This window comes from Nitratireductor aquimarinus, from assembly GCF_017255295.1.
GTDB lineage: Bacteria > Pseudomonadota > Alphaproteobacteria > Rhizobiales > Rhizobiaceae > Nitratireductor > Nitratireductor aquimarinus.
On record NZ_JAFKDE010000007.1, the window covers coordinates 56,428 to 112,125 of the forward strand.

The 55,698-nt window shown below is 63.1% G+C and carries 57 protein-coding genes, 1 tRNA gene, 1 pseudogene and 1 riboswitch (2 of these 60 cut by a window edge); of the genes and pseudogenes, 25 read left to right on the plus strand and 34 right to left on the minus strand.

Translation table 11 applies throughout. The annotated features are described in order from the left end of the window. Positions 1-48 carry the start of a hypothetical protein gene (locus tag JYP46_RS13040; RefSeq protein ID WP_206546200.1) on the minus strand. Its footprint begins 600 nt before the window's first position, so the window shows 48 of its 648 coding nt (coding positions 1-48); the start codon lies at positions 46-48; the stop codon falls past the left edge of the window. 170 nt (positions 49-218) lie between these two features. On the opposite strand from JYP46_RS13040, the gene ftsE reads away from it, so the two are divergent. The 4 genes from ftsE (at position 219) to JYP46_RS13060 (ending at position 3,651) form a co-directional block, all read left to right on the plus strand. Next, positions 219-878 carry a cell division ATP-binding protein FtsE gene (ftsE, locus tag JYP46_RS13045; protein ID WP_113153146.1) on the plus strand — a complete coding sequence of 220 codons (660 nt, stop codon included), beginning with the start codon at positions 219-221 and terminating at the stop codon, positions 876-878. Continuing rightward, a complete protein-coding gene (locus JYP46_RS13050) occupies positions 871-1,860 on the plus strand; it encodes a cell division protein FtsX (protein WP_113153147.1) in 990 nt (329 codons plus the stop codon). The genes ftsE and JYP46_RS13050 overlap by 8 nt, the downstream gene beginning before the upstream one ends. A gap of 81 nt (positions 1,861-1,941) precedes the next feature. Beyond that, complete coding sequence (locus tag JYP46_RS13055; RefSeq protein WP_206546198.1) at positions 1,942-2,658, plus strand: YdcF family protein; 717 nt, start codon at positions 1,942-1,944, stop codon at positions 2,656-2,658. A 201-nt stretch (positions 2,659-2,859) separates the two neighbouring features. Beyond that, positions 2,860-3,651 carry a lysophospholipid acyltransferase family protein gene (locus JYP46_RS13060; RefSeq protein ID WP_206546197.1) on the plus strand — a complete coding sequence of 264 codons (792 nt, stop codon included), beginning with the start codon at positions 2,860-2,862 and terminating at the stop codon, positions 3,649-3,651. Between the two features lie 15 nt (positions 3,652-3,666). On the opposite strand, the gene JYP46_RS13065 is transcribed toward JYP46_RS13060, so the two are convergent. Then, positions 3,667-4,203: a gamma-glutamylcyclotransferase gene (locus tag JYP46_RS13065; RefSeq protein WP_206548330.1), complete on the minus strand. Its 537-nt coding sequence runs from the start codon at positions 4,201-4,203 to the stop codon at positions 3,667-3,669. A gap of 75 nt (positions 4,204-4,278) precedes the next feature. Between JYP46_RS13065 and JYP46_RS13070 the strand changes: the two genes are divergently transcribed. Beyond that, positions 4,279-5,274 carry a DUF2125 domain-containing protein gene (locus tag JYP46_RS13070; RefSeq protein WP_206548331.1) on the plus strand — a complete coding sequence of 332 codons (996 nt, stop codon included), beginning with the start codon at positions 4,279-4,281 and terminating at the stop codon, positions 5,272-5,274. A gap of 3 nt (positions 5,275-5,277) precedes the next feature. Here the strand turns inward: JYP46_RS13070 and JYP46_RS13075 are convergent, their stop codons facing one another. Together JYP46_RS13075 and hisC are read right to left on the minus strand one after the other, a co-directional pair. Further along, complete coding sequence (locus JYP46_RS13075) at positions 5,278-6,213, minus strand: prephenate/arogenate dehydrogenase family protein (protein WP_206548332.1); 936 nt, start codon at positions 6,211-6,213, stop codon at positions 5,278-5,280. Positions 6,214-6,216: 3 nt separating this feature from the next. Continuing rightward, positions 6,217-7,317, minus strand: a complete 1,101-nt coding sequence (hisC, locus tag JYP46_RS13080; RefSeq protein ID WP_113153152.1) for a histidinol-phosphate transaminase — start codon at positions 7,315-7,317, stop codon at positions 6,217-6,219. 117 nt (positions 7,318-7,434) lie between these two features. Next, a riboswitch (SAM riboswitch) is annotated at positions 7,435-7,512 on the plus strand. A gap of 76 nt (positions 7,513-7,588) precedes the next feature. On the opposite strand from hisC, the gene metA reads away from it, so the two are divergent. After that, positions 7,589-8,524: a homoserine O-acetyltransferase MetA gene (gene metA / locus JYP46_RS13085; RefSeq protein ID WP_206548333.1), complete on the plus strand. Its 936-nt coding sequence runs from the start codon at positions 7,589-7,591 to the stop codon at positions 8,522-8,524. A 5-nt stretch (positions 8,525-8,529) separates the two neighbouring features. Here the strand turns inward: metA and JYP46_RS13090 are convergent, their stop codons facing one another. Together JYP46_RS13090 and JYP46_RS13095 are read right to left on the minus strand one after the other, a co-directional pair. Further along, positions 8,530-9,597, minus strand: a complete 1,068-nt coding sequence (locus tag JYP46_RS13090; protein WP_206548334.1) for an NAD(P)H-dependent flavin oxidoreductase — start codon at positions 9,595-9,597, stop codon at positions 8,530-8,532. 5 nt (positions 9,598-9,602) lie between these two features. Continuing rightward, entirely contained in the window at positions 9,603-10,376 is a 774-nt protein-coding gene (locus tag JYP46_RS13095; RefSeq protein WP_206548335.1) for a class I SAM-dependent methyltransferase, read from the minus strand. 104 nt (positions 10,377-10,480) lie between these two features. On the opposite strand from JYP46_RS13095, the gene gloB reads away from it, so the two are divergent. Then, positions 10,481-11,248 carry a hydroxyacylglutathione hydrolase gene (gene gloB / locus JYP46_RS13100; RefSeq protein WP_206548336.1) on the plus strand — a complete coding sequence of 256 codons (768 nt, stop codon included), beginning with the start codon at positions 10,481-10,483 and terminating at the stop codon, positions 11,246-11,248. 35 nt (positions 11,249-11,283) lie between these two features. Here gloB and yddG read toward each other — a convergent pair whose 3' ends face one another. Then, positions 11,284-12,174: an aromatic amino acid exporter YddG gene (yddG, locus tag JYP46_RS13105; protein ID WP_206548337.1), complete on the minus strand. Its 891-nt coding sequence runs from the start codon at positions 12,172-12,174 to the stop codon at positions 11,284-11,286. A 27-nt stretch (positions 12,175-12,201) separates the two neighbouring features. Next, the gene (locus JYP46_RS13110) at positions 12,202-12,966 is read right to left on the minus strand and encodes a DUF3108 domain-containing protein (RefSeq protein WP_206548338.1); all 765 of its coding nucleotides are present in this window, start codon (positions 12,964-12,966) and stop codon (positions 12,202-12,204) included. A 257-nt stretch (positions 12,967-13,223) separates the two neighbouring features. On the opposite strand from JYP46_RS13110, the gene rpmB reads away from it, so the two are divergent. Beyond that, positions 13,224-13,523 carry a 50S ribosomal protein L28 gene (gene rpmB, locus JYP46_RS13115; RefSeq protein ID WP_113153159.1) on the plus strand — a complete coding sequence of 100 codons (300 nt, stop codon included), beginning with the start codon at positions 13,224-13,226 and terminating at the stop codon, positions 13,521-13,523. Between the two features lie 146 nt (positions 13,524-13,669). Then, positions 13,670-14,302 (plus strand): queuosine precursor transporter, encoded by a 633-nt coding sequence (locus JYP46_RS13120; protein ID WP_113153160.1) that lies wholly within the window; start codon positions 13,670-13,672, stop codon positions 14,300-14,302. A gap of 105 nt (positions 14,303-14,407) precedes the next feature. Here JYP46_RS13120 and JYP46_RS13125 read toward each other — a convergent pair whose 3' ends face one another. The 6 genes from JYP46_RS13125 to JYP46_RS13150 are packed head-to-tail and all read right to left on the minus strand — an operon-like array spanning position 14,408 to position 21,481. After that, on the minus strand, positions 14,408-14,872 hold the full coding sequence (locus JYP46_RS13125) for a MarR family winged helix-turn-helix transcriptional regulator (RefSeq protein ID WP_206546188.1): 465 nt from the start codon (positions 14,870-14,872) through the stop codon (positions 14,408-14,410). Beyond that, positions 14,869-15,453: an amino acid synthesis family protein gene (locus JYP46_RS13130; RefSeq protein WP_206548339.1), complete on the minus strand. Its 585-nt coding sequence runs from the start codon at positions 15,451-15,453 to the stop codon at positions 14,869-14,871. The genes JYP46_RS13125 and JYP46_RS13130 overlap by 4 nt, the downstream gene beginning before the upstream one ends. Continuing rightward, a complete protein-coding gene (locus JYP46_RS13135) occupies positions 15,446-16,363 on the minus strand; it encodes a UPF0280 family protein (RefSeq protein ID WP_206548340.1) in 918 nt (305 codons plus the stop codon). The genes JYP46_RS13130 and JYP46_RS13135 overlap by 8 nt, the downstream gene beginning before the upstream one ends. Next, positions 16,360-17,886, minus strand: a complete 1,527-nt coding sequence (locus JYP46_RS13140) for a 6-hydroxynicotinate reductase (RefSeq protein ID WP_206548341.1) — start codon at positions 17,884-17,886, stop codon at positions 16,360-16,362. The genes JYP46_RS13135 and JYP46_RS13140 overlap by 4 nt, the downstream gene beginning before the upstream one ends. Then, positions 17,883-20,630 carry a molybdopterin-dependent oxidoreductase gene (locus tag JYP46_RS13145; protein ID WP_206548342.1) on the minus strand — a complete coding sequence of 916 codons (2,748 nt, stop codon included), beginning with the start codon at positions 20,628-20,630 and terminating at the stop codon, positions 17,883-17,885. Before JYP46_RS13145 ends, JYP46_RS13140 begins: the two co-directional genes overlap by 4 nt. Then, positions 20,627-21,481 (minus strand): FAD binding domain-containing protein, encoded by an 855-nt coding sequence (locus tag JYP46_RS13150; protein WP_206548343.1) that lies wholly within the window; start codon positions 21,479-21,481, stop codon positions 20,627-20,629. Before JYP46_RS13150 ends, JYP46_RS13145 begins: the two co-directional genes overlap by 4 nt. A 166-nt stretch (positions 21,482-21,647) precedes the next feature. Between JYP46_RS13150 and pncA the strand changes: the two genes are divergently transcribed. Then, entirely contained in the window at positions 21,648-22,247 is a 600-nt protein-coding gene (pncA, locus tag JYP46_RS13155; protein WP_206548344.1) for a bifunctional nicotinamidase/pyrazinamidase, read from the plus strand. A gap of 325 nt (positions 22,248-22,572) precedes the next feature. On the opposite strand, the gene JYP46_RS13160 is transcribed toward pncA, so the two are convergent. The 8 genes from JYP46_RS13160 to JYP46_RS13195 form a co-directional block, all read right to left on the minus strand. Further along, positions 22,573-22,914 (minus strand): GIY-YIG nuclease family protein, encoded by a 342-nt coding sequence (locus JYP46_RS13160; protein WP_206548345.1) that lies wholly within the window; start codon positions 22,912-22,914, stop codon positions 22,573-22,575. A gap of 201 nt (positions 22,915-23,115) precedes the next feature. After that, on the minus strand, positions 23,116-23,823 hold the full coding sequence (locus JYP46_RS13165) for an ABC transporter ATP-binding protein (RefSeq protein WP_206548346.1): 708 nt from the start codon (positions 23,821-23,823) through the stop codon (positions 23,116-23,118). A 1-nt stretch (position 23,824) separates the two neighbouring features. Beyond that, complete coding sequence (locus JYP46_RS13170; RefSeq protein WP_206548347.1) at positions 23,825-24,565, minus strand: ABC transporter ATP-binding protein; 741 nt, start codon at positions 24,563-24,565, stop codon at positions 23,825-23,827. Continuing rightward, on the minus strand, positions 24,553-25,518 hold the full coding sequence (locus JYP46_RS13175) for a branched-chain amino acid ABC transporter permease (RefSeq protein WP_113153169.1): 966 nt from the start codon (positions 25,516-25,518) through the stop codon (positions 24,553-24,555). The genes JYP46_RS13170 and JYP46_RS13175 overlap by 13 nt, the downstream gene beginning before the upstream one ends. Further along, complete coding sequence (locus JYP46_RS13180) at positions 25,515-26,396, minus strand: branched-chain amino acid ABC transporter permease (protein WP_113153170.1); 882 nt, start codon at positions 26,394-26,396, stop codon at positions 25,515-25,517. Before JYP46_RS13180 ends, JYP46_RS13175 begins: the two co-directional genes overlap by 4 nt. Positions 26,397-26,537: 141 nt before the next feature. After that, positions 26,538-27,842, minus strand: a complete 1,305-nt coding sequence (locus JYP46_RS13185) for an ABC transporter substrate-binding protein (RefSeq protein WP_113153171.1) — start codon at positions 27,840-27,842, stop codon at positions 26,538-26,540. Between the two features lie 286 nt (positions 27,843-28,128). After that, entirely contained in the window at positions 28,129-29,541 is a 1,413-nt protein-coding gene (locus JYP46_RS13190) for a hypothetical protein (RefSeq protein ID WP_206548348.1), read from the minus strand. Beyond that, a complete protein-coding gene (locus tag JYP46_RS13195; RefSeq protein WP_206548349.1) occupies positions 29,538-30,308 on the minus strand; it encodes a GntR family transcriptional regulator in 771 nt (256 codons plus the stop codon). Before JYP46_RS13195 ends, JYP46_RS13190 begins: the two co-directional genes overlap by 4 nt. 259 nt (positions 30,309-30,567) lie before the next feature. Between JYP46_RS13195 and JYP46_RS13200 the strand changes: the two genes are divergently transcribed. The 3 genes from JYP46_RS13200 (at position 30,568) to JYP46_RS13210 (ending at position 33,342) form a co-directional block, all read left to right on the plus strand. Next, positions 30,568-31,554: an ABC transporter substrate-binding protein gene (locus JYP46_RS13200; RefSeq protein WP_206546179.1), complete on the plus strand. Its 987-nt coding sequence runs from the start codon at positions 30,568-30,570 to the stop codon at positions 31,552-31,554. Positions 31,555-31,624: 70 nt separating this feature from the next. Beyond that, positions 31,625-32,404 (plus strand): ABC transporter ATP-binding protein, encoded by a 780-nt coding sequence (locus JYP46_RS13205; protein ID WP_206546178.1) that lies wholly within the window; start codon positions 31,625-31,627, stop codon positions 32,402-32,404. 8 nt (positions 32,405-32,412) lie between these two features. Then, the gene (locus tag JYP46_RS13210; protein ID WP_206546247.1) at positions 32,413-33,342 is read left to right on the plus strand and encodes an ABC transporter permease; all 930 of its coding nucleotides are present in this window, start codon (positions 32,413-32,415) and stop codon (positions 33,340-33,342) included. A 53-nt stretch (positions 33,343-33,395) separates the two neighbouring features. Here the strand turns inward: JYP46_RS13210 and JYP46_RS13215 are convergent, their stop codons facing one another. The 4 genes from JYP46_RS13215 to JYP46_RS13230 form a co-directional block, all read right to left on the minus strand. Then, positions 33,396-33,608 carry a Trm112 family protein gene (locus tag JYP46_RS13215; protein WP_162742205.1) on the minus strand — a complete coding sequence of 71 codons (213 nt, stop codon included), beginning with the start codon at positions 33,606-33,608 and terminating at the stop codon, positions 33,396-33,398. Positions 33,609-33,630: 22 nt separating this feature from the next. Next, positions 33,631-34,302, minus strand: coding sequence for an LON peptidase substrate-binding domain-containing protein (locus JYP46_RS13220; RefSeq protein WP_206546177.1), 672 nt, complete (start codon positions 34,300-34,302; stop codon positions 33,631-33,633). Positions 34,303-34,368: 66 nt separating this feature from the next. Next, positions 34,369-35,400, minus strand: a complete 1,032-nt coding sequence (gene trxA / locus JYP46_RS13225) for a thioredoxin (protein WP_206546176.1) — start codon at positions 35,398-35,400, stop codon at positions 34,369-34,371. 90 nt (positions 35,401-35,490) lie between these two features. Further along, entirely contained in the window at positions 35,491-35,988 is a 498-nt protein-coding gene (locus tag JYP46_RS13230; protein WP_113153178.1) for a prolyl-tRNA synthetase associated domain-containing protein, read from the minus strand. Positions 35,989-36,203: 215 nt separating this feature from the next. Here JYP46_RS13230 and JYP46_RS13235 point away from each other — a divergent pair. Both JYP46_RS13235 and cls read left to right on the plus strand, forming a co-directional pair. Continuing rightward, positions 36,204-36,278, plus strand: a tRNA-Gly gene (locus tag JYP46_RS13235). A 220-nt stretch (positions 36,279-36,498) separates the two neighbouring features. Then, on the plus strand, positions 36,499-37,917 hold the full coding sequence (cls, locus tag JYP46_RS13240) for a cardiolipin synthase (protein WP_206548350.1): 1,419 nt from the start codon (positions 36,499-36,501) through the stop codon (positions 37,915-37,917). 107 nt (positions 37,918-38,024) lie between these two features. Here the strand turns inward: cls and JYP46_RS13245 are convergent, their stop codons facing one another. The 7 genes from JYP46_RS13245 to JYP46_RS13275 form a co-directional block, all read right to left on the minus strand. Beyond that, complete coding sequence (locus tag JYP46_RS13245) at positions 38,025-39,233, minus strand: phosphopentomutase (protein ID WP_206548351.1); 1,209 nt, start codon at positions 39,231-39,233, stop codon at positions 38,025-38,027. Between the two features lie 3 nt (positions 39,234-39,236). After that, positions 39,237-39,980 (minus strand): ABC transporter permease, encoded by a 744-nt coding sequence (locus JYP46_RS13250; RefSeq protein ID WP_113153181.1) that lies wholly within the window; start codon positions 39,978-39,980, stop codon positions 39,237-39,239. A 3-nt stretch (positions 39,981-39,983) separates the two neighbouring features. Then, positions 39,984-40,973, minus strand: a complete 990-nt coding sequence (locus JYP46_RS13255; RefSeq protein ID WP_113153182.1) for an ABC transporter substrate-binding protein — start codon at positions 40,971-40,973, stop codon at positions 39,984-39,986. Positions 40,974-40,982: 9 nt separating this feature from the next. After that, positions 40,983-41,771 carry a nucleoside phosphorylase gene (locus tag JYP46_RS13260; protein WP_206546173.1) on the minus strand — a complete coding sequence of 263 codons (789 nt, stop codon included), beginning with the start codon at positions 41,769-41,771 and terminating at the stop codon, positions 40,983-40,985. Beyond that, positions 41,761-42,525 carry an ABC transporter permease gene (locus JYP46_RS13265; RefSeq protein ID WP_224924960.1) on the minus strand — a complete coding sequence of 255 codons (765 nt, stop codon included), beginning with the start codon at positions 42,523-42,525 and terminating at the stop codon, positions 41,761-41,763. The genes JYP46_RS13260 and JYP46_RS13265 overlap by 11 nt, the downstream gene beginning before the upstream one ends. Beyond that, entirely contained in the window at positions 42,525-43,268 is a 744-nt protein-coding gene (locus JYP46_RS13270; protein WP_113153184.1) for an ABC transporter ATP-binding protein, read from the minus strand. Before JYP46_RS13270 ends, JYP46_RS13265 begins: the two co-directional genes overlap by 1 nt. 551 nt (positions 43,269-43,819) lie before the next feature. Then, positions 43,820-44,590, minus strand: a complete 771-nt coding sequence (locus JYP46_RS13275; RefSeq protein WP_113153185.1) for an IclR family transcriptional regulator — start codon at positions 44,588-44,590, stop codon at positions 43,820-43,822. A gap of 142 nt (positions 44,591-44,732) precedes the next feature. Between JYP46_RS13275 and JYP46_RS13280 the strand changes: the two genes are divergently transcribed. The 9 genes and pseudogenes from JYP46_RS13280 to JYP46_RS13315 all read left to right on the plus strand — a co-directional run bounded on the left by JYP46_RS13280 (position 44,733) and on the right by JYP46_RS13315 (position 53,050). Further along, entirely contained in the window at positions 44,733-46,295 is a 1,563-nt protein-coding gene (locus tag JYP46_RS13280; RefSeq protein ID WP_206548352.1) for an ABC transporter substrate-binding protein, read from the plus strand. Between the two features lie 68 nt (positions 46,296-46,363). After that, positions 46,364-47,305, plus strand: coding sequence for an ABC transporter permease (locus tag JYP46_RS13285; protein ID WP_206546171.1), 942 nt, complete (start codon positions 46,364-46,366; stop codon positions 47,303-47,305). Positions 47,306-47,420: 115 nt separating this feature from the next. Beyond that, a complete protein-coding gene (locus JYP46_RS13290; protein WP_206546170.1) occupies positions 47,421-48,281 on the plus strand; it encodes an ABC transporter permease in 861 nt (286 codons plus the stop codon). A gap of 3 nt (positions 48,282-48,284) precedes the next feature. Further along, positions 48,285-49,400: an amidohydrolase/deacetylase family metallohydrolase gene (locus tag JYP46_RS13295; protein WP_206548353.1), complete on the plus strand. Its 1,116-nt coding sequence runs from the start codon at positions 48,285-48,287 to the stop codon at positions 49,398-49,400. Positions 49,401-49,468: 68 nt separating this feature from the next. After that, positions 49,469-49,951, plus strand: a pseudogene (locus JYP46_RS22385) (ATP-binding cassette domain-containing protein); the annotation flags it as partial. Positions 49,952-50,095: 144 nt separating this feature from the next. After that, positions 50,096-50,395, plus strand: a complete 300-nt coding sequence (locus tag JYP46_RS22390; RefSeq protein ID WP_477507836.1) for an oligopeptide/dipeptide ABC transporter ATP-binding protein — start codon at positions 50,096-50,098, stop codon at positions 50,393-50,395. After that, positions 50,388-51,353: an ABC transporter ATP-binding protein gene (locus JYP46_RS13305; protein ID WP_206548354.1), complete on the plus strand. Its 966-nt coding sequence runs from the start codon at positions 50,388-50,390 to the stop codon at positions 51,351-51,353. The genes JYP46_RS22390 and JYP46_RS13305 overlap by 8 nt, the downstream gene beginning before the upstream one ends. Next, positions 51,340-51,825 carry a RidA family protein gene (locus JYP46_RS13310; RefSeq protein WP_206548355.1) on the plus strand — a complete coding sequence of 162 codons (486 nt, stop codon included), beginning with the start codon at positions 51,340-51,342 and terminating at the stop codon, positions 51,823-51,825. Before JYP46_RS13305 ends, JYP46_RS13310 begins: the two co-directional genes overlap by 14 nt. Before the next feature lie 13 nt (positions 51,826-51,838). After that, positions 51,839-53,050: an aminotransferase class V-fold PLP-dependent enzyme gene (locus JYP46_RS13315; protein ID WP_222474113.1), complete on the plus strand. Its 1,212-nt coding sequence runs from the start codon at positions 51,839-51,841 to the stop codon at positions 53,048-53,050. Between the two features lie 70 nt (positions 53,051-53,120). Here the strand turns inward: JYP46_RS13315 and JYP46_RS13320 are convergent, their stop codons facing one another. Further along, on the minus strand, positions 53,121-54,536 hold the full coding sequence (locus JYP46_RS13320; RefSeq protein WP_236042214.1) for an amidohydrolase: 1,416 nt from the start codon (positions 54,534-54,536) through the stop codon (positions 53,121-53,123). A gap of 352 nt (positions 54,537-54,888) precedes the next feature. On the opposite strand from JYP46_RS13320, the gene JYP46_RS13325 reads away from it, so the two are divergent. After that, positions 54,889-55,698: the 5' portion of an AraC family transcriptional regulator gene (locus JYP46_RS13325; RefSeq protein WP_206546165.1), read on the plus strand. Its footprint extends 186 nt past the window's final position; only the first 810 of its 996 coding nucleotides appear in the window; the start codon lies at positions 54,889-54,891; its stop codon lies off the right edge, out of view.

Below are 55,698 nucleotides of genomic sequence, written 5' to 3' on the forward strand. Positions count from 1 at the left end.
CATCATGATTTCGCCCGAAAGAGGGCGTGCGCTGTCGGAGTGCCTCATAGCCGGCAGACTATCCTTTCGTGATCCGCCTTTCCGGGCTAAATGGAAATGGTTAATGCTTCGACCTCCCGCATATCAAGCAGGAGTTAACTTGCTATTAACCATGCGCATTGATGGTCTGACAGAATGCGTCCCGGCAACACCCGCCACCCAACGAACGCAGGTTCCTCGTGATTCGATTTGAAAATGTCGGCCATAGATACGGGATGGGTCCGGAGATCCTCCGCGATGTCTCGTTTCATTTGCCGGAGCGATCCTTCCAGTTTCTGAGCGGCCCTTCCGGCGCCGGCAAGACAACGCTCCTGCGCCTGCTTTTCATGTCGCTGAAGCCGACGCGCGGCCTGATCACGATTTTCGGCAAGGACCGCTCCAAGATCACCCGCACGGAGCTGCCGCTCCTGCGCCGCAATATCGGCGTGGTCTTTCAGGATTTCCGTCTGCTGGATCATCTCACCACCTATGAGAATGTGGCGCTGCCGCTGCGCGTTCGCGGGCGCGATGAATCCACCTATCGCAGCGACGTGATCGAACTCCTGAAATGGGTGGGTTTAGGCGAGCGCATGCATGTGCTGCCGCCCATCCTGTCCGGCGGTGAAAAGCAGCGCGCCGCCATCGCCCGCGCCCTCATCGAGCAGCCCCGCATCCTGCTCGCCGACGAACCGACCGGCAATGTGGACCCGCAACTCGCCCGCCGCCTGCTGCGGCTTCTTTTGGAGCTCAACCGGCTCGGCACCGCCGTCGTCATCGCCACCCACGACCTCGGCCTGATGGATCAGGTGGATGCGCGCCGCATGGTGCTCTCGGGCGGAAGGCTGGAAATCTATGACTGAGACGACCCGCCTCCTGAAGAATGTCGGCGCACGCCTGAGTTCGGGCGCGCGCGGCGCGGTGTCGCGCAAGCAGACACCCATCGTGCCGTCGGACAACATTGCCGGCCGCGCCATGGTGCTCGTGATCGCGATCATGACCTTTCTTTCGTGCCTCACCCTGGGCGCGGTGACGCTGGTGCGCGACACAGCCTCCACCTGGCAGACGCAGATCTCCCGCGAAGCGACCATCCAGATCAAACCCGATGAGGGGCTGGACATGGACGCCGCCCTCGCCCAGGCCCGCGACATCGCCGCCGGTTACAATGGCGTTCTCAACGCAAACATCGTCGACGCCGAGGCCACCGCACGCCTGCTCGAACCGTGGCTCGGAACCGGTCTCGACATTGAGAGCCTGCCCGTCCCCCGGCTCGTGATCGTCACCATCGACCCGACAGCACGGCCCGATTTCGCGGCCATGCGCGCAGAACTTGCGCAAAACGTCGCCAATGCGACGCTGGACGATCACCGCACCTGGGTCGACCGGCTCGTCGCCATGGCGCGCACCACGGTCACCATCGGCATGTCCGCGCTGGCGCTGATGCTTTCGGCCACGGCGCTCACCGTCATCTTCGCCACGCGCGGCGCGATGGCCGGCAATGGACACATCATCGAGGTGCTGCATTTCGTGGGGGCGGAAGCGCCCTTCATCGCCTCGCAATTCCGCCGGCACTTCCTGTTTGCCGGCATGAAAGGCGCTGCCGCCGGCGGCCTTGCCGCCATCCTCGTCTTCATCGGCTTCTACTGGTGGTCATCGCGCAACATGGCCACGCCCGAGGCCGATCAGGCCACGGCCCTGTTCGGCAATTTCGCTATCGGCCCATCCGGCTATATCGGCGTCGGCGCAATCGTGATCGTGATTGCCGTCCTGACGGCGGCAACCACCCATGTGACGGTGCTCTCCTATCTGAAGAATGTCGACACCGCCCATCCCGACACGATGTAGCCGCGATGATGTCCCAATTGACCTGTTCACCGGATGCGTGTCGACTATCCATCGCCGCAATTTGCAGTTAACGATCACCGCATGACACAGGAGCCCCAGCATGGCCTGAAAGGCCAGGGTCACGCACCACGCCGCAGCCGGCGATCCGGCGCGCGTCGCGTGTTCAGGGTGCTTTTGCTGGTGTGCACCATCGGTGTGTTCGTTTTCATCGCAGGCTTCGGTTTATTTGCCGACCATATCGGCCATCTCTCCGTCCCCCGCGACATTGACGATGCAGACGGCATCGTCGTCCTCACCGGCGGCCAGTCGCGCATCGACGCCGCTGTCGAACTCCTGAAAAACGGCAAGGGAAAACGCCTTCTCATCAGCGGCGTCAACCCGATCGCCCGGGCAGACGATCTGCGGATCGCCACCGGCAGCGAGACAGAACTCTTCGAATGCTGCGTCGACATCGACCATGCCGCGCTCGACACGATCGGCAATGCCGAGGAAAGCGCCAAATGGGTGCAGGCCAACGCCTATGACAGCATCATCCTGGTGACCAACAATTACCACATGCCGCGCAGCCTTCTGGAAATGCGCCGCCTTTTGCCCGATGCGCAGGTGCATCCCTATCCCGTGGTCAACACGCCGCTCGACAATGGCGCATGGCTGGCAAAGCCGAACGCGCTGCGCGTGCTCGCCACGGAATACACGAAATATGTCGGCGCACTGGTGCGCGAGGTCGTCCCCCTTCCCCGCATGACATTCCTGAAAAAGACGGCAGAAACCGCAAAGGCCGATCTGCAGGGAAATTGAAATCCGGCCGCACTCCCCGCACCACACTCTGGCCACAGGCGCTTTGCCTCGCTCCCCGGTTGCTGTAAGAGCCTCACAAGAACCTAGAGCGTTTCCGCTTTTCGCTGAATCGTGAAAACGCTCTAATTCATTGTTTTCGTGCAATTCCGGACGGAAAACCGGTTCCCACTTTTCCTGGAATTGCTCAAACGGGCCATATTCATGCTCCTCATCCGATCAGCCGCCTTCAATGCCGTCTTCTACCTGAACCTCATCGTGCAGATGCTGTTCTGGACACCCATCTTCTTCCTGCTGCCACGCAAGAAGGCGTGGTTCGTGCCGAAGTTCTGGGCCGCCTCAAGCCTGTGGCTGCAACAGGCGATGACCGGCGGGCGCTCGGAGATTTCAGGGCTGGAGAACCTCCCGGACGGTCCCTGCATCATCGCGCCCAAGCATCAGTCCTTCTGGGACACGATTGCCTTTCTGCCGCACATCCCCGATGCGCTCTACATCCTGAAGCGCGAACTGATGTGGATCCCCTTCTTCGGCTGGTACGTGGCCAAGATGCGCATGATCCCGATCAATCGCGGCAGCCGCACCAAGGCCCTCAAGCAGGCGGTAAAGCAGGCCCATGAGCTGATGAAGGAAAATCGCCAGCTCATCATCTATCCCGAAGGCACGCGCCGTCCGCCGGGCGCGGAACCGGCGTATAAATACGGCATTGTCGAGCTCTACGCGCAGCTTGGCGTTCCGGTGGTGCCGGTTGCGCATGCGGCCGGCCTGTTCTGGCCCCGGCGCAAGTTCCTGCGCCATCCGGGCGTCATTCGCGCGCGCTTCCTGCCGCCCATCGAACCCGGCCTGTCGCGCGAGGAGTTCCAGAAGCGCCTTGTCGGCGAAACGGAAGCGGCCTGCGATGAAATGCTGGTGGAGGCAGCCACATCGGCCAATCCGCCGCCGCTGCCGGAGACAGCCCGCAAACGCCTTCAGGAGCTGGGCGTCACCGCCGCCTCCTGAAGCCGTGTCCTGCCCCTAGATAGCGCCCTTGCCCGCATTGCCGATGCGGGCAGCCACCGCTTCAAGCCAGTGATCGCGAATGCCCAGCGCCTGCAGGTGCTCGACCGTGTTGCGCACATAGTCGACATTGGGCCCGGATTGCCCGACGGACGCGCTCACCTGCTGCGCCGCGTGGTCGATGTCCATGCTACCGGCATATTGCCCGTGGGCGCGGTCGACCACATAGGTCAAAGCCTCGACCGCCGAACCATCCTCAAGCCGAATGCCCACCCGGCGCTCCAGATAGACATTGGTGACCAGCTCGCGCTCGCGCAGATAGTCCACCACTTCGTGCTGCAATTCTCCCGGCACGCGAAAAGCGAGCCCAAGGCATGAACCGCCACGGTCCAGCCCGAGCACCAGCCCCGGCCGGTCCGGCGTGCCGCGATGCACATGCGAATGGATGCAGAGCGCCCGGCGATAGCCGTGCAGCCTGGCCTTGCGGGTCTCGGTGTGGGCGAAACCCGGCCGCCACATCAGCGATCCGTAGCCAAAGACCCAAAAATCGTCCATATCGCCTGCCCAATGCTTGAAAGGGTGTTGCTGTGTCGTCATCACTGGTGGCGAACGGGTTAACCGGAGGACTTCATGCCGTCAAGAAAACGCACCAAACGCAATACCAGCCGCCGCTTCCTGCTGTTCGCGCTGTTCATTGTGCTGGCCATTCTCGTTTACACCGGCGGCTGGTTCTATGCTGCCGACACGCTGGAGCGCCGCACCATCACGGCCATCGAGGACATCAATCTCGGCCAGCAGAACGTCAATTGCGAGGATCCGACGGCCCGGGGTTATCCCTTCCGCATCGGCCTGTTCTGCCGCAGCGTTTCCTTCGAAAACGCCGAGACCGGCGTCTCCGTGAATGCCGGCGCGTTCCGTTCCGCAGCGCAGGTCTATCAGCCGATGCGCACCGTGGGTGAACTGGATTCGCCCGCGAAAATTACCGCCCCCCATTTCCCGCCGGTTGAAGCGAATTGGGACAATATGCGCCTCAGTGCGCGTCTCACCACCCGCCTGCCGGAGCGCGTTTCGAGCGAGGCCACCAATGTGGTCCTGACGCTGGACGACGATACACGTCAGCCCATTGCGCGCGCAGACAGCATTCAGACCCACACGCGCCAGAACGGCGCGAATGTGGATTTCGCCTTCATCGCGCAGAAGCTCTCGCTCGACCCGGCTCTCACCAGCGGCGCGACCATTCCGGCGCTTGATGGTGAAGTGCTTTTGTCGCTGGATGATGGCGTGGCGCTGTTGGCCAATGCACGAAACGGGCTGCGTGGACGCTCCGGCAATGTGCAGAACCTGCGCCTCAGCGTGGCCGGCACCGAGGCCGGGCTCAGCCTTCAGGGGCCGATACGTATTGCGGAGAACGGTCTGATTGACGCCGAGCTGCGCGTCACGGTCAACGAGCCGCAGACCATTGCGCGTCTTGCCGGCGATCTTTTCCCCGCACAGCGCGATCAGATCCAAAGCATCACGTCGGGGCTTGCCAATCTCGGCAAGGCGCCGACCCTGCCGGTCAATATCCGCCAGGGCCGTGTCTTTGTCGGTTTCATTCCGCTCGGGCGCGTGCCGCCCGTCAGATAAGCCTTACGGCTTTTCGGGATGGGCCAGCGCGTGACGTCCGAAGTCCGGAACGTCGATGTCCTGGCCCGCCTCGATGATGGAGCGACGGATGGCGCGGGTGCGCGTGAACATCTCGAACAGCTTGTCGCCATCGCCCCAGCGGATCGCGCGCTGAAGCGCGGAAAGGTCTTCCGAAAAACGCGCCAGCATCTCCAGAATGGCATCACTGTTGTGCAGGCACACATCACGCCACATGGTCGGGTCTGACGCTGCCAGACGCGTGAAATCGCGGAAACCTGAGGCCGAGTATTTGATGACCTCGGATTTCGTCACCGCTTCCAGATCGTCCGCCGTACCGACAATGTTGTAAGCGATGATGTGCGGCAGGTGCGAAACGATGGCCAGCACCATGTCGTGGTGCTCCGGGTCCATGCTGTCGACCATCGCGCCACAGCCTTCCCAGAAGGCTGACAGACGCGCCAGCGCATCCGCATCCGTGTCCGGCAGCGGCGTCAGAATGCACCAGCGCCCCTCAAACAGATCGGCAAAACCGGCGGCAGGTCCGGAATCCTCCGTACCGGCAATGGGATGGCCGGGAATGAAATGCACAGTGTCCGGCAGATGCGGCTGCATCTGCGCGACAACAGATGCCTTGGTGGAGCCAACGTCGGTCACGATCGCGCCCGGCTTCAGCGCCGGCGCAATCGCCTGCGCCACCGCACCCGAAGCGCCAACGGGCACCGAAATGATCACCAGATCGGCATCGCGCACCGCCGCAGCGGCGTCCTGCTCGTAGACATCGCCCAGTTCCAGCTCGCGGGCCTTTTCCAGCGTCTGTTCACTGCGCGTCGAGATGGCGACGGTCGACGCCAGACCGGCATGCCTGATGGCGCGTGCAAGCGACGAGCCAATCAGGCCGATGCCGATCAGCGCGACCTTGTTAAAAAGAGGGTCAGGCACGATTCAGCCTTCCATGAATTCCTTGAGAGCGGCGACGACGCCGCGGTTGGCCTCTTCCGGGCCGACGGTCAGGCGCAGGGCGTTGGGGAAACCATAAGGCACCACACGCCGCAGCACATAACCGCGCGAACCAAGGAAGGCATCGGCCTCCGCAGCCGTCTTGCCGCCATTCTCCGGGAAGTGGATCAGCAGGAAGTTGCAGACACTGGGCGTCACGCGCAGACCAAGCTTGCCAAGCTCTTCAACCAGCCAGGCGCTCCAGGTCTCGTTGTGCTCGAGCGCGCGCTGCAGATGCGCCTTGTCGCGGATCGCCGCAGCACCGGCCTCAATGGCCAGCGCATTGACGTTGAAGGGGCCGCGCACGCGGTTCACCGCGTCCACCACGTGAGCCGGCGCATACATCCAGCCGATGCGCAGCGCCGCCATGCCGTGGATCTTCGAGAAGGTGCGCGTCATGACGACATTCTCGCTCGACGACACCAGCTCGATACCGGCTTCATAGTCGTTGCGGCGCACGTATTCCGCATAGGCGGCGTCCAGCACCAGAAGCACATCCTTCGGCAGGCCGGCCTGCAGGCGGCGCACCTCTTCAACCGGAATATAGGTGCCGGTCGGATTGTTCGGGTTGGCCAGGAAAACGATGCGCGTCTTCGGCGTCACCGCCGCAAGGATCGCATCCACGTCGGTGCGCTCATTGTCTTCCTTCACCACCACCGGCTTGCCGCCGGCAGCCAGGATCTGGATGCGGTAAACGAGGAAGCCATGCTCGGTGAAGATGCCTTCATCGCCGGGCTTGATGTAGGTCTGGGCCAGCAGGCCGAGCAGTTCGTCAGAACCATTGGAGCAGAGAATGTTGGCCGGGTTCAGGCCATATGTCTCGGCAATCGCCTCGCGCAGCGCCGTCGCCGAACCGTCCGGATAGAGCTCCAGATGTCCCATGGTTTTGGAGATCGCCTCAACGGCCGCTGGCGAAGGGCCAAGCGGGGACTCGTTGGAGGAGAGCTTCCACACCTTCATGGCGCCGGGCGCGCTTTCGCGACCGGGTACATAAGCGGCGATATCCATGACACCGGGCTTCGGTTCGGGACGGTCGGACGTGCTCATTGAATGGTCCTGCTCTAGGGAAACGGTTGATGGGAACGCCTGTCTCAGGCGAAAATCCGTCAGATGCTTTAGACCATGACGGCGATTGACGCAAAGAAAACGCCACCTTAAATAATGATCTCTATTCGTGGTGATTTGGCCGGTCGGCTTGCAGCCACGTAAAACAACTCGCTAAAAGGCCGTGCGATGCAAGAATATTGCTGAGACCGGCCGCGATTTCGCTGCCGGTCTTTTTGTTTGGAGCCCGGTCCTTTTTGTTTGGAGCAAAACAATGCCGATCAAGATCCCCGACCAGCTTCCCGCCCGCGACGTGCTCGTGCGTGAAGGTGTGTCCGTGATGGACGAGGAAACAGCGCTGCGGCAGGACGTCCGCCCGCTGCAGATCGGACTGCTCAACCTCATGCCGAACAAGATCCGCACCGAAACGCAGTTCGCCCGCCTCATCGGCGCTTCGCCGCTTCAGGTGGAGCTGACGCTTGTGCGCATCGGCAACCACCGCGCCAAGAACACGTCGGAAGACCACCTCATCTCGTTCTACCAGACCTGGGAAGAAGTGCGTGACCGCAAGTTCGACGGCTTCATCATCACGGGTGCGCCCATCGAGCTTCTGTCGTTCGAAGACGTCACCTACTGGAAGGAACTGGAGAAGATTTTCGACTGGACGCTGACCAACGTCCACTCCTCCTTCTTCATCTGCTGGGGCGCAATGGCCGCCGCATGGCACTTTCACCGCATTCCCAAATACACGCTGGAGAAGAAGGCGTTCGGCGTCTTCCGCCATCGCAACAACGCACCCGCCTCGCCCTTCCTCGCCGGTTTCTCCGACGATTTCGCCATTCCGGTGTCACGCTGGACCGAAGTGCGCTCCGCCGACATTCAGCCAGAAACGGGCCTGCAGGTGCTGATGGAATCGGATGTCACGGGGCCATGCCTGCTGACGGAGGAGACGGGCAACCGGCTCTACATGTTCAACCACATCGAATATGATTCCACTTCGCTGAAGGAGGAATATGATCGCGATGTGGCTTCGGGAACCGAGGTCGCCGTGCCGCACGGCTATTACCCCGATGATGATCCGAGCCGCCCGCCCTTAAACCGCTGGCGCTCGCACGCGCATCTTCTGTTCGGCAACTGGATCAACCAGGTCTACCAGTCGACGCCCTACGATCTGGCGGAGATCGGCGCAGGGCATAAGGCTACGAAATGAAATTGCTAGCCGCGTAGAAGCGCGGCAGCGTCGCGGGCGAGCTTCACCGTGCGTTCGCCCGCCGGCATGGGCGCGGCCAGAGCCGCCGCCTGCCCCGCCCATAAGGGCGAGAAATCGCTCACCCCGGCCTTTTCCGCCGCAGCGCGCAGCGGGCCAATGGCAGCCGTCGCCAGCGGAAACTCCGGCGCATCATCGCTCATCGGTCCCACTTCGCTGACGAAGCGGTTCAAAAGCCCGCGGGCTGGCCTGCCGGTGAACACATTGGTCAGAACCGTGCGGTCGTCCCGCGCCAGCGCCAGCGCATCGCGATGGCCCGCGCCGGTCAGCGCCTCGGGCGATTGCAGATAGGCCGTCCCCACCTGCACTGCGGAAGCGCCAAGCATGAAACAGGCCGCCACGGCGCGCCCGTCGCAGATGCCACCGGCTGCAATGACCGGAATGGAAACCGCGTCCACCACCTGCGGCACCAGCGCCAGCGTGCCGGGCTGCGTCGCAATTTCCGGCTCCAGAAAGACGCCGCGATGTCCGCCTGCTTCCGCGCCCTGCGCGATGATGGCGTCGCAGCCGTTTTCTTCCAGATAGCGCGCCTCGGCCACGGTGGTCGCCGAAGCGATGATCTTCGCCCCCGCTTCGCGCACGCGCGCCATCAGCGCCTCATCCGGCAGGCCGAAGTGAAAGCTCACCACTTCCGGGCGCGTCTCCTCGACGATGACGCAGCTTTCCTCGTTGAAAGGATTGCGCCCGCCACCGGGCGGGGCCGCATCGGGGTCAATGCCGAATTCGGAATAAAAAGGCCGCAGGCGCTCGCGCCATGCCGCCTCGCGCGCGGGATCGGGTTCAGGCGGCACATGGCAGAAGAAGTTCAGATTGACCGGTCCGTCCGTTCCCTTTCGGATGGCCTCCATCTCGGCGCGTATCTTCTCCGGCGTCAGCATGGCGCAGGGCAGCGAGCCCAGACCGCCGGCGCTGCTCACGGCAATCGCAAGCGCCGATCCGGCAGATCCCGCCATGGGCGCCAGAAGGATCGGCAGTTCGATGCCGAAGAGTTCCGTAACGGATGTGCTCATTGCCATGATGGTTATCCCTTTCCCCCGTTTCGGCTCCCAGTGCGACGAAGGCCGCCAACCCGTGTTGCGCCCTGCGGCGAAAGCACCGGCACGAAAACGCGCCGCGAGGCCCGCGCCGCCACCGGCAATCCCTGATAAAGGCGCTTCTCAGCCTCGACCACCAGAACGCCCGAGAAAATCGGCCAGAAGCGCCGCCCGGCCTGCTCCAGAAGCTGATGCAGCCGCAGCATGAAGCGCCGCTCGGATGGCGGGAAGTGCAGCGCGTCCCCCCAGGCCGTGGCGGTGAAATTCGCCTCGCGCAGCGCCTCGGCAAGCTGGGCGCGCGAATAGGGCCGCCCGGTGCCAAACGGCGTGTGCTCGAAACGCGCCCACATGCCACGCCGATTCGGCACGGCAATGATCAACCGCCCGCCCGGGGCCAGCACACGCCAGATTTCCAGAAGCGCCTGCTGCGGGTTCTCCACATGCTCCAGCGCATGCACCATCAGCACGCGATCAACCGAGGCGTCGGGCAGCGGCAGTTCCTCCTCGAACACCAGAGCGGTGGCGGAGGGTTTGCCCGAGGGCCACGGCACCGCGCCCTGCATGGCCGGCATGAAGGCGAAGGTGCGCTCCGCATCCGCGCCGAAACGGTCGAGCCAGGGCAGCGTGTAGCCAAGCCCGACAAACCGCTCGCTGGTGCTTTTCGACCAGATGGCGGAAAGCGCCATGGCGATGGAGCGCTCGGCCAAATGACCGAGCAGGGAGGAATAGAAGGCGCGAAGCGCAACAATGTCCGAAATCATGGCAGGGACGGTACCCCCCTTCCACGACACCGGCAAGAATTGTCGCACCCGGCGTGACAAGCCGCCGCCCCCGCCCTATCGTCCAGCCGACAACGGAGAGATTCATGGCCCTGGAAATCGAACAATTCATCTGTCGCAGCGACAATTTCGGCATTCTGGCCCATGACAGCGAAACCGGCGAAACGGCGCTGATCGACGCGCCGGAAGAACGCGCCATCCTGTCAGCCGTGGAACGCACCGGCTGGCGTCCGACGATGATCCTGACAACCCACCATCACCCCGACCATGTGGAAGCCAATCTCGCGCTCAAGGAGCGTTTCGGCCTGACCATCATCGGCCCGGCGGCAGAAGCCGGGCGCATTCCCGGCATCGACAGCACGGTGAAGGAAGGCGACACGGTGCGCGTCGGCAAGCAGGCGGTTCGGGTGATCGAAACGCCTGGGCACACGGCGGGGCACGTAAGCTATTACTTCGCCGATTCCGGCGTCGTGTTCACCGCCGACACGCTGTTTGCGCTTGGCTGCGGGCGGCTGTTCGAGTGCAAGCCGCCGGTCATGCTCGCCTCACTCCAGAAGCTTGCCGCCCTGCCGCTTGAGACAATCGTCTATTGCGGCCACGAATATACGGAAACCAATGCGCGCTTCGCCCTGACGGTGGACCCCACCAACCCGGTGCTCAAGGAGCGTGCAAAGGAGATTGCGCGTCTGCGCAGCGAGGGCAGGCCCACCCTGCCGACCACCATCGGCGCGGAGATGGCCACCAATCCATTCCTGCGCGCGCATGATCCGGTGATCCGCCGCAATCTCGGTATGGAAGGCGCGAGCGAAGAGGACGTCTTCGCCGAAATCAGGAAACGCAAGGACATTTCCTGACCTCACACCACAGGTCCTGACCTCACGCCACGGGATCAGGCCGGCTCGCCGGCCTTTTTCCGCGACGGTTTGAGGATCATGTTCTTTGCCGCGAGCACCGCGCCGAAGGTGATCAGCAAACAGGCGGCGATGATGCTGGTGGAGGGTTCCGCCGCGCCGGCTGCAATCAGGATCAGCGTCGAAAGAAGCGGCGCGGCATAGCTCGCCGCGCCCAGAACCTGAATGTTGCCGCGCTTGACCCCGTAATCCCAGGCGTAGAACGCAGCGCCCACCGGCATCAGCCCGAGACCGAGCACGTTCAGCCATTCGCTCGTGGAGCCCGGCCAGACGGTTTCTTCAAGCAACACATGGCAGAGTGCGGAAAGGATCGCCGTCGCCGCACAGAACCAGGTCACGACGCTCGTCGGCACGGCCTGAAAACGGCGCGACAGGAGCGAATAACCGGACCAGAAAAACGCGCAGGCCCCCGCCGCCGCATACCCCAGCGCATAGCGGCTCTCGAAGGTGAAGCCGCCACCCTTGGTGATGATGAGCGCGGTGCCCGCAAGCCCCAGAAGCGCGCCGGCAATGTGATGCCAGCCGAGCCGCTCGCCCGGCATGAGCGCGGAGCCGAGCACGATGAGCAACGGCCAGAGATAGGCGATCAGGCTCGCCTCCACCGCCGGCGCATTGCGCAGGGCAGTGAAATAGAAAAAGTGGTAGCCGAACAGACCGGCAATGCCGATCAGCCAGACCACGGGCGGAATGGGCGCGGCAGGCGCAGAGGACGGCGCGGCCACCCGCATGACGAGACCGATCAGCGCGGCCACCGAAAAGGCCAGCGCCGACAGGAGAAATGGCGGGACAGCGCCCGACCCGGCTGTAAAAAGCGCCAGAAGCGCCCACATGGCAACAGCGGTAAATCCGATCAGCGTGGCGCGCGCCAAAATCCCCTCCCGGCGCAGATGCGCCCCTCAATCAACCGGACGGCCGCGAATGTGCACCGTGCCGACCTTGGTACCGATCCGCGCTTCAACGGGCGTGTGATGGCCACGCGCCCCAAGCGGCCTGAAGGCTACCAATAGACGAGCCTTGTCGCGCAGGAAAGCGATGGTCGAGCGGCCCTTGCGATAACCCGAGACCGGGATGAACTTCGCCCTGCAGGTGATCAGGTCCGTGCCGATCCGCTCTCCCCTGGCTGCCGGCGAGAAAACGATGTCTGCGCGCATTTCGCCATCGAACACCTTGAAGCGGCGGTTGCAGACGTCGGCTGCACTTGCCGCTGGCGACAGCAGGGCCGACAGCGGATCAAGGGCCCCGGCGAGATCCTTCTTCGACACGGCCACCCAGTCCCTGCCGCGTTTCTTGGGCTTCGGCGTTATCACCGTCTCCGTGATCTGCCCCTTGGAAAAACGGATCGTGGTCGTTTCACGCTTTTTGCCGCTCAGATAGGCAAGCTCATAGGAAGATGGCGTCACGGCATCGCCGGAGAGCCGGCCTTTCGAAATCACCGTGCCATCCGTCTTGTCGAACAGGCGCGCAATGCCGGCGCTGGCGAACCGCCCCGAAACCTCGAAGCGGCTTTCATCCAGACGGCTCGTGAAATCGGCCTTTCCAATCGGGATGCCATAGAGAAACGCATCATAGCGAAGGCGGTGCGTCTCGGTCTCCGCCAGAGCGGTTCCTGAAGCGGCGCAAAAGCCAATCGCAACAACAAGACAATATCCAGCAGGCCGCATCACGAGCGGTCTCCTCCAGCCAGGCCGGCGAACCGGCAGCGTCCCTTCCCCTTGCGTGAAGAGGAATATTAAGGCATTTCTTTGGAAAAGGGCCATGGAGATTGTCCGAACAGGGGCGCTGGGTGCTTGACCCGCTCGCCAAATATCTCTATGGAACGGCAACTTTTTCCATAAGGCCGCCAATGATCAACCGCGCGCCGCCAATTTAAGGTGCGGCAGTGGGGTATGGACGGGCCAAGACGATGAAGGTTTGAAAAATGTCCCGCGCCTGCGAACTGACCGGCAAAGCCGTAATGACCGGCAACAATGTTAGCCACGCGAACAACAGGACGCGTCGTCGCTTTCTGCCCAACCTGTGCCACGTGACCCTGCAGTCCGAGGCTCTTGGCCAGAACGTGCGTCTGCGCGTTTCCGCCAGCGCCCTGCGCACGGTGGAGCACCGTGGTGGCCTCGACGCGTTCCTCGTGAAGGCGAAAGCGAATGAGCTTTCCCAGCGTGCACGTCTGCTGAAGAAGCAGGTCGAGAAGAAGATGTCCGAACAGGTTGCAGCTGCCTGAGGCTTCTGCGCCCCGGCAAAGCCGGGGCACTGTTTGACAGGATGATCGGCTCGCCATGGGGCGTGCATTTCCGGGTTGAGGCTTCAAGCCTTTTCAGGATTTGCACCGATGGCGAGCTTTCTGGTTCCATCACCCAGGATAAAAAAATGAATCGGCTTTATGCGATCTGGCCTTTCATGGCCTCCATGGCGATCATCGTGACCGCCTCGAACTTTCTCGTTCAGTTTCCGTTTCGCCATTTTGGCCTGGGTGAGCTTCTCACCTGGGGCGCTTTCACCTATCCGGTGGCGTTTCTCATCAACGATCTGACGAATCGCCGCTTTGGCCCCGGCGCCGCCCGGCGGGTGGTGCTTTCAGGCTTCGTGCTGGCGGTGATTCTCTCGATCTGGCTCGCCAGCCCGCGCATCGCCATTGCCTCGGGCGCAGCGTTCCTCTTTGCACAGCTTCTCGACGTCGCCGTGTTCGACCGGCTTCGCGGCAGCGCATGGTGGCGCGCGCCGCTCATCTCGACGCTGATCGGCTCCATGCTCGACACGGTGCTGTTTTTCTCGCTGGCTTTCGCCGCGCGGTTTGCCTTTCTCGACACGGCATTCGGCCTGGAAGACGCTTCTCTGGCCTTCCCGGTCTCGCTGTTCGGCACAGGCATTGAAGCGCCCTTGTGGCTTTCGCTGGCGCTTGGCGATTTCGCGGTGAAACTGCTGATCGGCTTCGCCATGCTCGCGCCTTATGGCGCACTGCTCACATTCCTGCGCGCAAAACCCGCCTATAACCGGGGTTAGAGCATCGGCCCGAAAATCGGAATCGATTTCCGGAAAGCACGATGCGTGTTTTCAAGAGGTTAGAGCGCCCTTTGTGCGTCCATTCGGACGCACGGCGCTTTGGCCTCAGCCTTCGGCGAGCTTTGCCAGAAGGCGCAGAAAAGTGGCGGTCTCGCGCTGGGTCAGCGGAGCCAGCGTCTCCTCACTCACCTCCAGCGCATCGGGCAGGAGCGCCTCGATGGTCTCCCTGCCCTTGTCGCTCAGGCTGACGACCAGACGACGCCGGTCACTGCCATGCGGCTCAAGCGCAACGAGATCGCGGGCCTTCAACCGGTCGATAACGCCCTTGATGGTCGCGGCGTCCATCGCCACAAGCTGGCCAAGCTGATTCTGGGAGGTTGCGCCAACCTCGTGAAGCTTTGCCAGCGCAGCAAACTGCGGCGGCGTCAGATCGCTGATGCGCGCCGCAAAAATCGCCAGATGGCGCTGGTTGGCCTTGCGCAGGATGAAGCCAACCTGCTCGCCGAGCTCATAGACATCGGCCGTGTTGTTATCGGCCTGCATCCCGAGCCCGTCGCGCTCCACTGTCATCTGAGACCGTCCTCGCCTTTCACTTCGTCGACCGTCAGGCCGCCCATGCGCGCATGGATACGCGGTCCACAGGCCATGGCAAGCACAAACAGGATTTCGTCGGGGCGCGGACCATCCGGCATCCCCACTTCCATCGCGTCGAAATGGCTGCGCACATAGGCCGCGTTGATGTGGCCGAGCGGAATATCGATGCGCGCGCCGAACCCGCCCACCTTCTTGGATGAGGGCACGATGGCCTTCGAATCGCCCAGCCGCTCACGCATGGCGTAACCGCCCGGCACATGCCACAGCGCTCCGTGTTCCAGCTCACCGGCCGTGCCGACAATGGCGCCCTTGCCGAAACCGTCGATCACCGCAATGTCACCGCCAAGCGCAGCGATGAGGCGGTCGGACATCTCCAGCCCGAGCGGCTTCAAATCCTCCATCGCGCTCTCGACCTCTTCCACATAGCCCCCGGCGAAGGGGTTCTTCACCAGTGCCAGAGCGGCGGCGCGGCGACGCGGCTTCATCGGGGCCGGGCCGCCCTCATGGAGAATTTCTTCGGTCACGAGCGCGATCTTGCGCAGGGCGAATTCAGGCATGATGGGCAATCCTGTTGCTGGAAATGTTTCTGGGTCCGGTTGCGCCTTTGGCGGCGCGATCACGCATGCTGACAAGCGGGGCAGCGCCGCATTCGCGCACCGCACCGCACAGGAAAAGGGCCGCACTCTCGATGAGACCACGGTCGCGCATCGCCTCGGCCACGGCAAGACCGCGCCCAAGCGCCTGCGCAACCTCGGACCGCGAGAGCGCGCCAACAGCCTGCGTCACCAGACGGTCGCGCAGATCACTGTCGGGATCGATTTCACAGGCCGGAACGCGGGATATTGCCGGGTGCCCCGGCAGATCAACCGCATTGGCGATCAGCGTCGCCGCCACATCGGCAGAAGCAGCGGAACGCGCCAGCACCGTCACCGCATCGGCGATGCCGAGCGAATGACTGCGCCCGCGCCACCCGCTTGTCGCCATGCCCCGCACGGGATCGTCTGAGCGGATTGTCACGCGGTCGGCGAAGCCGTTTCCAGTTCCGGCAATGGCCGCTTCGAGGCTTTCGCCTTCCCTGAGATAAAACGCGCTGTCGCCGCCATTGTTCACATAGGCGCGCGCCAGCGTCCGCCCCTCAACGAGAGCAGCAAGAACCTCATCGGCAACGCTCCCGGCCACCGCCGCCATGGGCGTAACGAAGGCAGGCGCATGGCGCTCTGCCGCCGCCTCCATGCGGCGCGCGGTGGTGGATGCAAAACTGCGCGGCTCTTCACCGACAGGGATGCGCAGAGCCGGCAGTTCCGCCACCAGTTCTTCAAGGATCGTATCGAACCGCGCAACGGCCTGCCGACAGGCCGCACGGCATTCATCTTCCGCGCCGAACGCCTCGACAATCAGATCAATCGGGCCGTGGTTCAGATGCAGACGACGCCCATCGGCCAACCAGTTGGCGGTCGGGCCGCTCACCGCTTCGGCTCCCGGCGCAACTGGTGTAGCGGCGGCCAGGGGTTCGATGCAGCAGCGCCCCGCGCCTCACGTTGATTGAAGTACTCGCCGCCCTTTTCCAGCACGTCTTCCACGCTGCGGATCTCATCCGCATAGCCGCCGAGGCGAATGTAATCCTCCCGCCGGAGCGTGAACTCGATGGGTGCGACCAGCGCCGGGGTCGGCACATAGCCAAAAGCATTTTCGGGCGTGCGCATCACATCCACCATGATGGTGATGCCACCGCCCGGCCACACATAGACCGGCGCGCCGCCAACCGTGACATAGGTTCTGAGCCCCTGAACCGAGCGCGTGAGATTGACCGGATTCTCCGTCACACCAGCGCGAAGACTGCCTCCCGCACCGCCCATGAACAGAACGGTGCAAAGCGCCGGCTCGCAATTCTCTTCGATCAGCTCCACGGATTTGCGCAGGCGTTCGGGGAACGGCTTCTTAACGGGCTTCAGCGCCTCATCGAGCTCGTAATAGGAAAACTGCTCGCCCGTGGTGGACACCATGAGCAATGAAAGTCCGGGCCGTGCGCCCTTCTTCTCATTGAAGGGGCCAAGAATTTCCAGCGGATCGTCAATGGTCGTGCCGCCCCAGCCAAGCCCCGGCTCGGACACCTTGAAATAGCGCCCCGGTGTGGAGCGTCGGCCGATGATCTTGATGCCGGTGTCTTCCCAGCCGATCACCTTGCCCGCCTGATGCTCGGACACGACGCCGGTGATGTGGTCATCGACGACAACCACCTCGTCCACCAGCCCCTTCCATTGCGAGGCGAACATGCCAATGGTCGCCGACCCGCAGCCGACCCGCATGCGCTCCTCGCGCGTGCCGTCGATGACCGGCGGCTTTCCCGCCTGCACGACAATGCCTGCACCGCCGTCGATGGTCAGCTCCACCGGCTTCTTGTTGCACAGGTCCATCAGCGCCTGGCAGGTGACACGGCCTTCCGCCTTGGAGCCGCCCGTCAGGTGCTGCACCCCGCCGAGCGAGAGCATCTGGCTGCCATATTCAGCCGTGGTCACATGGCCGACCGCCTCGCCATCCGCGCGCACCGTCGCGGCTTCAGGGCCGAGATGCCGGTCGGTGTCGATCTTCACCTTCACGCCGCAATAGGAGAAAATCCCCTCCGTCACGACCGTGACGAGATCGACGCCTTCCACCTCCTGCGACACAATGAAGGGGGCGGGCTTGTAGTCGGGATAGGTGGTGCCCGCGCCGACCGCGCTCACGAAGCGGCGCTTGGTGTTGACCAGTTCGCCATCCCACGGCGCTTCCCCCTCGAAGGGTACCACCGGGTCGCCTTCCTCGGCCGCATGTTCGAGAATGGTCACCGGGTCGCAGCGTGTGATGCGCCCGTCGAAATTGCCATAGCGATCACAGGCGCCCGTGCGCCCTTCGGCGATGTAGCACATGACGGGGCATGCATCGCAGCGCAGCTTGTCGCCTGCCGGCTTTTTGGGCGGCGTCGCCTCGAAACGTTCGGTCAGCTCGTTCATTGTCCTGCCTCCCGCGCCCGGATGGCCGCCAGAATGCGGCTTGGCGTGGCCGGCACTTTCGTCACCTCCACACCCACCGCATGACGGATCGCATTGAGGATCGCCGGCGCGGTGGGGATCAGCACATGCTCGCCCAGCCCCTTCGCCCCGAACGGCCCTTCCGGGTCCGGCACTTCCACGAGAATGGTTTCGATGGGCGGCACGTCGCCAATGGTGGGGATCAGATAATCGTGCAGGTTTTCCGTGCGGCCCGGAACATATTCCTCCATCAGCGCCAGGCCGATGCCCTGCGCAATGCCGCCCTCGATCTGGCCTTCCACCAGAAGCGGATTGATGGCGCGGCCCACATCGTGAGCGGCGACGATCCGCAGGAGCCGCACCGTACCAAGCGTGGTGTCGACCTCCAGCTCCACAAGCTGCGCGCCATAGCCGTAAACGGCATAGGGAACACCCTGCCCCTTCCCGTCCAGCGCCGTTGTGGGCGGATCGTAGGTTTCCTCCGCGCAGAACGCATAGCCATCAGAACCGGCTTCAATCTCAGCGAGTTCGACGCGCCGCCGCACCGCCCCCTCGCGAATAACGAGCGCCCCGTCTTCAAGGCCGATCACCGCCGCATCCGACACATTTGCGAAGCGCAAAATTTTCTCCCGCAAAGCGCGGCCCGCCTTCTCCGCAGCCTTGCCCGTCACATAGGTCTGGCGCGAAGCAGACGTCTTGCCCGCATCCGGCGTGACGCCCGTATCCCCGCCCACGAGTTGGAACGCCGAAAGCGGCAAACCGCTGGCGTCCGCGCAAATCTGCGTCACCACCGTGTTGGAGCCCTGTCCGATATCCACCGCGCCCTGATGCAGCATCACCGCACCGGACGCCGTGACCCCGACGCGGATCTTCGAGGGGTTCGGCAGAGCCGTGTTCCCGCAGCCATACCAGCAGGACGCAACGCCGATGCCGCGCCGCAGCCTCCCGTCGCCCGCATTGGCGCTATCGGCTTCCGCCTGGGCGCGCGCCCAGTGCGGTTTCAGCGCCTCGAGACAGTCGCGAATGCCAACGCCTGAAAGCGCCTGCCCGCAGGTGGTGCGATCACCATCGACAAGCGCATTGTCGATACGGAACGCTAGCCGGTCGCGGCCAAGCTTCTCCGCCAGCCGGTCATAAAGCGTTTCCTGCATGATGGTCGCCTGCGGCACGCCAAAGCCGCGAAACGCGCCCGATACCGGACCATTGGTGTGGATCGCCCGGCCCGTGGCGCGATAATTCGGCGTGCGATAGGGACCGGAGGCGTGAACCGGCACACGGTTCGCCACGGTCGGCCCCCAGCTTGCATAGGCACCGGTGTTGAAATCTCCCTCGAACACCATGCCGGTGACGCGCCCCGCCGCATCCGCACCGATTGAGGCGCGCATGGCCGCCGGGTGCCGCTTGGTGGTGGAGCGCATGGAATCGCCACGTGTGTAGACCATCGCCGCCGGCCGGCCCGTTTTGAGCGTCACCAGCCCCACCAGCGGCTGTAGCGAGATGTCGAGCTTGGAGCCAAAACCGCCCCCTGCCGCCAGCGGCACGATGCGCACCCTTTCAGGCGGCAGGCCCAGAACCCTGGCGGTGTCGTCGCGGTCCATGTAAGGCGCCTGCGTGCAGGCCTTGATGACCAGCGTGTCGCCCTCCATCGCCGCAAACCCCGCCTCGGGCTCGATATAGGCATGCTCCACATAAGATGTCTCGATCTCGCCGGAGACAGAAACGAAAGCCCCCGCCAGAGCCGCCTCGGGATCACCACTCTCCACAAAGCCCTGTGTGAGCTGATTGCCCGTGCGCCCCTCATGCAGATCGGGAAAGTCCGGACGCCGCGCCTCATCCGGCGTAAGCGCATGGGGCAGCGCCTTCCAGCTGACCGGAAACGCATCCATGTCCAGCGCCTCGATGGCCGCGCGTTCGCCGGCGATCAGCGCCACAGCCTCACCACGAAACCGCGCCCGCCCCCCGGCCAGCGCCGGCTGGTCAGCGAAAGGCGGAATGACCCCAAACCGGTTTTCACCCGGAATGTCGGCTGCCGTGAAGACCGCGACAATACCGGGATGCGCCGCGATGAACGCCTCCGTGTCGCCGATCTCGAAATCCGCATGCCAGTGCGGCGAGCGCACCACCGCCACCGAAAGCGCATCGGCCGGACGTTCATCCGCGCCGAACACCTCAGCCCCACTCACCTTGCGTTCGCCATCGAGCCTGATGGGCGACGCCCCGACGGCGCGGCCCTGCTCCACCATGGCCGCATCCGAAGCAACCGAACGGTTGGCGTTCATCACCGCATCGATGATCTTGCGATAGCCGGTGCAGCGGCACAAAACGCCGCCAAGCGCATCCTGAACCTCGGTTTCAGATGGCGCAGGGTTCTTTTCCAGAAGTGCTGCCGCGCTCACGAGAACGCCCGGCGTACAAATGCCGCACTGGGCTGCACCATGGCGCAGGAAGGATTCCTGAAGCGCCGACAGGCTGCCATTGGAAAGCCCCTCCACCGTGCGCACGCGGCTGCCCGACAGCCCCGCCGCCGGCACGAGGCAGGCGCAGACCACCGCGCCATCCACCTCAACCGAACAGGCCCCGCAATCGCCCGCATCGCAGCCAACCTTGGTGCCGGTCAGCCCCAGCCCGTCACGTAGCACGGAAGAAAGCCGCTGGAGTGGAGAAACCTCCGCCACAACGGGCTCGCCGTTCACCTCGAACGAAACGGAAAGTCGCTCTGCGCTCATGCCATGGCCCCTCTTTCCGCTGCAACGCCAAGCGCCCGCTCCAGCGCCCGCGCCGTGATTTCGCGCGCCGCTTCCAGCCGATAGGCGGCCGTGCCGCGCACATCGTCGATTGGCGACAGTTCGGACAGGTCGCACGACGCCACCGCAGAGCGGATATCCGCAACCCGCGCGCCTTTCAGCTGCGCCTCCAGGCCTGAGAGCCGCTGCGCCACCGCCGAGCACGAACCGACACTGACCGCCGCTTCCGCGATCCGCCCGCCATCAATCACCACCCGCGCAGCGGCCATGGCGATGGAAATCACCAGATAGCGCCGCGCGCCCAGTTTCACGAAGCCCGAGTTCCCGCGCGCCGAGGCCCTTGGCACACGGATCGCCGTAAGCAGTTCATTGGGCGCACGCGCCGTCTTGCGATTGCCAAGGATGAAGGCTGCAAGCGGCAGATACCGAACACCCTCCGCAGACCGCAGCTCCACCTCTGCATCGAGCGCCAGAAGCGGCGGCACACCATCGGCCGCCGGCGAAGCATTGCACAGATTGCCGGCCACCGTGCCGGCATTCTGGATCTGCACCGAGCCGACTTCACGGGCGGCAAGCTTGAGCATGTCGAAGCCGGGCGGCAGCGGCGCATCGATCACCGCGCTCCAGCTCGTGCGCGCGCCGATGACGATGTGCGTCGCGGTTTCGTGAATGCCCTCAAGGGCCGACAAGCCGTTGATGTCGAGCACATCGCTCTTCAGCGGGCCCGCGCCGAGGGCGGGATAAAAGTCCGTGCCGCCGGCAAGAATCGTCCAGCGCCTTGAGCATAAAAGCCCCAGCGCTTCCTCCAGTTCGGTCGGTCTGGCATAGTCCATGCTGCGCCTGCCTGCCAATCGCGATGTCGTTCCCAAGCCCTTTTTGCTGCTCTGACGGCGGGGCTTAAATTCATTTGTACACGAATGATACGCTCCTCTGCCGGCTTGTCAAAGGGGAACATTCGGTCCACCTTCCCGGCGATTTCATGCGAGAAGGAGACAGGGCATGGCCGACGAGGCGTTGATCGTGATCGATGTGCAGAACGATTTCTGCCCCGGCGGAGTACTTGCCGTGGCCGGGGGCGACGAGGTTGTACCGGTCATAAACGGGCTGATCGAGCGCTTCGACCACGTGGTTCTGACGCAGGACTGGCACCCGGCGGGCCATTCCAGCTTCGCCTCCTCGCATCCGGGCAAAGCCCCGTTTGAGATGGTCGAAATGCCCTATGGCACCCAGACGCTGTGGCCCGACCACTGCGTTCAGGGCACCGGGGGCGCAGCCTTCCATGACGGGCTTTCATGGGACAGGGCCGAGCTTGTCATTCGCAAGGGCTTCCGCAAGTCGATCGACAGCTATTCGGCCTTTTTCGAGAATGATCACGAAACGCCGACCGGCCTGTCGGGCTATCTGCGCGAACGCGGCATCACCCGGGTGACGCTCGCCGGTCTGGCGACGGATTTCTGCGTCGCCTATTCAGCCATCGACGCCCGCCGTCAGGGATTTGAGGCCACCGTCATCCTCGAAGGCTGCCGCGCCATCGACCTTGGCGGCTCGCTGGCGGCGATGACCGAGAAGATGAAAGAGGCCGGCGTTACGCTGGTGTGAGACAGGGGGGCGGGTTAGGAGCCAAGTCAGGATGCCAAGCGCCCTCGCCCTTCGACAAGCTCAGGATGAGGGCTGTTGGAGCGCAGGGCGCAGGGGCATGTCTTCAACCAAATTCTCCGACAATGCCACAGCCTTTGGCGGTCAGATGGCAGCATCTGAAGCCCGCATAAATTGGGAAAACAGAGAGAAATAAACACACCGTCCCCATGAACCGGTGATCCGGGAAACGAAGATCTGCGCCAAAGTAACCCTCATCCTGAGCCTGTCGAAGGGCGAGGGTGCCAGGCACCATGACCGAAGCCAGGTCACCTTCTCTCGACGCTCCTCATTCTCGACCACCCGCGCTTTTCGAGCGATGATCGCCAAGGCACCCGGCACCATTCCCCTGCCCGTTCCGCGACAGGTCCGGCAGCGCTTCATAGTCGAGTGCCATCAGCGCTTCCTTCTTGGCGCGCGACCAGCCCTTTATCTGCCGTTCCCGGGCAATGGCGTCGAGAATGCGATCATAGGTTTCGGTAAACACCAGCTCCACCGGGCGGCGAGGCTTGGTGTAACACTCAAGAATGCCCGCATTGTGCTCCCACACACGCGCTTCAACCGGCTGCTTGGTCAATCCGGTGTAGTAGGAGCCATCCGCGCATCGCAGGATATAGACCGTGGCTTCCATCGCGCTTCCCGCCAGAAGAAATACATCCTCTGATTGCATTTCATGCGAGCCGCGGAGTCAAGCGCCCTCGCCCTTCGACAGGCTCAGGATGAGGGCTGTTGAAGCGCTGCGCCTGTCATCCACCCACATTGCGACAGCGCTAAAGTAGCCCTCATCCTGAGCCTGTCGAAGGGCGAGGGCGCCCGGGACCAACGTCCCGCGTCACCCCACCCCCACATAACGGTGCACCATGTCCGGGTCTTCCCGCAGGCGCTCCACATCCACCGTCTCGCGGTTGCGGCCGTTCTCGATGAAGGCGACGCGATCCGCCACGGGCAGAACGGCATCAACCCGCTGCTCGACAAGGATGGTGGAAACGCCGCGCTCGCGCAGCCCCGCCACGGTCTCGCGAATGCGCGCGATCATCGAGGGCATGAGACCCTCCGTCGGCTCATCCAGAAGCAGCACCTGCGGCTCAAGACAGAGCGCGCGCGCCATGGCCAGCATTTGCTGCTCGCCGCCCGAAAGCGTGCCGGAGCGCTGCTTCAGCCGCTCGCGCAAAACCGGGAAGAGATCGAGCACGCTGTCACGCGTGGCAGCACCCTTGCCGCGTGTCATCAGCCCGATCTCGATGTTCTCGCCCACGGTCAGTTCCGAAAACAGCCGACGCCCCTGCGGCACATAGGCAACGCCGGCTTTCGGAACCTCGTGCGGCGCGAGGCTATTCAACTCCACATCGCCAAGCAGAATGCGGCCTGCCGTTGCCGGCACCAGCCCCATGATCGTCTTCAGCGCCGTGGTCTTGCCTGCGCCATTGCGGCCAAGCAGGCAAAGCACCTCGCCGGAGCGTAACTCCAGATCGAAACCGCGCAGCACCTGCACATGGCCATAGGCACTGTCGACATTTTCCATTTTCAGGGCAGCCGTCATCTCAACCTCCGAGATAGGCTTGCTGGACGGCCTGGTTGGCGCGGATCTCGGCAGGCGCGCCCTGCGCAAGAATGCGCCCCTGCTCCATCACCGTGATGCGCTCGGCAAGCGCCATGACCACATCCATGTTGTGTTCAATCAGAAGCACCGTCGCCTCCTCGCCGATCTGGCGCACCAGCGCGATGAAATTCTCGATCTCGCTGTCGGAGAGACCCTGCGTGGGTTCATCGAGGATCAGGAGACGCGGCCGCAGCGCCAGCCCCATCGCCACTTCAAGCAGCCGCTGATGCCCGTAAGACAGATTGCCGGCCACCTTTTGCGCGTGCTCCGCAAGGCCCACCTTCTCCAGCGCGTCCATCCCGTGTTCGGTGAGCGCGCGCGCTGAAAGCCCCCGCGCGTGGTCATCGATCAACTGCCGCTGAACCGCCAGCGCCACATTGTCGAAGGCCGTCAGATTGGCGAACACGCTGGTGATCTGGAACGTGTAGGCGATGCCGGCGCGCACCCGCTTGTGGGCCGGCATCTGCGAAATGTCCTGCCCGTCGAAAACCACGCGTCCTTCCGTCGGCGCAACACGCCCGCAGATGAGGCTCACAAAGGTCGTCTTGCCGGCCCCGTTCGGGCCGATGATGGCGTGGGTCTCTCCCTCGGGCAGCGCGAAGTCGACACCATCGACCGCGCGCAGCCCCCCGAAGGCGCGCGCAAGGCCCCTGGTTTCAAGAAGCGGACTCACGGCAGCCATGGCAACCACCTTTCACGCACCGTACCGGTGATGCCTTTGGGGAAGAACAGAATGACGCCGATCAGCACCAGACCGACCACCAGCAGATGCGCGGTGGTGTAGCTCGACGCGGTGTCTATGACATAGAACATGAACAGGGTGCCGATGAGCGGGCCGAGTGTCGTCGCGGCACCGCCGACCAGCACCCAGAGCAGCGGCAGAATGGAATACTGGATCGCCGCAAAACCAGACCCGACATAGCCGAACAGCACCGCATAGGCAGCGCCCGAGGCGGCGCAGAAAATGCCCGAAAGCACCATCGACATGAGCTTGTTGGCAAACACGTCATAGCCCAGCATGCGCATGCGCTCCTCGTTCTCGCGAATGGCGATCAGCGAGCGGCCATAGGGCGCGCGCACCAGAAACAGGATCGCTCCCAGAACCAGCGTGAAAAGCGAAAGCGCGACGAGATAGCGGGTGGAGGGATCGGAGAGATCGAGCGCCCCGCCGGGAAATTCCAGAACGCGCGAGGCCTGCGGCAGAACGAGTCCTTCCTCGCCGCGCGTATAGGTCGTGAAGTAAAGGGTCATCAGATAGAAGACCTGCGCGAACATCAGCGTGACGATCATGAACGCGACGCCGGTTGTGCGCAGCGCCAGAAAGCCGACGACCAGCGCCAGCGCCGCACCGGCGGCAAGCCCCGTCCCGAAGGCCGGCCAGACGCTCCATTCCAGATGGTAGATCGTCAGCCCCGCCCCGTAGAGCCCGGCGGCGAAGAACATGGCGTGGCCGAGGCTGAGCAGTCCCGTGTAGCCAAAGGCCAGATTGTAGCCCATGGCGAAAACGGCCAGCACCAGAACGCGTGCAAACACGCCGCGATGATATTCCGGCAGCAGAAAGTTGAGCGCCAGAAGCAGGAGGACCACGCCGACATGAAGGGCAATGGTCTTTGCAGAAGGGGTCAGTCTGGTCATCGCGCGGCCTCTCCGAAAAGGCCCTGCGGGCGAAACACCAGGATCATCGCGACCGCCAGCGTCGCCAGCATCTTGGCGAGCGTCGGTGAGAAGAACATCGAGATGATGCCATCCGACAGGCCGATCAGCACCGCCGCCAGAACCGTGCCACGCAGCGAACCCAGACCGCCGATGATCACGACGATGAACGACAGAAGCAGTGGATCGTGACCCATCAGGTAATGCGCCTGCTGGATGGGCACGATCAGCACGGCCGCCACGGCGGCAAGCCCCGCCCCCAGCGCAAACACGCCGGCATAGACGCGCCCGACCGGAATGCCGAAGGCCTGCGCCGTCTCACGGTCGAACTGGGTGGCGCGCATGACGAGGCCGATCTTCGTGCGCGTCAGCACAAACCATGTCGCCAGCATCATCAGGATGGAGAAGCCGATCACCGCGAGTTTGTAGGCGGAATAGCCAAACCAGGGCAGCTGCATGCGGTAATTGAACGGCGCTTCGACCGGCCGCGCCTCCGGCCCGTAAAACGTCAGGGCGAGCTGCTGGATGATGTACATCAGGCCGATCGTGGCAACGATGGTCGCCTCCGGCTCATATTTGAGCCGGCTCAAGACCAGCCGCTCGGCAACAAAGGCGATGGCAGCCACCACAAGCGGGCTCAGCACCAGCGCCACCAGAAAGCCGATCGCCGGATGACCGCCGAACAACGACGCGAACCACCAGGCGAGTACCGCGCCCAGCATGTAGAACTCGCCATGGGCGACGTTCACCACCCGCATGACGCCGAAGACCAGTGACAGGCCAAGCGCCATCAGCGCCAGCACAGCCGCCGTCACCAGCCCTTCAAGCGTGGCGAGAAGAAAATACGGACCGAAGGCCATTCACAAACGCACTTTCATGAAAGGAGCCGAAGACACGCCGCCGAACCGTCCCATGGGAAAAGCCGCAACGCTGACGTTCCCTCTCCCCGCATGCGGGGGAGAGGGCAAGGGTGAGGGGCAAACACCGCCCGCCTTGATGTCTTAGAACGACATCGCCGTGTAGTCGGCCTCGGGCTCGTAAGCGCCATCCTCGATGGAGGTGCGGTGCACCACTTCGAGCTTCCCGTCCTTCACCTGGCTGATGCTCTGCTCGCCGAAGACCTGGTGGATCTTGCCGTTGAACAGCTTCTTGCCCTGCGGATGGTCCGGGCCGGCGTCCATCCCGGTCATCGCCTCGGTGGCCTCGATCATGGCGGCGCGGTCATCCGGCCCCTTGTAGTCGCAGGCTTCCATCGCGGCCTTGATGACGTTGAGCGTCTCCCAGCAGCCGAACATGTGAGCGGCGGTGGAGATGTCCTTGCCGTCATTCACGCTCGCGCCATTGTCGTCGATGCCCACCGTCTCGCGATAGGCGGTGACATAGTCCGGCTGATCCGGCTGCGCGTAGCGCGGCATGCCTTCCCAGAAATGGCTTCCTTCAAGGAATTCCAGACCCGGGCTTGCGATATCGACGGCCTCGAGCGAGTCGATGAAGCCGAAGAGCTGCGGCCCGCCGGAGCCGAAGAACTCGCCCATTTCCTTCACGAAGGTGAGCACGGCCGGGCCGACCATGACGTGATAAATCACGTCCGTGTCGCGCGGGATCTGCGGGAAATAGCGTGTGAACGAGGTCTCCGTCGGCGGGATCGGCACCTTGGCCACCACCTGCCCGCCCTGCGCCTCGATGGCCGGGGTGAAGAAGTCGCGGTGGTCATGTCCGAACGCATAGTCCGGATAGACCAGCGTGACCTTCTTGCCGAGATTGTCGGCAATCCACGGCGCCATGGAGCGGGCCTGCGACTTCACATCGGTGATGCCCGGCTGCACGCAGTAGCGGTTCAGCTTGCCGGATGCGACGTGATAGCCCTCGCTGACCACGTAATAGGGAATTTTCAGCTCGCCCGCCGCCGGAGCCGAACCGACGACCACGTGGCTGAACAGCGTTCCGTAAACCAGATCGACCTTGTGCTGGTTGGCGAATTTCTCGACCACCTCGGCACCGCGCTTCGGGTCCGTGCCGTCATCCTCGATCACGATTTCGAGCGGCCGCCCGTTGATGCCGCCGGCATCGTTGATGCGCTTGGCCGCCGCCGCCGTGACGCGATCGTACCAACGGCCATAAGCCGCGCCGATGCCCGTGCGGTGGCACTGGAAACCGATCTTGATGGGCTCGGAAGACTGCGCCTGCCCGTAACGCACGAAGCCGGGCGCGGCGATGAGACCGGCCGCAGCGCCGAGGCCCTTGAGCGCCGACCTGCGGCTGAGACCGCTGTTTAAATTAACCAGAGACTTGCGATTTTCACTCATGCCGGTTCCCCATTGTTGTGATCGTTTGACCGAGCATTTCCAACGGTTGGAAGCATTTTCCAGCGTTGGAAAAATCACTTGTGTACAAACTAAATCACCAATCCAATCCCTTGGCAACAGGACATGCCCCAAGGGAAACGCGCCTGTCTTTTAAAACATTTTAAGTCGCAGCGGAATTGCAGACGGGGGACAAAGTGACGAAGAAACAAAGAGTTACCAAGAAGACCCGCCCGGCAGAAACAGCCGTAACGCAAATGCCGGGATCAAGAAATTTTAATCCGCTTTCTCAGCCCACGGTGGGTGCGGAGAGCAGCCAGAGGCCAAAAACGGTGTAACCGACCATCAGCGCGGCAAGCGGAATCTGGCTGATGGTCGCCACCCGCGCAGAGCCGAAATGCCGATAGGCGATCAGATGCGACAGGACAACGGCCAGCACATGCCCGCCAATGATCGCCACCGCCTGCGCGTTCCAGATCAGCCACGCAGACCGCGCGCCGAGCGTCGCGCCGGCCTGCACATGCATCCCCGCCGTGCCGAACAGGTTCCAGCCCTGCATCAACGGGTCGGAGAGCGCGGCAAGCGCATACTGGCTGTTGATGGTGAACCCCACCAGATAATGCGAGAAATGATAGGCGAGCGCGATGGGGATGATCGACCAGGCCAGAAGACCGCCCGTCTTCACGACATCCGCCTCCCCCACAAACCGGCAACCCAGCCAGACCGAGCCCATGAAGGCGGAAAACAGAAGCACGAACATCAGGGCGAGCCCCAGCGAGTTCGCCCCGACAACCGCCGAACGGCCGGGGAATTCCAGCGGGTTGATGCCGATGAGATCGAGCCAGAAGAATGTGTGCGTGAGCCCGTCGAAGGACACCGAGCTTAAGGCCAGAAGCAGAAAGGCGATGCCGGAAAGCGGCAGCGCCGCGGCCTCTCCAAGCTTGTAGCCCGGCAGGCCGATCACCAGCCGCCGCCCCCTGTCGCCAGCCTCCAGCGCAAAGAAGGAAAGGCGCGAGAGCATGGTGAAGAACAGCGACAGAAACTCCACCCGGCCGCTCCAGCGCTCATGCCCGAACAGGACCATGCCCGCAAAGGTGAAGCCCCAGTAGAGCGAGACGGCAATCGCAAGCCTTTCGGGGTCGGAAGGCGCAAGATAGACAAGCTCGAACCAGGCAAAGCCGAACAGCGTCACAAAGGCCGGCCACATCCCCAGCCAGGCGGGCAGACGCCAGAACCCGTCTTTCGGAACACCCGCACGCACCAGCATGCGCCACGGCCCATACCAGGGGTTGATCCAGTCCCAGACATTGCCAAGAACGCCCTGCACAATGGTCACGCCGACCCACAGAAGCGTCCAGATCACCAGCGGCAGCGGATTGGAAAGCGGATCGCGGCTGCCGTAAAACCCGGCAAACACAAGACCTGCAAGGGCAAGGAATGAGAGCGTGCTTAAAAGCGCACGCCCATCCAGCGGCATCGGAAACAGCCCAGCCCTTCTTGCCGAAAGTCGCTCGAAACCATGCACCGGCAGAAAGACCAGAACCAGAAAGCTCAGCGCAACGGAGAGCATGCCGCCGAACAGGTAATAATCGGTCGGCAGAAGCAGAACATGGCCGCGCTCGGAGGCATGGGCCAGCGCCTCACCGGCGGCGGCGCACAACGCGGCCCCGGTCAGAAACGCACGCGATACAGGCGTTTTCATGCCTGTTTTCCGTGGTCTCCAGCCGTTGTTCCATCAAGATCGGCAAGTGTGAACACGTCGACGGTCAGCCCCACATGCTCTTTCATCAGCGCCAGCACCCCCTCCAGATTTCTGTCCAGGGCAAGCTCCATGAGTTGCGTGTGCTGGTCAAGGGACATGGCCGCATCGAGCGCGGCAATGGCCGCCTCATGACCATCCTCCGCACCCGCCGCCGCGCGCAGCGTCGGCGTGACCGTCAGAAAGATGTGATGCCGGCAGAGCTGCCCCCAGATCTGGGTGTAGAAGTGCTTTAGCCAGGTGGCGTCCGCCGCAGAAAGCAGCGCTTCGTGAAAGGCCTGATGCCGCTCCACCCATTCATGCAAGGCGTCGTCGGAAAGCCCCTCGGCCGGTATCTGGCAGCGAGAAAGACGATAATGCGCCGTGACGACGGCAGCCTCCCAGTCGGCGTCGCCCTTGCGAATGGATTCCTCCAAAAGCGTGTTTTCCACCGCAAGCCGCGCCTTGGAGAGGTCTTCAAGCTCCGCGCGCGAAACGGGCGCAACGGCAAATCCGCGATTGCTCTCCGCCGTGACGAGACGCTCGGCCTCCAGCCGTGAAAGCGCCTCGCGCAGCGGCGTCCAGCCAAAGCCATAGGCATCGCGCAGCGCCGCAATCCGCAGCGGCTGCCCCGGCATCAGGCGCGTCGCGAGAATGTCGCGGCGCAGATGGTGATAGGCTGCCTCCGTCTTCGTCAAAGGCGCGTCATCGTCCACGACCGTATGATGCAAAATGGCTCCTCCTCAGAACAAAAGTATATATAATTCAAGGGGTGTTCAACGATTATATATAGCGTTTGACAGGCATAGCGCCCGCGATATGATGCCCTACGCATTCGGATGGGGAGGAGACGCATCCAGCATGCAAAGCCCATCCGACAGAGGTTGATGCGGGCAAACCGGCGACCTCTGATTTGATGTTTGACATGAGATATGGCGTGGAGGCCATCCTCATGTTTCAGGCCCCTCGGGCCCCCACGGGAGGAATGACATGACTGTAAAATCACGCTTATGGCTGCGCGGCGTTGTTGCCGCCGGCGCTATGGCTCTGGGTCTTGGCGCGGCAAGCGCCGAGCCGATCCGCATCGGCATCGCCAATTTCGGCGAGCATCCGCAGCTCAACACCGCGATCCAGGGTTTTAAAGACGCCATGGCCGCCGGCGGCTACGAGGAAGGCAAGGACGTTGTCTACTCCGAGAGCCACACCAATTTCGATGCATCGCTCGTGCCGCAGATGATCGCCAAGCTGCAGGCCGAAGGTCCGGTGCTCATGTACACGGTGACGACGCCGGTCTCGCAGATCGCCAAGAAGGCGCTTGCCGGTTCCGGCATTCCGATCGTCTTTTCCGCCGTCACCGATCCGGTGGCCGCCAAGCTCGTCCCCTCCTGGGAGGCCGGCGATGAAGGCATGACCGGCGCGACCGACCTGCAGGATGTCGCCGCCGTCATGGAGTTTGCCAAAAAGCTCGTTCCGGACGCAAAGCGCATCGGCCAGCCCTACAATCCGGGCGAGGCCAACGACGTGGCGCTGCTTGAAAAGGTTCAGGAAGCCGCTCCCGCCGCCGGCTTCGAGGTCGTGGCCGTGGGCGTCGACAATGTGAACGACATTCAGCAGCGCGTCGCGTCGCTGGCCGGCAAGGCCGACGTGATCTACACGCCCGCCTCCAACCTGTTGCAGCCGGCCATCGCCGCCGTTTCGGCTGCCGCCCGACAGGCCGGCATCCCGATCATCAATTCCGATGATGGCGCCGTTTCCGATGGCGTGGTTCCGGCAAGCTTTGCCGTGAACTACCAGCAGGTCGGCCTCAACGCCGGCAAGATCGCGCTGCAGATCCTCGACGGCACGGACCCCAAGTCGATCCCGCCGATGAACCCGGCCTATGAAGATCACTCGCCGCGCATCTCGAAAAAGGCCATGGCGGCCTTCGGCCTCGAGATCCCCGAAGAGTTCGCCGACTGCAACTGCATCGTCGACTGATACGGCAAGAGACCAGACGCGGCGTCTCCCCCTTTTCCGGGACGCCGCGTCAGCTTTAAGGGAGGTGCCGGTGCTTGAAGTTCGTGCCGCACGCAAAGTGTTCTACCGGGGACAACCCGACGAAAAGATCGCCCTCAACGGGCTCGACCTCACCCTGAAAACTGGCGAATTCGGCGTCGTGATCGGCTCCAACGGAGCGGGCAAGAGCAGCATGCTCAATGCCATTTCCGGGTCGCTCTCGCTTGATTCAGGCCAGATCCTCATCAATGGCGATGACATCACGGCCCTGCCCGTGCACAAGCGCGCAACCCGCATTGCCCGCGTGTTTCAGGACCCCATGCTCGGCACCGCCGCAAGCATGACGGTGGCGGAAAACATGCTGCTTGCAGAGCTGCGCAGCAAGAAGCGCACGCTGCGCCACGGGCTCAACGCCAAGCGCCTTGCCGATTACCGCGACAGGCTCGCCATTCTGGGCCTCGGCCTTGAAGAGCGGCTGGAAACACGCGTCGACCTTCTGTCCGGTGGCCAGCGCCAGTCGCTGTCGCTCATCATGGCGGTGGGCGGCTCGCCCGACCTCCTGCTGCTCGACGAGCACACAGCCGCTCTCGACCCGCGCACCGCTGACATCGTGATGGAAGCGACCGTGCGCGCGGTGGACGCGCTGAAGCTCACCACGCTTATGGTGACGCACAACATGCAGCACGCCGTCGATTACGGCCATCGCGTCATCATGCTCAATGCCGGCCGCGTGCATCTGGAAATCGGCGGAGAAGAAAAGGCCAATGTGACCGTGGCCGACCTGGTCGGCCATTTCGCCATCAAGACCGACAGCATGTTGCTCGCGAGCTGACCCCGATGATCGATTTTCTGCAAACCACTCTGACGAGCTTCGTCGCACTCATCCCCGTAACGCTCGCGCAAAGCCTGATCCTCGGCTTCGTCGTCGCCGGCATCATGATCCCCTTCCGCATGCTGAGCTTTCCGGATCTCACCAGCGAGGGCGCGTTTCCGCTGGGCGGCTGCGTCTGCGGCCTGGCGCTTGCGTCCGGCCTCGGGCCGCTCACGGCCATCGGACTGGCCCTGCTCACCGGCTTCATCGCCGGCTGCTGCACCGCCTTCATCCATCTGCGCTTCCGCATCCACACGCTACTGGCCGGCATCCTGGTGATGACCATGCTCTACAGCGTGAACCTGCGCATCATGGGGCGCTCGAACCTCTCGGTGTTCGGCACGGAAACCATCTTCGACTGGGTGCCGTTCGTACAGCCGGGCTTCCCGCTCGCCAAGATCATCGCCGTCGGCCTCATCACGCTGGTGATCTTCCTGGCGCTCAACTTCTTCTTCACGACGGAGAAGGGCACGGCAGTGCGCGCCGTGGGCGCAAACCCGGTGATGGCCGAAGCACAGGGCATCAATGTCTGGGCGGCAACCATTGGCGGCATCGGCCTTGCCGGCGCGTTCTCCGCCTTCAGCGGCGCGCTGATGGTGCAGTCGCAGGGCTTCGCCGATGTGAACATGGGCCTCGGCATCCTCATCAACGGCCTTGCGGCGCTGATGATCGGCGAGGCAATCGTCGGCAAGGCGACCGTGTGGCGGCAGCTCCTCGCGCCCTTCGCCGGCGCGATGGTCTACTACCAGCTCGTCTCGCTGTGTCTGGCGGCAGGCATGCCCCCACCCGACCTGAAGCTTGCAACCGGCGCATTCGTGCTTCTGATGCTGGCCCTGCCCACGCTGCGCGCCGCGCGCAGCCGGCAGGCGGCGACACCGCGCGAGAGCTTCCGCGAGTAGAAAACTCCGGGCGCGGCCCCAGAGCATTTTACCGCTCTAATACGGTGGATGTTCTAATCGAGGGGCCGCGCCTCGGAAGGCAGCATGATCGGAATGCCGTCACGCACGGGATAGGCGAGCTTGGCGCTCTTCGAGACCAGTTCGCCATTCTCCCGGTCCCAGCGCAGCGGGCCCTTGGTCAGCGGGCAGACCAGAAGCTCAAGCAGCTTGCCATCCATCGGTGCGACCGCAGAGACCGCCTGACCGTCCCGTTTCTCATCATTCATCGTCTTTTCCCTCGAGAACCCGTCACTGAAGCCGGTGCGTGGCGTCGCCCTCACCCTGCGCCAGAACAATCTCCGTAATGGCGATCAGCGTGTCGGCCCGCGTCTTCAGATCAGGCGCTTCCAGAAGCGCCTGCTTTTCCGCCGGACCATAAGGCACCATCATCGACAGGGCGTTGACGAGGCTCGCATCCTCGGCCTGATGAACACTGTCCCAGTCGGCCTCGAGATCATTGGCCTCCAGATAGGCGCGAAACGCCCGCAACAGCGCCGCACGGTCCACCTCCGGCTCTTCCGGATCGTCATGCAGATCGCTTTCGAAGGGCAGGATGCGGCACTGGCGGAACGGCGTCTTGACGCTCAGTTCCTCAAGCAGCCGGAACCGGCAAATGCCGATCAGGGTGATCAGATAGCGCCCGTCTCCCGTCTCGGAAACGGAACCCAGCCGCCCGACACACCCCACATCGCAGAGAGCCGGTTCGCCATCGGGCCGCGTCGCACCATCAAGGCGCGGCTGCACCATGCCGATGAGCCGCCCACCGGACAGCGCATGGTCCGTCATGGCCAGGTAGCGCGGCTCGAAAATGTTGAGCGGTAATCGTCCACCCGGCAGAAGCAGGGCCGCCGACAATGGAAACACGGGGATCACACTGTCGATATCGCGGCCGCTGCGATACGAAAAATTACCTGCCTTCACACGACGTCTCCCGATGTTTACCCGATATCTGGAGCAGCCTCGCCAATAGGCAAATAATCGGGCAGCTTATGAGAACAGAAGCGACGACAGCTTGCGCCGCGCCGAAAGCGTTGCCGGATCGGTTGCGCCCCAGGCCTCGAAGAATTTGAGAAGCTGGGCGCGCGCGCCGTCTTCCTGCCACTCGCGATCCGCCCGCACGATGGCCAGCAGGCTTTCCGCCGCTGCCGCCCGGTCGTCCTTCGCATTCTGCAGAAGCGCCAGGTCGAAGCGGGCCTGATGGTCGTTCGGGTCGGCGGCAAGCCGCTGCTCCAGAGCGGCTGCGTCGCCCAGATCGGCCACCTGCTCGGCAAGCGCCATCTTGGCCTGCACGGCGGCGATGGGCGCTGCATCTTTCTGCTTTTCAGGAACCTGCGCAAGCACCTGTGCGGCCTGCTCCGTCTGACCCGCTTCGAAAAGCAGATCGGCAAGACCGCCAATGGCGTCCACATTCTCCGGCTCGCGCTGAAGGATCGCAGAATAGATCTGCGCAGCCATCTGCTGGTCGCCATTGGCGACAGCCTCTTTGGCGGCCTCAAGCGCGCCGGCGATCTCGTCATTGCCCGCGCCGGCGGTGAGCTTGTCGATGAACGCTTTCACCTGGCTTTCAGGCAATGCGCCCATGAACCCGTCAACCGGCTGCCCATCCTTGAAGGCAAAGACGGCGGGGATGGACTGCACGCCGAGCTGGCCGGCAACCGCCGGGTGCTCGTCGATGTTCATCTTCACCAGCTTGACCTTGCCGCCCGCCGCGCGCACCGCATTTTCGATGATCGGGGTGAGCTGCTTGCAGGGGCCGCACCAGGGCGCCCAGAAATCCACCAGAACCGGCTGATTGCGCGATTCCTGGATCACGTCAGCCGTGAAAGCGGCCGTCGTCGTGTCCTTGATAAGATCGGCCGCTGCGAGCTGGGGCTCATCCGACAGCGTGAAGGTCTGCGAAGCCGGCTCGGGAGCGGATGCGGGCGCTGCGCCGCCGCCGAAATCCACATTGGTGGTGTAGTCCCCACCGGCTGCGCCATAACCGCCGGACTTCCCGTAAGGATTGTCACCGTTGTTCATAAAAGCCTCTTCCTGCTTGCGGTCCGGCTCGCTGTTCGTGCAGCGCCCGGCCGGCCGATAGAAATCGTTTCGTCGCTCCAAATGTGGCGATCACTCGGTCACTTTCAAGACGAGCGGCTCATGCGCGACCGCTTCCAGAAAGCGCATCAGGTCGTCACGCCGGATGGATGTGGTCGCCTCATTGGTGAGCGGGTGCGCGTTGATGAGATCATTTTCCATCAAATCCGCGTCGAGCACCACCTTTACGCTGTGCTCTTCATCATTGATCACGCCAAAAACCGTCACCGACCCCGGCTCCACGCCGAGAAATTCCATCAGCCTGTCAGGCTTGCCGAAGGAAACGCGGCTGGCAGCGCCGATCTTGTGATGAATCGTCTTCAGATCGACCTGCGCATCCTCGTCGACGGTCACAAGAAAGAAATTATCCTTCTTGTCTTTCAGAAAGAGGTTCTTCGTGTGCCCGCCCTCAATCTCCCCGCGCAGCGACTGGGAATCTGCAACGGTGAAAAGCGGCGGGTGCCGATGGGTTTTCGCGTCGATTCCCAGCGTTTCGAGATATTCGAGCAGGTTTTCGGGAGTTTTCGGCACGGTTTCACCCCTTTTCAACAACGGCGTCTTCAGAGCGAACTAGCCGCTGAAAGCCAGCAAATGCAAGCCCTTGAGCGACATTGAAGGTTCCTCCACCGCCGACTTTTTTGCGCCTGCGAAGGCGTTTTTAAAAAAACGCAACATCACTGTCGATTTCCTGTTGCATCTGCGAGCGGGATCAGACTATAAGCCCATCGTCGGAAGCGACGAAGCGAGCGGGCGTAGCTCAGGGGTAGAGCACAACCTTGCCAAGGTTGGGGTCGTGAGTTCGAATCTCATCGCCCGCTCCAGTTTCCGAAACTCAAAAAGCCGCGGTCATCCGCGGCTTTTGTGTTTTCCGGATCAGGAAAATCGCGCTCCCGAAAATTCCCCTGTGAAACCGGCACTGGCCAAGCGCCCGCACGGCAGACGGCCAGACGCCTTGCAGCCAGCGCGAATTCATGCAACCCGACGCTTGTCCGGCAGCCGGCTTATGCCATGCTGACCGTGATTTAGCTGAAGGTTTCGAGAATGCTGGCTGTCCTTGTCCATATCACCATCGTCACCACTGCGACGCTCCACATCCTGCTGCGCCGCAACAGACAGCCGGAATCGCGCATGGCGTGGCTCGTCGTGGTCATGACGCTTCCATATCTCGGAGCACTCGCCTATCTGCTGCTCGGCCAGACCAGCGTTGGCCGCAAGCGCATCAAGAGGCTGACCAGCGCCTTCAACGACCTGCCGCGCCCCCCGACGCAGAACGCAGAAGCCCGGACACCGCTTTCAGCATGGGACGAAGCCCTGTTCCGGGTCGGGCGCTCCATCTCCGGCTATGAGCCGGTCAGCGGCAATCATGCAAAGCTGATGAAGGATTCGGATGCTGCGATTGATTCGATGGTGGCCGATATCGACGCGGCCCGCGATCACGTGCACCTCGTCTTCTACATCTGGCTGGATGACGGCAATGGCAACAAGATCGCCGATGCGCTGATGCGCGCCGCCGCGCGTGGCGTCACCTGCCGCGCCATGGTCGACGACATCGGCTCACGCGCCCTGGTGAAGACGCCGCTCTGGCGCAAGCTCTCGGAGGCCGGCGTGCACACGCGCACCGCCCTGCCCGTGGGCAATCCCTTCCTGCGCATTCTGGATGGCCGCATCGATCTGCGCAATCACCGCAAGGTGCTCGTGATCGACAACGCCATCACCTATTGCGGCAGCCAGAACTGCGCCGATCCCGCATTTCTGCCCAAGGCGAAATTCGCGCCATGGTTCGATGCCGTCATGCGCTTCACCGGGCCTGTGGTGCGCCAGAACCAGCACCTCTTCGCCAGCGACTGGATGGGCAATGGCGGCGACGACATCACCGAGATTCTGAAAGAGCCCGTGGAAGCGCCGAAAGGCGGCTTCTTCGCGCAGGTGGTGGCGACCGGCCCGACCTTCCGCGCCTCCGCCATGCCCGAAATGTTCGAGAGCCTGATTTATTCGGCGAGGCGCAGCGTGTTCATCACCACCCCCTATTATGTGCCGACACAGGCGCTTCAGGCTGCGATCTGCGCCGCCGGCAATCGCGGCGTCGATGTCACCATCATCTTCCCCGCCCGCAACGACGATTTCGCCGTCGGCGCGACCTGCCGCAGCCATTATGAAAGCCTGCTGGAAGCGGGCGTCAAAGTGCATGAGTTCCAGCCCGGCCTTCTGCACACGAAGTCGCTGACCGTGGATGGAGACGTGACGCTGATCGGCTCGGCCAATATGGACCGGCGCAGCTTCGACCTGAATTACGAAAACAACATCCTGCTGCACGACCCGCAGACCACCGCCGCAATGCGCGCGCGGCAGGAGGAGTATCTCGCCCAGAGCCGGCCAATCACGCTTGAGGAGGTGCGCGGCTGGAGCATGCTCCAGCGGCTCAAGCAGAACGCACTCGCGATTGTGGGGCCGATACTCTAGAGCAATTCCAGGAAAAGTGGGGACCGGTTTTCCGTCCGGAATTGCGTAAAAACAATACTCTAGACCCGCCTGCATGCGGACTGGAGGTACGGCCCCGGCGCGGCGCGTCAGTCCCCGTTGTCCGGATCGATCTGCAGATGCTCGGCGACAATCGCCGCAGCCTGCGTGAACGGCAGCACGCCGGCGCTTCCCTGCCATGGCCTCGCATCGCCGGCGAGAAGCAGCGGAACCCGCTCACGCGTGTGGTCCGTGCCTGTCCAGGTCGGGTCATTGCCGTGATCGGCGGTCAGCATGAGCAGGTCGCCGGGGCGCAGTTTCGGCAGAAGCCCGGCGAGGCGGCGATCAAACCACTCCAGCGCCCGCGCATATCCCGCCACATCGCGGCGATGGCCGTAATGACTGTCGAACTCGACGAAATTGGCAAAGACAAGATCGCCATCGGCGGCATTTTCGACCGTCTCCAGAAGCCGGTCGAACAACGCGTCGTCGTTCGGCCCCTTCAGCACGCGGGAAATGCCCTTGCCGGCGAAGATATCACCGATCTTGCCCACGGCATGCACGGTGCGGCCAGCGGCCACCACGCGGTCGCAGATCGTGTCGCCGGGAGGCGGAATGGCGAAATCGCGCCGGTTGGCGGTGCGGGTGAAGCCGTTCTCCGCATCCCCCACGAAGGGCCGCGCGATGATGCGGCCCACATTCATCGGATGGAAAATCCCGGCTGCCGCCTCACACAGACGTAACAGCCGTTCGAGGCCGAATGTCTCCTCATGCGCAGCGATCTGCACCACGCTGTCAGCCGAGGTGTAGACGATCGGCGCGCCGGTCTCCATGTGCTCCGCGCCAAAGCGCTCCAGCACATCCGAGCCCGAACCATGCGCATTGAAAAGCGTGCGTTCCAGCCCGCCTGCGCGCCGCAGCCGCGCCATCGCCTCTTCCGGAAAGGCCGGAACTTCGTGTGGGAAATAGTGCCAGTCCCTGGTGAGCGGCAGGCCTGCCAGCTCCCAGTGCCCGGTCTGGGTGTCCTTGCCGGCACTTTCTTCCTGAAGGGCCGCCCAGGAAGCATAGGCCTCGGGTGCGGAAAGCCCCGGCGCGGACTGGCCACAGGCCAGTTCGAGCGCGGCTCCAAGGCCAAGCGCGGAAAGATTGGGCAGATGAAGCGCGCCGGAGCGCCCCTCTTCCGCCCGGCCTGCGGCGCAGGCTTCGGCGATGTGCAGAACCGTGTTGGAACCGGCATCGCCGAACCGCTCGGCATCCGGTGCGCCGCCTATGCCCACCGAATCCAGAACGCACAGGAAGACACGACCGTTCACAGACATTCGTCACCCTTCCGCGAAGCGCGCCTCCATACGACGCCGCAACGCTTCGAATATTTCATAAAAGCTCCAGCCCATGAGGGAGAGGAGCAGCACCATGCCGATCACTGTGGCCGTGTCGGCGTTCTCCTGTCCAGAAGAAAGGAGGTAGCCCACGCCCTCATTGGCGCCCATCAGCTCGCCGATCACGGCAGCCGTCATGGCAAGCGTGGTCGCCACTGTCGCGCCGGCAAAGAGCGTCGGCAGCGCCGAAGGCAGTTCGATATGCAGGAAGCGCTGCAGGGGCGAGAGCTTCAGCACGCGCGCCAGATCCAGATAGGATTTGTTGACGAAGCGCAGGCCCGAAAGCATGCCCGTCATCACCGGGAAGAAGGTGACGATGGCGATCAGCACCACTTTGGGAGCCGGCCCAAGACCGAGCCAGAGCAAAAGCAATGGCGCGATGGCGATCTTGGGCGCGGTCTGCAGAAGCAGGATGAGCGGCGTGGACATCCGCTCGGCAACGGGAAAGCGGGCAAACAGCAATGCGGCCGCGACGCCGGCCAGAGCGCCGAGCAGGAAGCCCCAGAAGATCTCGATCAATGTCACATAGACATGCCCCAGAAGATTGGCGTTCTTGTAGAGAAACACCATCCGCTCCATGACGGCTGCCGGGCTTGGCAACAGATAATCGGGCACATTGAAGAGGAACACACCGCCGCCCCAGAGGGCGACGATGAGAACCAGACCCGCGATCCCGCGCTTCAGCATGGCTTATTCGCCGATCGAGGAAGGATCGACCACGAAGTCGGCAGCCTTCGGCGCTTCGTCGACGACTTCATACTTCGCCAGAATGTCGGCATTGGCCTGCCAGGCGTCGAGATCGGCAGCGCCGAGGCCCTTTTCCCTGGTCAGGTCGCTCTGCCAGACGGAAGCGACGAAGCTGTTCTTGAATGCCGTGGAGAGAAGCTCCTTCTGGTCGGCCCAGGTCGGCGTGTACTTCTCGAAGGAGATTTCGAGAGCATCGTCCACGTGACCGTCGATCACCCACTCATAGGATGCGGTGACGGCATTGGTGAACCGCTTCACGAGATCCGGGTTTTCCTCGAGCAGGCGGCTGGAGGTGACAACGACATTGCCGAAGGACGGCAGGAAATCGTTGGACAGGATCATCGTGACATCGACGCCGGCGCCTTCCAGATTGTACTTGCGCAGCTCGGAGAACACGATGGCGTCGACCTGGTCGCTCTGCAGCGCCTGAACGATTGCACCCGTGGAAACAACTTCAAGCTTGATGTCGTCGAGCGAGAGGCCCGCATCCTGGAGGCCGACCTGAAGCTGCAGGTAGTTGGGTGAGCCGAGCGAGGTGACGGCGACCGTCTTGCCCTTCAGATCTGCATAGGTTTCGATGCCGGTTTCAGCCTTTGCCAGCAATGCGCCAATGCCGCGCTGGTAGGTGGTGTGAACCACTTTCACCGGCAGGCCGTTGGCCGCAGCCGCCACAACGGCGTCGCCGTTCGGGAAGCCGAAATCCACATTGCCGGCGGCAATGTTGGTCAGGATGTCGGACGCGCCGGCATAGATGAACTCGACCTCGATGTCCTGATCGGCGAAGAAGCCGTTTTCAACACCGGCATAAAGCGGCGAATAGAAAGGCACTGCAGCGCCGTCGATCTGCATGACCACCTTGTCGGCAGCAAGTGCAGCAACACCCGAAGCAATAAGGGCAAGCGTGGCTACGCCGGTTTTCAGCATCACATTCATTGTTCTCTCCTATTGGGACGCATCATGCGCGAGAGCCCGGCCCGCAATGCGGAGCAGGTTTCGCTGCGTGTTTTCATAATCGACAAGCCAATTGTCGGTGGCGCGATTGCCGTGCACACCCAAGAGGCAGGCCGCCCTGAGGCCAAGAGCCCGGCCAACGGCCAGGATCACCTGCGATTCCATTTCCACTCCGATGGCCCCCTCGGCAAGGAAACGGTCCAGATATCCAGCGTCCGGGCTGTCGACCGCATCAAGCCTGAGCGGCCGGTCCTGCCCGAGGTAATAACTGTCGGTCGAGGCGATCATGCCCCGGTGCGCGCCGAGCCCCAGCGCCGCAGCACTTTCTTCCAGCGCAGACGCGAGTGCGGGATCGGCCTCCGGCGTGTAACCGTGTTCGGCATAGAGCGCTGCAACGCCGGTCAGGCCGGTCGCCGTGTGCGGCACGATGTAATCGCCCGTGGGAATTTCCGGCACCAGCGCGGAGCACCCGCCGATGCGGATGAGACGCTTTGCGCCCAGCATGGCGAGCTCAACCATGGCGATCTCGGTCGACGGACCGCCAATGCCGCTGGAACAGATGGTCAGACGCCGGCCTTCAAACGTTCCCGTTACAAGCGCAAACTCGCGCTTGCGGCCGAAATCCTGCACATCGGTGAGCATGTCGCGCAGCAGCGCAACACGGTCGGGATCACCCGGCACCAGAACATCTTCGGCCACATCGCCCGGCCCACAGGGAAGATGCGGCGGGCGACCGCCGGAAAACGGCAGCCGCGCGGTGGGTTTTGAACTATCGGCCATCCTGCACCTTCCATGACAAGAGACGCCCCTCGATCACACCGAGAAGCCCGTGAAGGGCGATGCCCAAAAGCGAAGTCAGAAGCACCGCGCCAAACAGCAGCGGCGTCTTGTAGGTGGCGGAGGCGAAGGTCATCAGATAGCCGAGGCCGTCGCTGCCGGAGATCCACTCGGCAAGGATCGCGCCGACGAGCGCCTGCACCGCGCCGATCTTGAGACCGACGAAAATGCCCGGAAGCGCCGCCATCAGATCGATGCGCCAGAACAGCGAGAACGGGTTCAGCTTCAGAAGCTTCGCAAGGTCGTGCATGCGGCTGTCGATGCTGCGGAAGCCGGCAAGCGCGCCCATCAGAACCGGGAAGAAAACCAGCGAGACGATGAGCACGATCTTGGCCGTGAGGCCAAGGCCGAACCAGACGACGAACAGCGGCGCAAGCGCAATCTTCGGCGCGGTCTGGAAGACGACCAGAGGGCCATCCAGAAAGGTCGAAAGCCGGGGCATCTTGTAGAGCAGGTAGGCGACGGCGATGCCCGCCACGCTGCCAATGCCGAGCCCCAGAAGGATGTTGCGCACGGTGAACCAGAGATGCGGCCACAGTTCGCCGCTCACAAGCGAATCCCAGAGCGTCGAAACCGTGCTTTGCGGCGACGGCAGGAGATATTTGGGAATGCCCATCGGCCCGCTGGCGTACCACCAGGCCACGGTCAGCAGCGCCAGCGCCACACCATATTCGAAAACGGGACGAAAGCGGCTCATCATTCCGTTTCCCGCATGTCCTGGCGCAGCTCCGCGACCAGTTGATGATAAGCGGGATCGAGCTTGGTGGCCTCGCCGCGCGGATGCGGCAGGTCCACCGTGTAGGTCTTCTTCAGACGACCGGGACGCGGCGACATGACCATGACCTCGCTGCCGAGATAAGCCGCCTCTTCAACGCTGTGCGTGACCAGAAGAATGGTCTTGCCCGTGCGCTGCCAGATGCGCAGCAATTCGTCGTTCAGCGTTTCTCGGGTCAGAAGGTCCACGGCGGAGAACGGCTCGTCCATCAGAAGGATCGGCGGATCGTCGGACAGCGCCCGGGCAATGGCCGCACGCTGGCGCATGCCGCCGGAAAGCTGTTTGGGCAGCGCGTCCTCAAAGCCGGAGAGCCCCACCAGTTCGATCAGTTCACTGACGATCCGGTTGCCCTCGTCGCGGCGCACACCGGCGGTGTCGAGCGGAAAGCGGATGTTGTCGCGAACGGTCTTCCACGGCAGCAGAACGGCGTCCTGAAACACGAAACCGACCGGGCGTTTGGCCGAACCCGTATCGAGTTCGATCGTGCCGCCGGAAGCGTCTTCCAGCCCCGCAATCAGACGAAGGAAAGTGGACTTGCCACAGCCGGACGGCCCGACGATGGAGACAAATGCACCCTTTTCAATCCGGTGATCGAGAGGCGCCAGGGCGAGGATGCTTCCACCATCAAGATCGAAGCTCTTCGTCAGACCAGAGGTTGTTATCAATCTGAGACCTTTCAGAGGTAACTGAACCGATTAGACGCATAAAAATGCGACGTTTCAACGCATATTCTCAAAATTTAGACACCTTGTCCAGCGACGCCGGGAAGGCAGCGCCTGTCGTGAATGCGACGCGGATCATCACAGGATTTTCCAAAGCGTTTTGGGAGGCCATGACAAGCGAGAAAAATTCTCAAAAGAATTCAGCACATTAAAAGTAGACCGTCACAACAGAAACAGACACACCAGAATATTCATCGAGCATTACATGACGCCGACTAATTTCTGCAACACGCATAGAAGAGCGACGCGCACCAGAGACTGGAGGGGAAATTCTAATTATTGATACAAGTCGTTTTCTGCTCCGTCTCCCGACGCCCCGGACCGGCCATCGAGAAAATCTCAGCCCACGTCACAACAAGCCCGGGGAAGCGCGAAAACGCGCGCCCCGGCTAACAGTTCAACGGGTGATTAGCGGATAAATGCGCGGCTCGTCAGACGCTGCTGCGGCAATCAACAATCAATTTTGCTGGGAAACGATTATTCGAACGCTCAGCCTAGCTGGCGCGCCGCCCCAGGGCCGTCTCGATGTTGCGGGCCGACTGGCGCACGGCGTCGGACAGCCGCTGCGTTTCGGCGCGCGCCTTGGTCTCCGGCAGCACGATGGAGATCGTCGCCACACAGGCCCCCGTCTCATCACAGATCGGCGCGGCAATGCAGGCGACGGCATATTCCGAAGCACTCATCTGCACTGCGAGCCGCTCGCTGAATTCGCGCCCGGCCTGTTCGGCAAGCAGAACCGCATCGGTCTCGGCGCGCCCGGTGGTCGAGGGCCGCGCGATTTCACTGAAGATGCGCACGCGCTCGGCCTCGTCGAGATGGCCCAGCAGCAAACGGCCTGACGCCGTCCAGTTAAGCGGCACACGCGTGCCCACATCGGACGCGACATTGAAGTGATCCTCACCGCGCGACATGCCGATCACCGTCATCATGTCATCGTCGCGCGCGCAGATCTGAATGGTTTCGCCCAGCTCTTCCGCCAGCGCTTCCATCTCGCGCTTGGCTTCCTTGAACACATCCATGCGTGAACGATAGGTGAGGCCGTAGCGCATCAGCCGCGGGCCGAGCCAGACGGAATTCTCCCCGCTGCGCGACAGCATGGAGCGCTCCAGAAGCTCATCGACAATCTTGTAGATGGTCGAGGCCGGCGCACCGGTGGAGCGCGCCAGATCATAGGTGCTCATCGGCTGCTGGCGTTCGGTCAGAATGTCCAGAATCTGAAGCGTCCGGTCGATGGCCCCAACCCGCTTTCTCGCTTCACCGCTCATCTGACGCTCCCGCTGCCGTTTCCATTCAGCCGCCTTAGCACGCACCCGCACCCAACGGGCAGAGGGCGCACGCAGACTTGACGGATGTTTAGCACGCATATACCGTTATTGTAAAATATAATACATAATAATGGAGGAGAGAATGGCATTGAAGATCATTGGGAAGTTCACCGGAAAATCATCCCTTCTGAGCGCCCCTCTGGCCGCCCTTCTGGCCGGAAGCGCGCTCTCGCTTGCAGCAGGCCCGGCATTTGCCGAGGGCAAGACGCTGGACGTCGCGATCATCGGTGAGGCCGACACGTTCGACCCGATGATGTCGACCAAGGACGTGGTCTCCATCGTCACCCAGCATTTCGTCGAGACGCTCTATACGTTCGATGGCGGCTGGAACATTGCGCCGCTTCTGGCGACCGGGCTGCCGGAAATCAGCGATGACGGCCTCACCTACAAGATCGGCATCCGCGAAGGCGTCACCTTCCATGACGGCTCCAGCATGGATGCAAAGGACGTCGTGGCGTCCCTCGACCGCTGGCTGAAAGTGGCCACACGCGGCAAGGGCGTGGCCGACAAGGTGGCGTCCGTCGAAGCGACCGGCGATTACGAAGTCACCATCACGATGAAGGAGCCCTATTCGCCGCTCCTGTCGCTGCTGGCCTTCTCCAATTCCGCCGCGGCGGTCTATCCGGAAGAGATCATCGCCGACACGATTGAAACCGTGGTTGGCACCGGCCCCTACAAGATCGCCGAGCACATGCCGGACCAGCATCTCCAGCTCGTGCGCTTTGAAGATTACGCCTCGCGCGACGAAGCGTCGGACGGCGCTGCCGGCAAGCGCGAACAGCTGGCCGATGAAATCCGCTTCATTCCGGTTCCCGATCCGAACACCCGCGTCGAAGGGCTTCTGTCCGGCCAGTTCGACTTCGCCGACGGCCTGCCGGCTGAAAGCTACAAGCGCCTTGAAGAGAACGAAACGGCCGACCCGCTGCTTCTCAAGCCGTTCGGCTGGCCGATCTTCGCCGTCAACCACAAGGATGGCCTCCTGACGGACAAGAACATCCGTCTGGCTGTTCAGGCGGCGCTGCCCATCGATGACATGCTGTTTGCCGCCTTTGGCGACGACAATTTCTTCATCACCGACGGGCCGCTCTACCCGGAAGGCTGGGCATGGCGCACGGAAGCAGGCGCCGAACTGTTCAACCAGAACGACCAGACCAGGGCCGGTGAGCTGCTCAAGGAAGCCGGCTATGACGGCACCCCGCTGCGCATCCTCACCTCGCGCCAGTATGAGTTCCACTTCAAGATGGCCGAAGTGGCCAAGATGGCGCTGGAATCGGCAGGCTTCAAAGTTCAGATGGACGTGGTCGACTGGGCAACGCTCGGCCAGCGCCGCGACGATCCGGCCGTCTGGGACATCTACATCACCCATTCGCCCTTCCTGCCCGAGCCGGCGCTCACCTCGCTCTATGACAAGTCGTCCCGCCTTGGCTGGTCGAACCCGGAGAAGGACAAGATCCTCGACGCGTTCACCAGCGAGACCGACATTGCAAAGCGCAAGGAGCTCTTCGCCGAACTGCAGAAGCAGGTCTTCGAGGATGTAGGCTTCATCAAGATCGGCGCATTCAACGCGCTTCAGGGCACCCGCAAGGGGCTTGAAGGTGTGCCGGCTTCTCCGTGGCCCTTCTTCTGGAACGCACAGGTCCAGTAACGGCCACTCTTCAGGGGCCGCTTCGCTCCCGGCGGCCCCTTTTTTGGATATGAGTTCGGAGAACGCGTATGGCGCGCTATATCCTCAAGCGCATCCTGGGAATGTTCATCGTCATCTTTCTCGTACTGACGATTGCCTTCCTGATCGTTCGTCTTGCGCCGGGTGATCCCGCCGCCCTGATGCTGGGGCCGGAGGCAACGCCTGAAGAAACAGCCGCGCTGCGCACCGAACTCGGCCTCGACCGCCCGATCGTGGTGCAATATTTCACCTTCGTCGTGAACGCGGCCCAGGGTGACCTCGGCACCTCGCTGTTCTTCCGCCAGCCGGTCACGCAGGTGCTGGCGGCGCGGGCCGAGCCCACCATCTTCCTCGCGCTTTTCTCTCTCGTGTTCGCGCTGGTCATCGCAACACCCATCGGCATCTACGCGGCCTATCGGCGGGGCTCGTTTCTCGACCAGAGCGCCATCAGCACGGCCATGCTCGCCGCCTCCATTCCCAGTTTCTGGACCGGCCTCATGTTCCAGCGCTATCTGGCCACCGATCTCGGTCTCTTTCCCGCATCGGGCTATGGCGGGCCGGACGCCAGCTTCATCGAGCGGATGGGCTATCTGATCCTGCCCTCCATCGTGCTCGGCATCGTCAATTCCGCGCTGATCCTGCGCTTCACCCGCGCGTCCATGCTCGACATTCTGGGCGAGGACTATATCCGCACCGCCCGCTCCAAGGGCATGGGCGAACCGCGCGTCGTGCTGCGCCACGCGCTGAAGAATGCGGCCATTCCCATCATCACGGTCATCGGCCTCACCTTCGCGCTTCTGGTTTCCGGCGCGGTGGTCACCGAGCGCGTGTTCAACATTCCCGGCATGGGAAACCTGGTGGTCAGCGCGGTCCTGCGCCGCGACTACCCCGTCATTCAGGGCGCGCTCATCGTCGTCGCGTCGCTCTATGTGCTCATCAACCTTGTCACGGACCTGCTCTATCTGACCGTCGACAAGCGTGTTCGGTACTAGCGCATCGGCCCGGAAACCGGAATCGATTTCCGGAAAGCGCAATGCGTAGATTCAATAGGTTAGAGCGTCCTTTGTGCGTCCGAATGGACGCACGGCGCTCTAGGGAGAAGGCATCATGGCCGCTGCATCCGCTGTCGCAGATCAACCAAAATTCTTCACCGCCCTCTTCTCAAGGCGCGCCGTTCTCATCGCACTCGTCATCTTCGTCGTGCTCGTCCTTCTGTGCGTCTTCGCCCCGCTCATCGCACCCGCAGATCCGGCGAAAATGTCGGTGCGCGCACGCCTCACCGCGCCCGGCGCGGATTATCTTCTGGGGGCGGACGCATTCGGCCGCGATGTGTTCTCACGTCTTCTCTATGCGGGCCGCGTGTCGCTCTCCATCGGGCTTGGCGTTGCCGCTGTTTCTTCGGCCATCGGCATCGTGATCGGCCTGATGGCCGGCTTCTTCCGCCGGCTGGACGCTCCAATGTCGCGCCTTGTCGATGCGATGATGGCCTTCCCGGACATTCTTCTGGCCATCGCACTGGTCTCGATCCTCGGCGGTTCCATCGTCAATGTGGTGATCGCCCTCTCCATCGTCTACGCGCCGCGCATTGCGCGCATCGTGCGCGCCTCAACGCTGGTGATCCGCGAACTGCCCTATGTGGAGGCGGCGGTCTCGCTCGGCTCCTCCACCTTCTTCATCATGACCACCCATGTGCTGCGTAACATCCTGTCGCCCATCATCGTGCAGGCAACCTTCATCTTCGCCTACGCCATGCTGGCGGAGGCCGGGCTCTCCTTCCTCGGCGTCGGCATCGATCCGTCAACGCCGAGCTGGGGCACGATGATCAATGAGGGCCGGCAATATATCGATCAGGCGGCATTCCTGATCTTCTTCCCCGGCATCGCGATCTCCATCGCAGTGCTCTCCCTGCAATTGATCGGCGATGGACTGCGCGACGCGCTCGACCCCCGTTTGAGCAAGGATCTTTGAGACATGGCGCTCAGGCTTACCAATTTCCGCCCTGTCGGCCTCGACAACGCACCGGCTGAAATCTTCATCGGCGATGACGGGCTCGTGGCCGGCACGCTGATCGCCGGCGCGGAAACCATCGACTGCAAAGGCGCATATCTTTCGCCCGGCTGGTGCGATTTGCATGTGCATGTCTGGCACGGCGGCACGGATATTTCCGTGCGCGCTTCCGAGGCCGGCCGCAAGACCGGCGTTACCGCCATGGCGGATGCGGGCTCATCCGGCGAAGCCGCATTTCATGGCCTGCGCGAATATGTGATCGAGCAGCAGCAGGAGACGGTTCGCGCCTTTCTCAACATCGGCTCCATCGGGCTTGTCGCCTGCAACCGCGTGCCGGAGCTGATCGACCTGCGCTCCATCGATGTGGACCGCACGCTGGCCGTCGCCGAAGCGAACCGCGATGTCATCTGCGGCATCAAGGTGCGGGCAAGCGGCGTCATTTCCGGCGCATGGGGCATCACACCGGCAAAGATCGCCAAGCGGGTCGCGGAAATTCTCGATCTGCCGCTCATGGTTCATATCGGCGAACCGCCACCGCTGATCGACGAAGTGTTCGACATTCTCACCCCCGGCGACATCGTCACCCACTGCTTCAACGGCAAGAAGGCCGGCTCGATCCGCGACACCAAGGCGCTGTTCGCGCAGGCGCAGCAACTGGCGGGGAGCGGCGTGCGCATGGATATCGGCCATGGCGTCGCCTCGTTCAGCTTCGACACCGCGCGCGAGGCCATCGCCAACGGGCTGAAACCCTGGTCGATCTCCACCGATCTGCATCTGCGGAATGTGAACGGGCCGGTCTATGACCTCGCCACCACCATGTCGAAACTGCTGGCCGTCGGCCTTTCCTTCGACGAGGTCATCGCCGGCGTGACCGAACGCCCCCGCTCCGTTCTGGGCCTTGGCGCATCGGGCGGCGCGACACCGGGTCAGAAAGCCGATTTCACGGTCTTCGATGTGGATGCCGCAAACATCGACGCCATCGACAGTCTCGGCGGGCATCTGACACTCGAAAAGCGGTTCGAGCCGCGCCTCACGGTCATCGGCGCATCGGCCATGCCGGCCGCAAGGAGGAGCGCATGAACGAACCCGTTCTCGACGTCCGCAATCTGCGGGTCGCCTTCCGCGCCCGCCGCTCTTCGGTGACGGCGCTGCGCGATGTCAGCTTCACGCTGCACCCGGGCCGCACGCTGGCGCTGGTGGGCGAAAGCGGCTCGGGCAAATCCGTCTCCTCGCTCGCCATTATGGGGCTTCTGCCGCCCAATGGCGCGGTGACGGGTGGCGCGATCCACTATCGTGCGGTGGACGGCAGCGTCTCGGACCTCACGAAAGCATCGAAAAGCGAGATGCGCGCACGACGCGGCGCGGAGATCGCCATGATCTTTCAGGAGCCCATGTCCTCGCTCAATCCGCTGTTCACCATCGGCGACCAGATCGGCGAGATGCTGCTCCTGCACACGGATCTCGACGCCAGGCAGCGCCGCCAGCGGGTTCTGGAAATGCTGGAGCTGGTGGAAATTCCCGCCGCCGCATCCCGCATCGACAATTATCCGCACGAGCTTTCCGGCGGCATGCGCCAGCGCGTGATGATCGCGCTGGCCATGGTCTGCAACCCCGCCCTGCTGATCGCCGACGAGCCGACCACGGCGCTCGACGTGACCATTCAGGCGCAGATCCTCGATCTGATGCGCCGCCTGCAAAAGGAACTCGGCATGTCGATCCTGTTCATCACCCACGACATGGGCGTGGTGGCGGAAATGGCCGACGATGTGGCGGTCATGTATGCCGGCGCCATCGTCGAGCAGGCGGGCGCTTCGGAACTGTTCGCCCGGCCAAGCCACCCTTACACGCGCGGTCTGCTGCACTCGATCCCGATGCCCGGCAGGCCGGAGGGCGAGCGTCTCGTGCCCATTCCCGGAACGGTTCCGCCATTACACGCCATGCCGGAAGGCTGCGCCTTCGCGCCGCGCTGCGGGCTGGCGGATGAAGCCTGCCGCGAGCCGGTTTCGCTCAGCGATTTTGCGCCCAACCACCGTGTTGCCTGTTTCCACGCCGGACGGGAGGTGACCCATGTCTGAACCGCTTCTGCAGATCCGCAATCTGTCCAAGCGTTTCGTCACGCCGCGCGGCACCATCCATGCCGTGAGCGACGCGAGCTTTGACATACCGCGCGGTTCCATCACCGGTCTGGTGGGCGAAAGCGGCTCTGGCAAGACCACGCTTGGCCGTACGCTGCTTCGCCTTGTCGAACCGACCGAAGGCCAGACCATCTTCGACGGGCAGGATCTCAACACGCTCAGCGCCTCTGAGCTGCGCGATGCGCGCCGGCGCATGCAGATCATCTATCAGGACCCGGTTTCCTCGCTCAATCCACGCCTGCGCGTCGCCGACATCATCACCGAGGGCCTGCGCGCCCATGGCATCGGCAACCGCGCCTCACGGCGCGACAAGGCTGCCGCACTTCTGGAAGAGGTCGGCCTTCAGGCCGATCACATGAGCAAGTTTCCGCACGAGTTTTCCGGTGGCCAGCGCCAGCGCATCGGCATTGCCCGCGCCCTTGCGCTGGAGCCGGAATTCATCGTCGCGGATGAAAGCGTTTCGGCGCTCGACGTCTCCATTCAGGCGCAGGTGCTGAACCTGCTGCTCGACCTGCGCGAGCGCCGCAACCTCACCATGCTCTTCATCGCGCATGATCTTTCGGTGGTGGAATATCTCTGCGACCAGATCATCGTCATGTATCTGGGGCGGCTGGTGGAGAAAGGCCCCTCGCGGCCGCTCTACAGCGATCCCCGCCACCCCTATACACGCGCGCTTCTTTCGGCGATCCCCGTGCCCGACCCGGCGCGCGATCACAGCCGCACCATTCTTCGCGGCGACATTCCAAGCCCGCTCGATCCCCCATCGGGCTGCGTCTTCCGCACACGGTGTCCGCATGCAGCCGACATCTGTGCCGAAGGCGTTCCCGCACCCGTCGAAACCGGGCCTAACCATCACTCCTTTTGCAAGCGAACAGAAGAACTCTATGCCACAGCCTGATCTCAAAGAACCCGCTTCCGCACGGCTTGCGGCACTCGGCATCGAGCTGCCGCCCGCCGCCCCCTCGCCCATCGGCGCATTCTGCAATGTGCGCCAGACAGGCCGCCTCGCCTATGTTTCCGGCCAGGGCCCCGTTCTGCCGGACGGCACATTGCTGCGCGGCAAGGTGGGTGCAGACGTGGACGCAGACACCGCCCGCGAACACGCGCAGCTCGTGGCGCTCAACATTCTCGCCACGCTGCGCGATCATCTGGGCGGGCTTGAGCGCATCAGCGGCGTCGTCAAGCTTCTGGGGCTCGTCAACGCGACGCCGGATTTCGAACGGCACCCGCATGTCATCGATGGCGCTTCCACCCTGCTCGCCGACATTTTTGGAGAAAACGGCATTCACGCCCGCTCCGCATTCGGCGTAGGCTCGCTGCCAAACAACATCACCGTGGAAATCGAAGCGGTCTTCGAGCTGTACGAGTAGGGGACTTTTGAAAATGGCAGGCGAGACAGACGGCATGTGGTCCTGGCACGACACTCACAATTGCTCCCGGCTGATCAATGTATCGGGAACCATGACAAGCCTGGGCGGCTCGATCACCAGCCCCGCCGTGCAGGAAGAGACGGCGGCCATCATGGGCGAATTCGTCAACATGCATGAGTTGCAGGCGCATGCCAGCCGCGCCATCTGCGACCTGACGGGCGCGGAGGCGGGCTGTGTGACGGCATCGGCAAGTGCGGGCATCTCGCTTGCAATTGCCGCCGGCATGACCGGCCTGAACCCGGGCCGCGTGGAAGCGCTTCCGAAAGATCCAGGCGAGAAGAACGAAGTGGTCGTTCAGCTCGGCCATCTGTGCGGCTATGGCGCACCCGTCTCGCAGGCCGTGGACCTGACCGGCGCAACCGTGCGGCCCGTCGGCCAGTCGACCCATGTGATGGACTACCAGCTTGAAAGCGCGCTTAACGAAAAGACGGCGGCAGCCCTCTATGTGGTGTCGCACCATGTGGTCCATTACGGGCAGATCCCGTTCGCCCGCTTTGCAGAAATCTGCCACCGCGCCAATGTTCCCGTCATCGTAGACGCCGCTTCGGAATACGACCTCACCGGGTTCATCGATCAGGGTGCGGACATCGTGATCTATTCCGGCCACAAATTCCTCGGCGGCCCCACATCCGGCCTCATTGCGGGCCGGCGCGATCTGGTGCGCGCCGCCTATCTTCAGAACATGGGCATCGGGCGTGGCATGAAGGTCGGCAAGGAAAGCATCGCCGGCGCCATTGCCGCTCTGAGACAATGGCAGAAGCGCGATCATGAGGGCATCCGCCGGCAGGAGCGCGCCGCGCTGGAGCTCTGGCAGAAAACGCTCTCCGCCTTCGCCGGCATCGACCCCGTGATCGTGCCGGACCCCACGGGGAACCCGCTGGAGCGTCTTCAGGTCAATGTCGATGCGCGAAAGCTTGGCGCGAGCGCAGCGACAGTCGCCCGCGCGCTGGGCGAGCAGGAACCGCGTCTCATCGTGCGCAACCACGAGGTGGAGCTTGGTTATTTCCAGCTCGATCCGTGCAATCTGAAGCCGGGACAGGCCGAACTGGCTGCCGAAATTCTGGGAAAGGTCTGCGCGGAGGCCGGAAAGCTGGAAGAACGGGCCGACGATTATCACGCGGCCCGCAATGGCGGCGTCGATCCCTATCTCAACTGGCTCTCCTGAGCCGGCCTTTCAGGTTGCCCGGCGCGTCGGCCCCACATGAGGGGGTGGGGCCGACGCATTGGTCCGGCAATCAGTTGGACAGACGGTAATCCAGCGGCGGCTCGCGGTCGCCGATCAGGGCCGAATAGCTGAATTCTTCGCCACGCGCGTTTTCGAACTCGACCTTCGCGGCCTCGATCACGTCGGGAGACTGGAACAGTTCAGCCGCCGCCGTCGCCAGCGTTTCGGCGGCAAGGCGCGTGCCCTTGTGGCCGATGGACATGCCACCCGCCGCAACGGCCTGCCAGCTATGCGTGGCCGTTCCCGGCACCCAGGTCGCCGTTCCAAGGCCTACGGTCGGCGAAACCCAGCTCACATCGCCCACATCGGTGGAATAATAGCCCTGACCGCCGAAGGAATAGTCCTGCACATCCGCCACCGAGCTCAGGGCCGGCTTCTTGCGCAGCGTGGTCTGGAGCTTCGTGGCGAAGTCGGTTTCCTCCGCGTCCCACGCGATCGGAGCGGCAGCGCGCAGATTGCGATCCATCAGCTTGCCGAGCACGTCATTGGGGAGAACCGAATAGACGCCGCCGACACGCTCGACGGAGAACTCCGTGCCCGTTCCAAGCGCTGCGCCTTCGGCAGCCTTCTGAATGCGCTCGAACACGTCGGCCACGACGGCCGGATCGGGATGGCGCACATAGAGATAGCTTTCCGCCGAATTCGGAACCACGTTCGGGGCCGCGCCGCCATTGGTGATCACATAGTGGATGCGGGTTTCCTGCGGCACGTGCTCGCGCATCATGTTGATCATGTGATGCATGGCCTCGACACCGTCGAGTGCGGAACGACCGCGCTCGGGATACATGGCCGCATGGGCGGACTCGCCCTCGAAACGGATCTTGGCGCTGACATTGGCGAGCGAACGGCCCTGCCCTGCGCGGTTGGTGCTGGAGGGATGCCAGTGCAGCGTCACGTCGACATCGTCAAACAGGCCGTCGCGCACCATATAGACCTTGCCCGAACCGCCTTCCTCAGCCGGTGTACCGTAGAGCCGGACCTGGCCTTCGACACCGTTTTCCTTGAGCCATTTGGAAACGGCAATGGCGGCCGCAACCGAGCCCGCGCCGAACAGGTGATGGCCGCAGGCATGCCCGCTTTCAACGCCCTCGGCCGCTTCCTCGTGCGGCACCGCCGCCTGCGACATGCCCGGCAGTGCATCCATCTCCGCCAGAATGGCGATCACCGGGCCGCTATCGGACCCGCTGCGGGCGATGAAAGCCGTCGGAATGCCACCGACATTGCGCTCCACTTCGAAGCCGGCTTCTTCCAGCTCCGCGATCAGCAGACCGGAGGTCTCCTCCTCGAGATATCCCAGCTCGGGATTGGCCCACATCCGGGTCGCGATCTCGTTCATGCGCGGGCTGTAGTCCTGCACTAGCCCGGCCAGTTCCGCACGCTGTTCCTCCGTAAGCGGCGCAGCCAGAGCCTGCGGCGCACTCGCCATAGCCAAGGCCGCAGCCAACGCATACGTAACCGACAATCTCATTGCATCCTCGTAGTTTTATTAATTGGCAAAGCAAGCTAGCAGCGGATCGGAACCATGAGGAAGCACAATTTGTATTTTTCGACAGACGATCTTCGAAAACTGCAGCGTCTCTATTTTCAACAAGGGCCAGAAACCCTGAAAAACCATGTCTTCTTCAAACGTTTTCTGTAAACGCGTAAACAGAAAGACAGATCAAAAAACCCCGGAAACCATGCGAAATCCACGACCTTGACACCCGCCTCTCCTCCACCTTTCCTAGGGGAAACAAGGTAGTCGGCTGCAGGCAATACTACCGACAGGGGGAGCGCGCATGACAGGGGAGCAGGAAACCGGCGACCAACCACCCGGCAGCGCCTTTGCGAGCGTCTCCACCCTCGACCAGAGACCCGACCAGCGCTTCGAATTCTGGCGCAGCCTGTTTCCCCTTATCGAACTCGACATTTCGGACAAGAGCCGCATTCGCCAGTTCAAGGCCAGGCTGATGCGTTATCAGGCGCCGGACGGATGCGTTTTCGGCTTCGGCGCGAATGACAACACCCATGCCCGTTTCGCCAGGCCGGAAAGCGATTTCGTGCTGCTCAACCTCACGCTTTCGGGCCGCGCCGAGCTTGAACTCTCCGGCGACCGCCGACATGTGGTCGATGCCGCGTCGGGACTTCTCGCGCTGGACGGCACAAGACCCTTTCGGACGAAGAGCTACGGACACGCAACGCTCTGGATGACGCTGCCGCGCGACATGGTTGCCGCCATTGCCGGAGAAGAAACGGGCGTCCTGAAAGACGGCCTCGCCTTTCTTCCGCAAAACGGCCTGTCGCGCATTCTTGAAGCCCATTTGCAGATGATCGCCCGTGAGGGTGACGGCATGGACAGGCGCTCTGCCGAACTGGCGCTGAAAGTCGCCACCGATCTCGCGCTCGGCGCACTCTCCCGGACACGCGACGCACTGGACGCGGAGCCGGACAGGCCCCATGACAGCGCGATCTTCACCGCTGCGCTGCGCCACATCCGCGCCAGAACCAGCCAGCTCGACCTCACCGCAGCCGCAATCGCCGACGCGATTGGTTGCTCACGGGCCCGCCTTTACCGCGTCTTCGCGGCCAATGGGCGGGCCGTTGGCGAC

Coding starts and splice junctions, on each gene's coding strand:
- JYP46_RS13280 (WP_206548352.1), top strand. CDS start 44,733: ATGGCATTGAAGATCATTGGGAAGTTCACCGGAAAATCATCCCTTCTG.
- JYP46_RS13255 (WP_113153182.1), bottom strand. CDS start 40,973: ATGAATGTGATGCTGAAAACCGGCGTAGCCACGCTTGCCCTTATTGCT.
- JYP46_RS13125 (WP_206546188.1), bottom strand. CDS start 14,872: ATGACAGTGGAGCGCGACGGGCTCGGGATGCAGGCCGATAACAACACG.
- JYP46_RS13275 (WP_113153185.1), bottom strand. CDS start 44,590: ATGAGCGGTGAAGCGAGAAAGCGGGTTGGGGCCATCGACCGGACGCTT.
- JYP46_RS13065 (WP_206548330.1), bottom strand. CDS start 4,203: ATGGACGATTTTTGGGTCTTTGGCTACGGATCGCTGATGTGGCGGCCG.
- JYP46_RS13260 (WP_206546173.1), bottom strand. CDS start 41,771: ATGGCCGATAGTTCAAAACCCACCGCGCGGCTGCCGTTTTCCGGCGGT.
- JYP46_RS13050 (WP_113153147.1), top strand. CDS start 871: ATGACTGAGACGACCCGCCTCCTGAAGAATGTCGGCGCACGCCTGAGT.
- JYP46_RS13265 (WP_224924960.1), bottom strand. CDS start 42,525: ATGAGCCGCTTTCGTCCCGTTTTCGAATATGGTGTGGCGCTGGCGCTG.
- JYP46_RS13140 (WP_206548341.1), bottom strand. CDS start 17,886: ATGAACGAGCTGACCGAACGTTTCGAGGCGACGCCGCCCAAAAAGCCG.
- JYP46_RS13250 (WP_113153181.1), bottom strand. CDS start 39,980: ATGCTGAAGCGCGGGATCGCGGGTCTGGTTCTCATCGTCGCCCTCTGG.
- JYP46_RS13120 (WP_113153160.1), top strand. CDS start 13,670: ATGAATCGGCTTTATGCGATCTGGCCTTTCATGGCCTCCATGGCGATC.
- JYP46_RS13175 (WP_113153169.1), bottom strand. CDS start 25,518: ATGACCAGACTGACCCCTTCTGCAAAGACCATTGCCCTTCATGTCGGC.
- JYP46_RS13060 (WP_206546197.1), top strand. CDS start 2,860: ATGCTCCTCATCCGATCAGCCGCCTTCAATGCCGTCTTCTACCTGAAC.
- JYP46_RS13090 (WP_206548334.1), bottom strand. CDS start 9,597: ATGGCAATGAGCACATCCGTTACGGAACTCTTCGGCATCGAACTGCCG.
- JYP46_RS13305 (WP_206548354.1), top strand. CDS start 50,388: ATGTCTGAACCGCTTCTGCAGATCCGCAATCTGTCCAAGCGTTTCGTC.
- rpmB (WP_113153159.1), top strand. CDS start 13,224: ATGTCCCGCGCCTGCGAACTGACCGGCAAAGCCGTAATGACCGGCAAC.
- JYP46_RS13180 (WP_113153170.1), bottom strand. CDS start 26,396: ATGGCCTTCGGTCCGTATTTTCTTCTCGCCACGCTTGAAGGGCTGGTG.
- JYP46_RS13145 (WP_206548342.1), bottom strand. CDS start 20,630: ATGAGCGCAGAGCGACTTTCCGTTTCGTTCGAGGTGAACGGCGAGCCC.
- JYP46_RS13160 (WP_206548345.1), bottom strand. CDS start 22,914: ATGGAAGCCACGGTCTATATCCTGCGATGCGCGGATGGCTCCTACTAC.
- hisC (WP_113153152.1), bottom strand. CDS start 7,317: ATGAGCACGTCCGACCGTCCCGAACCGAAGCCCGGTGTCATGGATATC.
- JYP46_RS13095 (WP_206548335.1), bottom strand. CDS start 10,376: ATGATTTCGGACATTGTTGCGCTTCGCGCCTTCTATTCCTCCCTGCTC.
- JYP46_RS13315 (WP_222474113.1), top strand. CDS start 51,839: ATGGCAGGCGAGACAGACGGCATGTGGTCCTGGCACGACACTCACAAT.
- JYP46_RS13285 (WP_206546171.1), top strand. CDS start 46,364: ATGGCGCGCTATATCCTCAAGCGCATCCTGGGAATGTTCATCGTCATC.
- JYP46_RS13110 (WP_206548338.1), bottom strand. CDS start 12,966: ATGCGGCCTGCTGGATATTGTCTTGTTGTTGCGATTGGCTTTTGCGCC.
- JYP46_RS13215 (WP_162742205.1), bottom strand. CDS start 33,608: ATGAATGATGAGAAACGGGACGGTCAGGCGGTCTCTGCGGTCGCACCG.
- JYP46_RS13185 (WP_113153171.1), bottom strand. CDS start 27,842: ATGAGTGAAAATCGCAAGTCTCTGGTTAATTTAAACAGCGGTCTCAGC.
- metA (WP_206548333.1), top strand. CDS start 7,589: ATGCCGATCAAGATCCCCGACCAGCTTCCCGCCCGCGACGTGCTCGTG.
- JYP46_RS13295 (WP_206548353.1), top strand. CDS start 48,285: ATGGCGCTCAGGCTTACCAATTTCCGCCCTGTCGGCCTCGACAACGCA.
- gloB (WP_206548336.1), top strand. CDS start 10,481: ATGGCCCTGGAAATCGAACAATTCATCTGTCGCAGCGACAATTTCGGC.
- JYP46_RS13070 (WP_206548331.1), top strand. CDS start 4,279: ATGCCGTCAAGAAAACGCACCAAACGCAATACCAGCCGCCGCTTCCTG.
- JYP46_RS13190 (WP_206548348.1), bottom strand. CDS start 29,541: ATGAAAACGCCTGTATCGCGTGCGTTTCTGACCGGGGCCGCGTTGTGC.
- JYP46_RS13055 (WP_206546198.1), top strand. CDS start 1,942: ATGACACAGGAGCCCCAGCATGGCCTGAAAGGCCAGGGTCACGCACCA.
- JYP46_RS13320 (WP_236042214.1), bottom strand. CDS start 54,536: ATGGCGAGTGCGCCGCAGGCTCTGGCTGCGCCGCTTACGGAGGAACAG.
- JYP46_RS22390 (WP_477507836.1), top strand. CDS start 50,096: ATGTATGCCGGCGCCATCGTCGAGCAGGCGGGCGCTTCGGAACTGTTC.
- JYP46_RS13130 (WP_206548339.1), bottom strand. CDS start 15,453: ATGCCTGAATTCGCCCTGCGCAAGATCGCGCTCGTGACCGAAGAAATT.
- JYP46_RS13170 (WP_206548347.1), bottom strand. CDS start 24,565: ATGGCTGCCGTGAGTCCGCTTCTTGAAACCAGGGGCCTTGCGCGCGCC.
- pncA (WP_206548344.1), top strand. CDS start 21,648: ATGGCCGACGAGGCGTTGATCGTGATCGATGTGCAGAACGATTTCTGC.
- trxA (WP_206546176.1), bottom strand. CDS start 35,400: ATGAACAACGGTGACAATCCTTACGGGAAGTCCGGCGGTTATGGCGCA.
- JYP46_RS13165 (WP_206548346.1), bottom strand. CDS start 23,823: ATGACGGCTGCCCTGAAAATGGAAAATGTCGACAGTGCCTATGGCCAT.
- JYP46_RS13150 (WP_206548343.1), bottom strand. CDS start 21,481: ATGGACTATGCCAGACCGACCGAACTGGAGGAAGCGCTGGGGCTTTTA.
- JYP46_RS13290 (WP_206546170.1), top strand. CDS start 47,421: ATGGCCGCTGCATCCGCTGTCGCAGATCAACCAAAATTCTTCACCGCC.
- JYP46_RS13310 (WP_206548355.1), top strand. CDS start 51,340: ATGCCACAGCCTGATCTCAAAGAACCCGCTTCCGCACGGCTTGCGGCA.
- JYP46_RS13200 (WP_206546179.1), top strand. CDS start 30,568: ATGACTGTAAAATCACGCTTATGGCTGCGCGGCGTTGTTGCCGCCGGC.
- JYP46_RS13245 (WP_206548351.1), bottom strand. CDS start 39,233: ATGTCTGTGAACGGTCGTGTCTTCCTGTGCGTTCTGGATTCGGTGGGC.
- cls (WP_206548350.1), top strand. CDS start 36,499: ATGCTGGCTGTCCTTGTCCATATCACCATCGTCACCACTGCGACGCTC.